55 protein-coding genes (2 of these 55 cut by a window edge) are annotated in these 55,164 nt (G+C 72.8%); 20 read left to right on the top strand and 35 right to left on the bottom strand.

All coding sequences use genetic code 11. From position 1 onward, the window contains the following. The 3 genes from gltX to EXE57_RS18330 form a co-directional block, all read right to left on the bottom strand. Positions 1–1,375, bottom strand: partial view of a glutamate--tRNA ligase gene (gene gltX, locus EXE57_RS18340; RefSeq protein WP_135080027.1) — the 5' portion only. Its footprint begins 71 nt before the window's first position; 1,375 of the gene's 1,446 nt are visible here — the first part of the coding sequence; its start codon is at positions 1,373–1,375; its stop codon lies off the left edge, out of view. Continuing rightward, the gene (locus EXE57_RS18335; RefSeq protein WP_135080025.1) at positions 1,372–2,181 is read right to left on the bottom strand and encodes a fumarylacetoacetate hydrolase family protein; all 810 of its coding nucleotides are present in this window, start codon (positions 2,179–2,181) and stop codon (positions 1,372–1,374) included. The genes gltX and EXE57_RS18335 overlap by 4 nt, the downstream gene beginning before the upstream one ends. A gap of 71 nt (positions 2,182–2,252) precedes the next feature. Continuing rightward, positions 2,253–3,803, bottom strand: coding sequence for an alkaline phosphatase D family protein (locus EXE57_RS18330; protein ID WP_135080023.1), 1,551 nt, complete (start codon positions 3,801–3,803; stop codon positions 2,253–2,255). Positions 3,804–3,883: 80 nt separating this feature from the next. Here EXE57_RS18330 and EXE57_RS18325 point away from each other — a divergent pair, with 80 nt between their 5' ends. From EXE57_RS18325 to EXE57_RS18315, 3 genes are read left to right on the top strand one after another with little or no spacing between them, the layout of a single operon-like run. Beyond that, entirely contained in the window at positions 3,884–4,720 is an 837-nt protein-coding gene (locus EXE57_RS18325) for a 3-methyladenine DNA glycosylase (protein WP_208542907.1), read from the top strand. Positions 4,721–4,757: 37 nt separating this feature from the next. After that, a complete protein-coding gene (locus EXE57_RS18320) occupies positions 4,758–5,306 on the top strand; it encodes a M23 family metallopeptidase (RefSeq protein ID WP_135080019.1) in 549 nt (182 codons plus the stop codon). Then, positions 5,303–5,911 carry a pentapeptide repeat-containing protein gene (locus EXE57_RS18315; protein WP_244246896.1) on the top strand — a complete coding sequence of 203 codons (609 nt, stop codon included), beginning with the start codon at positions 5,303–5,305 and terminating at the stop codon, positions 5,909–5,911. Before EXE57_RS18320 ends, EXE57_RS18315 begins: the two co-directional genes overlap by 4 nt. Before the next feature lie 76 nt (positions 5,912–5,987). On the opposite strand, the gene EXE57_RS18310 is transcribed toward EXE57_RS18315, so the two are convergent. After that, on the bottom strand, positions 5,988–6,551 hold the full coding sequence (locus tag EXE57_RS18310; RefSeq protein ID WP_135080017.1) for a TetR/AcrR family transcriptional regulator C-terminal domain-containing protein: 564 nt from the start codon (positions 6,549–6,551) through the stop codon (positions 5,988–5,990). Between the two features lie 95 nt (positions 6,552–6,646). Between EXE57_RS18310 and EXE57_RS18305 the strand changes: the two genes are divergently transcribed. Genes EXE57_RS18305 through EXE57_RS18295 form a run of 3 tightly spaced genes read left to right on the top strand, consistent with a single transcriptional unit; the run spans position 6,647 to position 8,537 of the window. Continuing rightward, entirely contained in the window at positions 6,647–7,252 is a 606-nt protein-coding gene (locus tag EXE57_RS18305; RefSeq protein ID WP_135080015.1) for a biotin transporter BioY, read from the top strand. 2 nt (positions 7,253–7,254) lie between these two features. Beyond that, entirely contained in the window at positions 7,255–7,938 is a 684-nt protein-coding gene (locus EXE57_RS18300) for an energy-coupling factor ABC transporter ATP-binding protein (RefSeq protein ID WP_135081133.1), read from the top strand. Further along, positions 7,935–8,537: an energy-coupling factor transporter transmembrane component T gene (locus EXE57_RS18295; RefSeq protein WP_135080013.1), complete on the top strand. Its 603-nt coding sequence runs from the start codon at positions 7,935–7,937 to the stop codon at positions 8,535–8,537. The genes EXE57_RS18300 and EXE57_RS18295 overlap by 4 nt, the downstream gene beginning before the upstream one ends. On the opposite strand, the gene EXE57_RS18290 is transcribed toward EXE57_RS18295, so the two are convergent. From EXE57_RS18290 to EXE57_RS18275, 4 genes are all read right to left on the bottom strand, one after another. Next, positions 8,538–8,924 carry a VOC family protein gene (locus tag EXE57_RS18290; protein ID WP_135080011.1) on the bottom strand — a complete coding sequence of 129 codons (387 nt, stop codon included), beginning with the start codon at positions 8,922–8,924 and terminating at the stop codon, positions 8,538–8,540. Positions 8,925–8,968: 44 nt separating this feature from the next. Beyond that, on the bottom strand, positions 8,969–10,564 hold the full coding sequence (gene cimA / locus EXE57_RS18285) for a citramalate synthase (protein ID WP_135080009.1): 1,596 nt from the start codon (positions 10,562–10,564) through the stop codon (positions 8,969–8,971). Positions 10,565–10,784: 220 nt separating this feature from the next. Next, complete coding sequence (locus EXE57_RS18280) at positions 10,785–12,329, bottom strand: serine/threonine-protein kinase (RefSeq protein WP_135080007.1); 1,545 nt, start codon at positions 12,327–12,329, stop codon at positions 10,785–10,787. 55 nt (positions 12,330–12,384) lie between these two features. After that, the gene (locus EXE57_RS18275) at positions 12,385–12,795 is read right to left on the bottom strand and encodes an MmcQ/YjbR family DNA-binding protein (protein WP_135080005.1); all 411 of its coding nucleotides are present in this window, start codon (positions 12,793–12,795) and stop codon (positions 12,385–12,387) included. A gap of 100 nt (positions 12,796–12,895) precedes the next feature. On the opposite strand from EXE57_RS18275, the gene EXE57_RS18270 reads away from it, so the two are divergent. Beyond that, entirely contained in the window at positions 12,896–13,714 is an 819-nt protein-coding gene (locus EXE57_RS18270; RefSeq protein WP_135080003.1) for an FkbM family methyltransferase, read from the top strand. 3 nt (positions 13,715–13,717) lie between these two features. Here the strand turns inward: EXE57_RS18270 and EXE57_RS18265 are convergent, their stop codons facing one another. The 3 genes from EXE57_RS18265 to EXE57_RS18255 are packed head-to-tail and all read right to left on the bottom strand — an operon-like array spanning position 13,718 to position 17,073. Then, positions 13,718–14,791, bottom strand: coding sequence for a branched-chain amino acid aminotransferase (locus tag EXE57_RS18265; protein WP_135080001.1), 1,074 nt, complete (start codon positions 14,789–14,791; stop codon positions 13,718–13,720). Positions 14,792–14,800: 9 nt separating this feature from the next. Beyond that, positions 14,801–15,499: a response regulator gene (locus EXE57_RS18260; RefSeq protein WP_135079999.1), complete on the bottom strand. Its 699-nt coding sequence runs from the start codon at positions 15,497–15,499 to the stop codon at positions 14,801–14,803. Then, positions 15,496–17,073 (bottom strand): sensor histidine kinase, encoded by a 1,578-nt coding sequence (locus tag EXE57_RS18255; RefSeq protein ID WP_135079997.1) that lies wholly within the window; start codon positions 17,071–17,073, stop codon positions 15,496–15,498. Before EXE57_RS18255 ends, EXE57_RS18260 begins: the two co-directional genes overlap by 4 nt. Positions 17,074–17,239: 166 nt before the next feature. On the opposite strand from EXE57_RS18255, the gene EXE57_RS18250 reads away from it, so the two are divergent. Then, positions 17,240–17,872 (top strand): hypothetical protein, encoded by a 633-nt coding sequence (locus EXE57_RS18250; RefSeq protein ID WP_135079995.1) that lies wholly within the window; start codon positions 17,240–17,242, stop codon positions 17,870–17,872. 89 nt (positions 17,873–17,961) lie between these two features. On the opposite strand, the gene EXE57_RS18245 is transcribed toward EXE57_RS18250, so the two are convergent. Together EXE57_RS18245 and EXE57_RS20420 are read right to left on the bottom strand one after the other, a co-directional pair. Continuing rightward, positions 17,962–19,023, bottom strand: coding sequence for a 3-isopropylmalate dehydrogenase (locus tag EXE57_RS18245; RefSeq protein WP_135079993.1), 1,062 nt, complete (start codon positions 19,021–19,023; stop codon positions 17,962–17,964). 11 nt (positions 19,024–19,034) lie between these two features. Then, a complete protein-coding gene (locus EXE57_RS20420) occupies positions 19,035–19,160 on the bottom strand; it encodes a hypothetical protein (protein WP_279633185.1) in 126 nt (41 codons plus the stop codon). 343 nt (positions 19,161–19,503) lie between these two features. On the opposite strand from EXE57_RS20420, the gene EXE57_RS18240 reads away from it, so the two are divergent. Beyond that, positions 19,504–20,070 carry an O-methyltransferase gene (locus EXE57_RS18240; RefSeq protein ID WP_135079991.1) on the top strand — a complete coding sequence of 189 codons (567 nt, stop codon included), beginning with the start codon at positions 19,504–19,506 and terminating at the stop codon, positions 20,068–20,070. Here EXE57_RS18240 and EXE57_RS18235 read toward each other — a convergent pair. From EXE57_RS18235 to yczE, 3 genes are read right to left on the bottom strand one after another with little or no spacing between them, the layout of a single operon-like run. Continuing rightward, the gene (locus EXE57_RS18235; RefSeq protein ID WP_208542906.1) at positions 20,051–20,728 is read right to left on the bottom strand and encodes a 3'-5' exonuclease; all 678 of its coding nucleotides are present in this window, start codon (positions 20,726–20,728) and stop codon (positions 20,051–20,053) included. The genes EXE57_RS18240 and EXE57_RS18235 overlap by 20 nt on opposite strands. Before the next feature lie 17 nt (positions 20,729–20,745). Further along, positions 20,746–22,623: a putative nucleotidyltransferase substrate binding domain-containing protein gene (locus EXE57_RS18230; RefSeq protein WP_135079987.1), complete on the bottom strand. Its 1,878-nt coding sequence runs from the start codon at positions 22,621–22,623 to the stop codon at positions 20,746–20,748. A gap of 7 nt (positions 22,624–22,630) precedes the next feature. Next, positions 22,631–23,290, bottom strand: a complete 660-nt coding sequence (yczE, locus tag EXE57_RS18225; RefSeq protein WP_135079985.1) for a membrane protein YczE — start codon at positions 23,288–23,290, stop codon at positions 22,631–22,633. A gap of 61 nt (positions 23,291–23,351) precedes the next feature. Here yczE and yczR point away from each other — a divergent pair, with 61 nt between their 5' ends. Continuing rightward, the gene (yczR, locus tag EXE57_RS18220; protein WP_135079983.1) at positions 23,352–24,788 is read left to right on the top strand and encodes a MocR-like transcription factor YczR; all 1,437 of its coding nucleotides are present in this window, start codon (positions 23,352–23,354) and stop codon (positions 24,786–24,788) included. A 75-nt stretch (positions 24,789–24,863) separates the two neighbouring features. Here yczR and EXE57_RS18215 read toward each other — a convergent pair whose 3' ends face one another. From EXE57_RS18215 to EXE57_RS18205, 3 genes are all read right to left on the bottom strand, one after another. After that, positions 24,864–27,293 (bottom strand): immune inhibitor A domain-containing protein, encoded by a 2,430-nt coding sequence (locus EXE57_RS18215; RefSeq protein WP_208542905.1) that lies wholly within the window; start codon positions 27,291–27,293, stop codon positions 24,864–24,866. 305 nt (positions 27,294–27,598) lie between these two features. Beyond that, a complete protein-coding gene (serA, locus tag EXE57_RS18210) occupies positions 27,599–29,203 on the bottom strand; it encodes a phosphoglycerate dehydrogenase (RefSeq protein WP_135079979.1) in 1,605 nt (534 codons plus the stop codon). Positions 29,204–29,307: 104 nt separating this feature from the next. Further along, positions 29,308–30,081, bottom strand: a complete 774-nt coding sequence (locus tag EXE57_RS18205; RefSeq protein WP_244246895.1) for a DsbA family oxidoreductase — start codon at positions 30,079–30,081, stop codon at positions 29,308–29,310. Between the two features lie 9 nt (positions 30,082–30,090). On the opposite strand from EXE57_RS18205, the gene EXE57_RS18200 reads away from it, so the two are divergent. Next, complete coding sequence (locus EXE57_RS18200) at positions 30,091–30,663, top strand: YdeI/OmpD-associated family protein (RefSeq protein WP_135079977.1); 573 nt, start codon at positions 30,091–30,093, stop codon at positions 30,661–30,663. Here EXE57_RS18200 and EXE57_RS18195 read toward each other — a convergent pair whose 3' ends face one another. After that, entirely contained in the window at positions 30,664–31,695 is a 1,032-nt protein-coding gene (locus EXE57_RS18195) for a hypothetical protein (protein WP_135079975.1), read from the bottom strand. It abuts the gene before it with no gap. Between the two features lie 69 nt (positions 31,696–31,764). Then, entirely contained in the window at positions 31,765–33,228 is a 1,464-nt protein-coding gene (locus EXE57_RS18190; protein WP_135079973.1) for a purine-cytosine permease family protein, read from the bottom strand. A gap of 121 nt (positions 33,229–33,349) precedes the next feature. Here EXE57_RS18190 and EXE57_RS18185 point away from each other — a divergent pair, with 121 nt between their 5' ends. Together EXE57_RS18185 and EXE57_RS18180 are read left to right on the top strand one after the other, a co-directional pair. Continuing rightward, positions 33,350–34,261, top strand: a complete 912-nt coding sequence (locus EXE57_RS18185; RefSeq protein ID WP_135079971.1) for an ABC transporter ATP-binding protein — start codon at positions 33,350–33,352, stop codon at positions 34,259–34,261. Beyond that, complete coding sequence (locus EXE57_RS18180; RefSeq protein WP_135079969.1) at positions 34,258–35,079, top strand: ABC transporter permease subunit; 822 nt, start codon at positions 34,258–34,260, stop codon at positions 35,077–35,079. Before EXE57_RS18185 ends, EXE57_RS18180 begins: the two co-directional genes overlap by 4 nt. Positions 35,080–35,171: 92 nt before the next feature. Here EXE57_RS18180 and ilvC read toward each other — a convergent pair whose 3' ends face one another. The 4 genes from ilvC to EXE57_RS18160 form a co-directional block, all read right to left on the bottom strand. Beyond that, positions 35,172–36,200 (bottom strand): ketol-acid reductoisomerase, encoded by a 1,029-nt coding sequence (ilvC, locus tag EXE57_RS18175; protein WP_135079967.1) that lies wholly within the window; start codon positions 36,198–36,200, stop codon positions 35,172–35,174. After that, a complete protein-coding gene (gene ilvN / locus EXE57_RS18170; RefSeq protein ID WP_135079965.1) occupies positions 36,193–36,747 on the bottom strand; it encodes an acetolactate synthase small subunit in 555 nt (184 codons plus the stop codon). The genes ilvC and ilvN overlap by 8 nt, the downstream gene beginning before the upstream one ends. Beyond that, positions 36,748–38,502, bottom strand: coding sequence for an acetolactate synthase large subunit (locus EXE57_RS18165; protein ID WP_135079963.1), 1,755 nt, complete (start codon positions 38,500–38,502; stop codon positions 36,748–36,750). 240 nt (positions 38,503–38,742) lie between these two features. Beyond that, positions 38,743–39,162 (bottom strand): VOC family protein, encoded by a 420-nt coding sequence (locus tag EXE57_RS18160; protein ID WP_135079961.1) that lies wholly within the window; start codon positions 39,160–39,162, stop codon positions 38,743–38,745. Positions 39,163–39,250: 88 nt separating this feature from the next. Between EXE57_RS18160 and EXE57_RS18155 the strand changes: the two genes are divergently transcribed. Together EXE57_RS18155 and EXE57_RS18150 are read left to right on the top strand one after the other, a co-directional pair. Then, positions 39,251–39,589, top strand: a complete 339-nt coding sequence (locus EXE57_RS18155; protein WP_135079959.1) for a PadR family transcriptional regulator — start codon at positions 39,251–39,253, stop codon at positions 39,587–39,589. Further along, complete coding sequence (locus tag EXE57_RS18150) at positions 39,586–40,566, top strand: HAAS signaling domain-containing protein (RefSeq protein ID WP_135079957.1); 981 nt, start codon at positions 39,586–39,588, stop codon at positions 40,564–40,566. Before EXE57_RS18155 ends, EXE57_RS18150 begins: the two co-directional genes overlap by 4 nt. Here EXE57_RS18150 and EXE57_RS18145 read toward each other — a convergent pair. After that, positions 40,559–41,764 (bottom strand): kynureninase, encoded by a 1,206-nt coding sequence (locus EXE57_RS18145; protein ID WP_135079955.1) that lies wholly within the window; start codon positions 41,762–41,764, stop codon positions 40,559–40,561. The two genes, EXE57_RS18150 and EXE57_RS18145, sit on opposite strands and share 8 nt — an antisense overlap. 148 nt (positions 41,765–41,912) lie before the next feature. Between EXE57_RS18145 and EXE57_RS18140 the strand changes: the two genes are divergently transcribed. After that, on the top strand, positions 41,913–42,557 hold the full coding sequence (locus tag EXE57_RS18140) for an ABC transporter substrate-binding protein (RefSeq protein ID WP_135079953.1): 645 nt from the start codon (positions 41,913–41,915) through the stop codon (positions 42,555–42,557). A gap of 68 nt (positions 42,558–42,625) precedes the next feature. Here the strand turns inward: EXE57_RS18140 and ilvD are convergent, their stop codons facing one another. The 6 genes from ilvD to EXE57_RS18110 all read right to left on the bottom strand — a co-directional run bounded on the left by ilvD (position 42,626) and on the right by EXE57_RS18110 (position 49,519). Beyond that, on the bottom strand, positions 42,626–44,308 hold the full coding sequence (gene ilvD / locus EXE57_RS18135; RefSeq protein ID WP_135079951.1) for a dihydroxy-acid dehydratase: 1,683 nt from the start codon (positions 44,306–44,308) through the stop codon (positions 42,626–42,628). Positions 44,309–44,383: 75 nt separating this feature from the next. Further along, positions 44,384–44,842 carry an SRPBCC family protein gene (locus EXE57_RS18130; RefSeq protein ID WP_135079949.1) on the bottom strand — a complete coding sequence of 153 codons (459 nt, stop codon included), beginning with the start codon at positions 44,840–44,842 and terminating at the stop codon, positions 44,384–44,386. Positions 44,843–44,850: 8 nt separating this feature from the next. Next, the gene (locus tag EXE57_RS18125; protein ID WP_135079948.1) at positions 44,851–46,503 is read right to left on the bottom strand and encodes an alkaline phosphatase D family protein; all 1,653 of its coding nucleotides are present in this window, start codon (positions 46,501–46,503) and stop codon (positions 44,851–44,853) included. 75 nt (positions 46,504–46,578) lie between these two features. Beyond that, positions 46,579–47,679, bottom strand: coding sequence for a WD40/YVTN/BNR-like repeat-containing protein (locus EXE57_RS18120; RefSeq protein ID WP_135079946.1), 1,101 nt, complete (start codon positions 47,677–47,679; stop codon positions 46,579–46,581). A gap of 11 nt (positions 47,680–47,690) precedes the next feature. Continuing rightward, positions 47,691–48,551, bottom strand: a complete 861-nt coding sequence (locus EXE57_RS18115) for an ABC transporter permease (RefSeq protein ID WP_244246894.1) — start codon at positions 48,549–48,551, stop codon at positions 47,691–47,693. After that, entirely contained in the window at positions 48,548–49,519 is a 972-nt protein-coding gene (locus EXE57_RS18110; RefSeq protein ID WP_135079944.1) for an ATP-binding cassette domain-containing protein, read from the bottom strand. The genes EXE57_RS18115 and EXE57_RS18110 overlap by 4 nt, the downstream gene beginning before the upstream one ends. A 106-nt stretch (positions 49,520–49,625) precedes the next feature. Between EXE57_RS18110 and EXE57_RS18105 the strand changes: the two genes are divergently transcribed. The 4 genes from EXE57_RS18105 (at position 49,626) to EXE57_RS18090 (ending at position 52,894) form a co-directional block, all read left to right on the top strand. Then, positions 49,626–50,480, top strand: a complete 855-nt coding sequence (locus EXE57_RS18105; protein ID WP_208542904.1) for an EamA family transporter — start codon at positions 49,626–49,628, stop codon at positions 50,478–50,480. Positions 50,481–50,588: 108 nt separating this feature from the next. Then, positions 50,589–50,786: a hypothetical protein gene (locus tag EXE57_RS18100; protein ID WP_135079940.1), complete on the top strand. Its 198-nt coding sequence runs from the start codon at positions 50,589–50,591 to the stop codon at positions 50,784–50,786. Positions 50,787–50,825: 39 nt separating this feature from the next. After that, complete coding sequence (locus tag EXE57_RS18095) at positions 50,826–51,740, top strand: alpha/beta fold hydrolase (RefSeq protein WP_135079938.1); 915 nt, start codon at positions 50,826–50,828, stop codon at positions 51,738–51,740. Further along, complete coding sequence (locus EXE57_RS18090) at positions 51,740–52,894, top strand: PQQ-dependent sugar dehydrogenase (RefSeq protein ID WP_135079936.1); 1,155 nt, start codon at positions 51,740–51,742, stop codon at positions 52,892–52,894. Before EXE57_RS18095 ends, EXE57_RS18090 begins: the two co-directional genes overlap by 1 nt. Before the next feature lie 13 nt (positions 52,895–52,907). Here EXE57_RS18090 and EXE57_RS18085 read toward each other — a convergent pair whose 3' ends face one another. The 3 genes in view from EXE57_RS18085 to EXE57_RS20275 are tightly spaced (each overlapping or abutting the next) and all read right to left on the bottom strand, a layout consistent with a single transcriptional unit that may run on beyond the window. Beyond that, a complete protein-coding gene (locus tag EXE57_RS18085) occupies positions 52,908–53,675 on the bottom strand; it encodes an adenosylcobinamide-GDP ribazoletransferase (protein WP_135079934.1) in 768 nt (255 codons plus the stop codon). After that, the gene (gene cobT / locus EXE57_RS18080; protein ID WP_135079932.1) at positions 53,672–54,721 is read right to left on the bottom strand and encodes a nicotinate-nucleotide--dimethylbenzimidazole phosphoribosyltransferase; all 1,050 of its coding nucleotides are present in this window, start codon (positions 54,719–54,721) and stop codon (positions 53,672–53,674) included. Before cobT ends, EXE57_RS18085 begins: the two co-directional genes overlap by 4 nt. Continuing rightward, positions 54,718–55,164, bottom strand: partial view of a bifunctional adenosylcobinamide kinase/adenosylcobinamide-phosphate guanylyltransferase gene (locus EXE57_RS20275; protein WP_244246893.1) — the final stretch only. 1,143 nt of this gene lie beyond the right edge of the window; 447 of the gene's 1,590 nt are visible here — the last part of the coding sequence; its start codon lies beyond the right edge, outside the window — the gene reads right to left on this strand; it ends in the stop codon at positions 54,718–54,720. Before EXE57_RS20275 ends, cobT begins: the two co-directional genes overlap by 4 nt.

Raw genomic sequence — 55,164 nt, 5'->3', positions numbered from 1 at the left:
GGGGCGAGACCTTCCGGCCGGTCGCGGCGATCCGCACCGGCCCGAAGGCCAGGCGAGGCTTGAGCCCGAGCCCTTCGATCAGCGCGCTGCGCAGGGCCTCCTCGATCGCGGCCGTGGACCACGTGGCCAGCCCCGCCAGGGCCTCGTGCGCCGCGCGTACGACCTCGCGTCCTGCGTCGTCGATCTCGTCGTGCCGGGTGAAGTCGGCCTCGTCGACGAAGAGGAAGCCGAGCATCGGGGCGGCCTCGGTGAGCTTGTTCATCCGCTCGGCGACCAGCGGCATCGCGAGCTCGAGCAGCTGGGCGTCGGAGTCGTGGACCGGGTCGCCGACCACGCCCGCGGCCTTGAGGTGGGGCAGCACCCGGTGGGTGAGCTCCTCGACCGACAGCATCCGCATGTGGTCGGCGTTGATCGCCTCGGCCTTCTTGAGGTCGAAGCGGGCGGGGTTGGGGTTGACGTCGCGGATCTCGAAGGACTCCACCATCTCCGCGAGGGTGAAGACGTCGCGGTCGGCGGCGATCGCCCAGCCGAGCAGGGCGAGGTAGTTGAGCAGCCCCTCGGGCAGGAAGCCCTGGTCGCGGTAGGCCAGCAGGTGGGCCTCCGGGTCGCGCTTGGAGAGCTTCTTGTTGCCCTCCCCCATCACGTAGGGCAGGTGGCCGAACTCCGGGACGGCCGACGACACCCCGAGCTCGACCAGCGCTCCGTGCAGCGCGATCTGGCGCGGGGTGCTGGAGAGCAGGTCCTCGCCGCGCAGCACGTGGCTGATCTCCATCAGGGCGTCGTCGACGGGGTTGACCAGCGTGTAGAGCGGGTCGCCGTTGGCACGGCACAGCGCGAAGTCGGGCACGAACTCGGTCTCGAACGTGACGTCGCCGCGGACCAGGTCTGTCCAGGTGATGCTGCCCTCGGGCATCCGGAAGCGGACCACGGGCCGGCGCCCCTCGCCCTCGAAGGCGGAGCGCTGCTCGGCGGACAGGTCGCGGCAGAACCCGTCGTAGCCCTGCACCTTCGAGCCCGCCGCCTTGCGCCGGGCGGTCACCTCGTCGGTGGTGCAGAAGCAGTCGTAGGTGAACGAGGACGCCGCCAGCCGGGCCAGGACGTCGCGGTAGATCTCGGTGCGCTCGGACTGCTTGTAGGGCCCGTGGGGACCACCGACCTCGATGCCCTCGTCCCAGGTCAGGCCCAGCCAGCGCCACACGTCGAGGATCGCGTCGTACGACTCCTGGGTGCTGCGCTCCTTGTCGGTGTCCTCCATGCGGAAGACGATGCTCCCGCCGTGGTGGCGGGCGAAGGCCCAGTTGAACAGCGCCGTGCGGGCGAGCCCCACGTGGGGCGAGCCGGTCGGCGAGGGGCAGAACCGGACGCGGACGCTCATCGCTTGGCCACCTTGTTGGTCAGGGTTCCGAGGCCCGCGATCGAGACCTCGACCTCGTCGCCCACCTCCATGGGACCGACGCCCTCGGGGGTGCCGGTGAGGATCACGTCGCCCGGCAGCAGCGTCATGACGCTGGAGACGTGGGCGACCAGGGTCGGGATGTCGAAGATCAGGTCGCGGGTGTTGCCGTCCTGCTTGAGGTCGCCCTCGAGGTGGGTCTGGATCGACACCCCGTCGGCGAAGTGCTGCGGGTCGAGGTCGGTCTCGATCCACGGGCCGAGCGGGCAGAAGGTGTCGAAGCCCTTGGCGCGGGTGAACTGCACGTCCGAGCGCTGCAGGTCGCGGGCGGTCACGTCGTTGCCGATGGTGTAGCCGTAGATGACGTCGGTCGCCTGCGCGGCCGGGACGTCGCGGCAGATCCGGCCGATGACGACCGCGAGCTCGCCCTCGAAGTGGAGGTCCTGGGTCTGCGACGGGTAGGCGATGGTGTCGCCCGGGCCGATCACGCTGGTGTTGGGCTTGAGGAACATCAACGGCTCCTCGGGCAGGTCGTGGCCGAGCTCCGCCGCGTGGGCGGCGTAGTTGCGGCCGATGCCGATCACCTTGCTGCGCGGCAGCACCGGCGCGAGCAGCCGGACGTCGGAGAGCTTGTGCTCCTCCTGGGTCGCCTTCACGCCGACGTACATCGGGTCGCCGGCGAGCGTGACGACCACCGAGTCGTCGGCCGGCTGGCCGTAGTCGTCGAGCTCTCCGGTGACCACGCCGTAGAGCGGGTCCTCGCCTGTCGTGAACCTTGCGATGCGCACGGACCGACCCTATCGAGAGGGTGGGGGCGGCGTACGCCGACCGGCGGCCCGGTCGCGAGACCTGCCCCGGGTCAGGCCGGGTCGGGCTCGAGGTCGCGGCTCCACAGCACGGTCCCCGACGTGTCACGCAGCGAGGCGGTCAGCAGGCCGGCCTCGTCGATGGCGACGTGGCCGAAGAACTGGTTGCCACCGCGGGGCGACTGGTTGGGGTGGTCGCCGACCTTGGAGAACTCCACCTCGGGGCCGAACGTGGCGTCGAGGGCGTTCGGGCCGAAGGTGCCCGCGTTGATCGGTCCGGCGACCAGCTCCCAGAACGGGTCGAAGTCGGTGAAGGCCGCTCGGTCCGGGGAGTAGTGGTGAGCCGCGCAGTAGTGCACGTCGGCGGTGATCCAGACCACGTTGCGGATGCCGTACCGCCTGATCGCCGAGAGCACCCGGGCGATCTCGAGCTCGCGCCCCAGCGGGGTCCCGGGATCGCCGTTGCCGACTCCCTCCTGGGCGGTGCCGTCGGGGACCACGAGCCCGAGCGGCAGGTCGGCGGAGATCACCTTCCACGTGGCGCGGGAGCCTCGCAGCTCACGGATCAGCCAGCCGACCTGCTGGCCGCCGAGGACCGGCGTCGGCGCCGGCTCGGTGTTGGCGGTGTTGGGCGACTTGTGGGTGCGCATGTCCAGGCAGAAGACGTCGAGGTGGGCGCCGCGCTCGACCTTGCGGTAGATGCGCGCCGCGGCGAAGCCGTCGCGGCCGCGACCGCGGACCGCGGCGCCCTGGATCGGCTGCCACTCCTGCCAGGCGCGGCGGGCGCGGGCGGCGAGCACGTCGACCCGCTTCTCGATGTAGCGGTCGTCGGCGAGGATCTCGCCCGGGTACCAGTTGTTGGTGGTCTCGTGGTCGTCCCACTGCGCCAGCACCGGGACCTCGGCGTACATCCGCCGGACGTTGTCGTCCATGAGGTTGTAGCGGTGGCGCGCCCGGAACTCCGCGAGCGTCTCGGCCACCTTGGTGACCTCGGGGATCAGCACGTTGCGCCAGACCTGCCCGTCGGGCTCGACGACCGTCTCCTCCAGGGGCCCGTCGGAGTAGACGGTGTCACCGGCGTGCACGAAGAAGTCGGGACTGGTGGCGGCCATCGTGGCGTACGCGGTCATGCCGCCCAGGTCGGGGTTGATGCCCCAGCCCTGGCCGGCGGTGTCGCCGGTCCACACGAAGCTGGTCGGGGCGGGGCGGCGGTCGCCGGTGCGGAAGGTGAGGGTGGCGGTCTCGCCGCGCGAGCCGTCCTCGCCCTCGAACCACAGGGTCGCCGCGTGCTCGCGCCCCGGGCGCAGGCCGCGCAGCTCGATCCGGCCGGTGAAGTCGCTCCCCTCCCCCACCTCGGGACCGCGGACCACACGGCCGTCGTCGATGCGGGCGACCAGGCGGCCGGGACCGGAGCTGCGAGCCCAGAGGACGGCCCGGTCGGTGGACACGTCGCCCGACTGCACACCGGACGGCAGGTGGAGGCGGTGGCGGAGCTGGCCGGGGCGCGCCAGGGCGGCGCGGGTCGGCGTGGTGGCGAGGAGGCCGGCGGCGGCCGTCCCGAGCAGGACGGGGCGGCGGCCGAGGCGGGGGTCCCGAGAGGTCATGGACCGACGGTGCTCCTGCGGGGTGAACACGGGGCCAACCCCCGGTGCAGGTCCGGTGACGACGCGTAGCCTTGTCCCACGTGGAGGTGCTCGAGGAGGCGACGTGGCGCGCGCGGTCGGCCGCGCACGTGGAGCGGCTGGCGCCGTACGTCGGGCCGCACCTCGCGCGCCGCCGGGCGGGAGAGAAGCACCCGGTCCACGACTTCCTCTTCTCCTACTACTCCCAGCGTCCGGCACAGCTGCTGCGCTGGCACCCCGGCTTCGGCGTGAGGCTGCTCGACGCCCCGGAGTACGCGGACCTGAAGGGCTACGCGGACGGCACGGTGAGCGAGGCCCACGTCGTGTCGCAGCGCCCGGTCCTGGAGGTGATCCACCGGCTCCTGGTGGCGACCGCGTCCCGGCCGGCCCACACCGGGTGCTTCGGGTTGCACGAGTGGGCGATGGTCTACCGGGCCGACCAGACCCGCCACCCGCAGCCCTTGCGGCTCGGCGCGAGCGGGACCGACGCGGTCGTGGAGTCGCACCGGGTCGCCTGCTCCCACTTCGACGCCTTCCGGTTCTTCACCGACGAGGCCCGCCCCCGCAACACGCTGAGTCCCGGTCGCGACGACCGGCCGGCCTTCGAGCAGCCGGGCTGCCTCCACGCGGGGATGGACCTCTACAAGCACGCCTTCCGGCTCAGCCCGATGGTCCCCTCCGAGCTGGTCGCCGAGTGCTTCGAGCTCGCGTGGGACATCCGCGAGCTGGACATGCGGGCGGCGCCGTACGACCTGGCGGGGTTCGGCTACGAGCCGGTCCGGATCGAGACGCCCCAGGGCAAGCAGCAGTACGCCGCGGCGCAGCGGCACTTCGCCGAGCGGGGCGCCCCGCTCCGTGCCCGTCTGGTGGCGGCGTGCGAGCGGTTGCTCGCCGTGTGAGCTCCGCCGTGGGGGCGGGGACGGCTACCGTGGTGGCATGAGGCTGCTCGGAGCCGTCCTGCTCGCTCTCGTGCTCACCGCCGGGTCCGCCCAGGCGGCCGGTGACCCGCGCTGGGAGTTCTACACCGGCGACAAGACCCGCTACACCTCGCCGTGGTTCGCCGGCGGTCACCGGATCATGATCCCGTTCGGCTGCACCCGGGCGCCCTACTACGACGCCGATCCGCGCTGCAAGAAGCAACGCGGGTTCCACCACGGCATCGACGTCGCGATGAAGTGCGGGACGCCGCTCCGTGCCGGCCGGCGCGGGTGGGTCGTGAGCAGCGAGGGACTCGGCCCGGCCTACGGCAGCAAGGTGCTGCGGATCCGCAACTACACCCAGGAGTGGGACGTCGTGATCGGCCACGCCCGCCGGGTGCTCGTCGAGCCCGGCGACCGGGTCCGGGCCGGCCAGCGGATCGCGCGAGCCGGCGCCGACGCAGCACCCGACGGCTGCCACCTCCACTTCGAGAAGCGGGCCATGAGCGGCGGACTGTCGACCGCCGTACACCCACGCCGTCTCCTGGGCCTGCGGCCGCGCCGGTGACGGAGCCGCTGACGGCGACCGGACGGGAGCTCCGCGGCGAGGACTGGTACGCCGACGACCTCGGCGCCGCCCGCTTCACCGACTGCACCTTCGTGGACGTCGACCTCTCGGAGGTGACCACGGCCGGGGCGGTCTTCGACGCCTGCACCTTCGCCGGCTGCCGCTTCAACTCCTCGGTCCACCGCTCGTCGGCCTTCGTGGCCTGCGAGTTCAACCGCTGCAACTTCTTCGACGCGACCCTGGAGGGCTGCAAGCTCAGCGGCTCCGTCTTCGTCGACTGCACGCTGCGGCCGTTGACGGTCGCCGGCGGGCAGTGGAGCGGGGTCACGATCCGCGGCACCACCCTGACCCAGCTCGACCTGACCGGCCTCGACCTGCGCGAGGCCGACCTCTCGCTGTCCGACCTCTCCGGGTCGGTGCTCCGCGACTGCCGGCTCGACGGCGCCAGCCTGCGCGACACCGTCCTCGGCAGCAGCGACCTGCGGGGTGCCTCGCTCGACCGGGTCGACCTCGCCGCGGCGCGGCTGCGGCGTACGAAGCTGGACCTGCAGGGTGCCGTGCTGCTGGCCGAGCTCCACGGCGCCGACGTCGACGTGACGACCTGACGTCGCTGTCGCACCACCGATAGTGCGTCACACGACGGTCGTCCCGACGGCCCTTGGACGACAGATTCGTGACGCACTATCGGGTCGCGCGGACCGCCAGTCCCGCGAGCACCAGGTCGAGCCCGGTCTCGAAGTCCGAGGTGTGGTCGGTGGACGTGGGGTCGGAGGCGATCGCCCCGGCACTGCCGGCCTGCCGATGGGTCTGCTCGTCGAGCGCGTGACCGAGCACGAAGTGGAGCAGGGTCCGCGACGCCGTGCCGGCGAGCTCGGGGTCGAGGCCGCCCTCGGTCAGCACCCCCACCAGCTCGTCGTACGGCGCCCGCGCCCCGAGCCCGAAGGCACGGACGGTCGCGACCACCTCGGCCCCGTCGGTCCAGGCCAGGCACGCGTCCCGCAAGGTGTGGCACGACGCGCGCGCCCGCTCCTCCCAGGACCCCTCGGGCAACGGTCGGCCGCCGCGGGCGAGGATCGTGTCGGCGACGGCGGCCAGCAGGGTCTGCTTGTCGGCGAAGTGGTGGTAGATCGCGCTCGGCTGCACACCGAGCTCGTTGCCGAGCCGGCGCATCGTCAGGTCCGGCAGCCCGTGGACGTCGAGGACCGCCAGGGCCCGGTCGACGACGTCGTCGCGGCGGTGGCGCACGTGATCCCTGCCTCGTCCGACCCGCATTGACCGGGTGTGGACCGCCACCCTAACCTGAACGCCGTTCAGTTTCTCCCCCGACGAGAGCAGCCACCATGAGCCGCCGCACCACGACCAGCACCGACGTCGCCCTGATCGCCGGGTTCGCGGCCCTGATCGCCGTCTGCGCCCTGCTGCCCGCGATCGCGGTCGGGTCCAGCGGAGTACCGATCACCCTGCAGACCTTCGCCGTCCTGCTCGTCGGCGCCGTCCTCGGCGCGAAGCGTGGCTTCCTGGCGGTCCTGCTGTACGTCGTGGTCGGGCTCGCCGGACTGCCGGTCTTCTCCGGCGGCGCCGGCGGGCTGGCCGTCCTGGCCGGCCCCAGCGTCGGCTACCTGCTGGCCTTCGCTCCCGCCGCGTTCCTCTGCGGCTTCCTGGTCGAGCGGCTGCCCCGCGCCAAGGTCGCCACCAGCGTGCCGCTCATCTTCCTGGCCGGCTGGCTCTCCAGCCTGCTCGTGATCCACCCGCTGGGCATCGCGGGCCTCGTCGTCCGGCTCGACCTGAGCTGGGCGGACGCCTTCGTCGTCGACCTGGCGTACTGGCCCGGCGACATCGCCAAGAACCTCGCCATGGCCCTCGTCGCGACGGCCGTGCACCGCGCCTTCCCGGACCTGCTCCCCCGGCGTACGCCGGCGGAGCACCCCGCCCCGGCCGCTGCGTGAGCCTGCTCGAGCTCCGGGACGTCACCGTCCGGCTCCCCACGACCGACGGCGACGTCCCGGTCCTGGCGGAGACCACGTTGAGGATCGACGAGCAGCGCGTCGCGCTCGTCGGCGCCAACGGCTCCGGCAAGTCCACGCTGGCCCGGCTGCTCAACGGCCTGGTCTCCCCCACCACCGGCCAGGTGCTCGTCGACGGCCTCGACGTGGCCCGGGAGGGACCGGCCGTGCGGCGCAAGGTCGGATTCTGCTTCACCGACCCCGCCGCCCAGCTGGTGATGCCGACGGTCGCCGAGGACGTCGCCCTGTCGCTGCGGCGCCACCACCCCGACAAGGCCGAGCGCCGGACGGCCGCCCTCGCGGTGCTGGGGAGGTACGGCCTCGCGGAGCTCGCCGACCGCAGCGTGCACGCCCTCTCCGGGGGCCAGCGGCAGCTGCTCGCCCTGGCCGGGGTCCTCGCCACCGACCCCGACGTCGTCGTGGCCGACGAGCCGACCACGCTGCTCGACCTGCGCAACACCCGCGAGGTCGCCGACCTGCTCTTCGGGCTGCGACAGCAGCTGGTGCTGGTCACCCACGACCTCGACCTCGCCCAGCGCTGCGACCGGGCCCTCCTCGTCGACGGTGGCCGGGTGGTCGCCGACGGCGCGCCCGCCGAGGTGGTCGCGACGTACCGGAGCCTGGCATGAGCCTGCTGGGGCTGCACCAGCCCGGCACGACCTGGCTCCACCGGCTGCCGGCCTCGGCGAAGCTGCTGGGACTCTTCGTGGCCGGAGTCGTCGTGGTCGTCCTGCGCGGCCCCCTGACCGCGCTCGTCGCGCTCGCCGCGGCCGTCGCGGTGCTGGCGTGGTCCGGCGCCGGGCTCCGAGTGCTGCTCCGGACGCTGCGCGGGCTGCTCCTGGTGGTGGTGCTGGTGGGCGCCTACTCGGCGTGGGCCCAGGGGTGGGAGCGGGCGGTCGAGCTGGTCGCCGACCTGCTGGCACTGGTCCTCCTCGCCACGGTGCTGACGGTGACGACGCCGATCGACGAGGTGCTCGACACCGTCACCCGCGGACTCGGGCCGCTGCGCAGGTGCGGGGTCGATCCGGAGCGGGTGGGACTCGCGTTCGCGCTGATGATCCGGGCCGTTCCGACCACCCTCGACCTGGCGCGTCAGACCCGTGAGGCGGCCGTCGCCCGGGGGCTGCAGCGAGACCCCAGGGCCCGGCTGGTGCCGCTGGTGGTGCGGTCGGTCGCGCACGCCCGCGCGACCGGCGATGCCCTCGACGCCCGGGGCATCGGGGACTGATCAGCCGGCCACCTGGTTGAGGAACCAGCGGTGGCCGAAGGGGTCCCGGAACACCGCGACCCGACCGGCCGGCGGCGAGTCCTCCGGCCCACGGTCCAGCACCACGCCGGCGGCGACCACCCGAGCGCACACGGCGTCGACGTCGGCCACCGTCAGGTGCAGCGACACGGCTGCTCCGCGCCCGGGGTCCGGGGCGGCGACCCCGGCCGAGTCGAACTCGTCGGACATCATCCAGCGGGCTCCGCCGACCGCGAGCTCGACGTGGCCCACGCGCCCGTCGTCCATCACGATCGGCTCCAGCACCACCTCGGCGTCCAGCGCCGCGGCGTACCACTCGATCGCCCGCCGGGCGTCCCTCACGCAGAGGTACGGGGTCAGCTCGCTCATCCCCCCACCCCACCACCGCGGGCGTGGTTTGTCACCGGCGCCGGTCAGGTCACGTGCTGCCGGCGCAGCCCGAAGGTCACGCCGTCGACCAGCGCCCCCCACGACGCCTCGATCACGTTGTGGCCCACGCCGACGGTCACCCACGTCGACTCGCCGTCGCTGGTCTCGATCAGCACCCGGGTGATGGCGTCGGTGCCGTGGCCCTGGTCGAGGATCCGCACCTTGTAGTCGATGAGCTCGAACTTCGCGACCTCCGGGTAGGCCTGCCCGATGGCCTCGCGCAGCGCCTGGTCGAGCGCGTTGACCGGGCCGTTCCCCTCACCGGTGACGACGTAGCGGACGCCTTCCGAGCGCAGCTTGACGGTCGCCTCCGAGATCGCCTCGTCGCCGGGGCGGGTCTCGGTGATCACCCGCCACGACTCGACCTCGAAGTACGCCGGCCGCCCGCCCTCGACCTCCTCGAGCAGCAGCAGCTCGAAGGACGCGTCGGCCGCCTCGAAGGTGTGGCCGCGCGACTCCAGCTCCTTGACCCGGTCGGTGATCCGGGTGAGGAGCTCCTTGTCGCCGGAGAGGTCGAAGCCGAGCTCGCGACCCTTGAGCTCGATCGAGGCGCGACCGGCCATGTCGGAGACCAGCAGCCGCATGTCGTTGCCGACGCCCACCGGGTCGAGGTGCTGGTAGAGGTTGGGGTCGACCTTGATCGCGCTCGCGTGGAGGCCGGCCTTGTGCGCGAACGCCGACGTGCCGACGTACGGCTGGCGCCCGGCGGGCGGGACGTTGGTGACCTCGGCGACGGCATGGGCGGTCCGGGTGGCCTCGCGCAGCAGTCCCTGCGGCAGCACCTGGCGGTCCAGCTTGAGCTCGAGGTTGGCGACGACCGAGACCAGGTCGGCGTTGCCGGTGCGCTCGCCGTAGCCGTTGATCGTCCCCTGGACGTGGGTGGCGCCGGCGTCGACCGCCGCGAGGGTGTTGGCGACCGCGCAGCCGGTGTCGTTGTGGCAGTGGATCCCGACCCGGACCCCGGTCGTCTCGACCACGTCGTGCACCACGTCGGCGACCCAGCCGGGCAGCATGCCGCCGTTGGTGTCGCAGAGCGCGGCGACCGAGGCGCCCGCCTCGTACGCCGTGCGGAGCACCTCGAGGGCGTAGTCGCGGTTGTCGCGGTAGCCGTCGAAGAAGTGCTCGGCGTCGAGGAACACCTCCTGGCCCTCGGCGCGGAGGTGGCTGACGGTGTCGCGCACCATCGCCAGGTTCTCCTCGAGCGTGGTGCGCAGGGCGAGCTCCACGTGGCGGTCGTGCGACTTGGCGACCAGGGTGACGACGCCGGCCCCCGAGTCGCGGAGTGCGCCGACGAGCGGGTCGTCCGCAGCACGTACGCCGGGGCGGCGGGTCGCCCCGAAGGCCGCGAGCCTCGCGTGGCGCAGGTCGAGCTCGTGGACCGCGCGCCGGAAGAACTCGGTGTCCTTGGGGTTGGCACCCGGCCACCCGCCCTCGATGTAGCCGACACCGAGGCCGTCGAGGTGGCGCGCGATCGTCAGCTTGTCGGCGACGGAGAGGGTGAGCCCCTCCTGCTGCGCGCCGTCGCGCAGCGTCGTGTCGTAGACGTGGAAGTCCCCCTGCAGGTCGACGGTGCTCTCCATCGGTGCAGTCCTCACTCGGTCGGGTACGGGCAACAAAAAACCTCCCGTGGGATACGAGAGGTGGGCGCGTCGAGGGTCTCGACGCGCTAGCAAATGATGATGCGGTGCTGCATGCCGACCAGTGTCGCACGGCTGACCGAGCGGCGAGACCGGCTTCTCGGCATGCGGGCGGGTGGGAGGTGGTCGCGGTTTCCCCCGGTCGGCCGGCGCGGGGAAACCGTCAGGGCAGCAGCGAGAACGGCGACCCCGACGGACCCCAGTCGGACCCGCGGGCCTCCGCAGCGGCAGCCAGGCCGACCGCCCCGCCCACGACCACGACGAACGCGACCAGCCACGGCCCCACCGACCGCGAGAGCGGGTGGACGACGCGGTTGACCGGGCCGCTGAGGCGGGAGCCGCCGGGGCCCAGCCACAGCGCGAGGCCGAGCACGGCGCCGCAGGCGAACAGGGTCACCGGCTCGCTGGCGGCGACGGCGTAGCAGACCAGCCCGCAGGCCAGCGCCAGGCCGAGGCTCCAGAGCAGGAGCAGCAGCGCCCCGGGGACCGCCTGCACGACGTGCCACGGGGAGGCGACGAGGAGCTGCGGACCGTCGTACCAGCGGGAGCCGCGGAGCTCCCGCCGCGCACCGGCTGCGCTGCCGGCCAGGGACCCGGCGCGGAGCACCCACACCAGGGCGGCGATCACGGCGACGGCCAACCACGGGGCGGCGAGCACAGCGGCACCGGTGGCCACGCCCAGCCCGGTGAGCAGGAGTCCGCGCCGGAGCCGTTCGGGGAGCCCGACCCGCGAGGCGCTCGCCGGCTCCTCGCCCAGGACCCGGGTGGGGTCGTGCTCGTCGTCCGGCTCGTCGTCGTCGAAGAAGCTCAGCGTCTGCTCGTGGCCACTCGTGGCCAGGGCGAGCGGGACGGTGTAGGGGTCGTCGCGGGGTGCCGGTGGCGCCGGCATCGCGACGACCGGGACGGGCCCGCCGACGAGCGCCGCGCGCAGCTCCTCGAGACCGGGGCGGTGGCGGGGCTCGGGGTCGAGCGCGGCCTCGACCAGCTCGGCGACGTCCTCGGGCAACCCGGTCAGGTCGTGCTGACCCCGGCGTACGCGGTCCATGATCGCCATCGACGGCCCCCGGCCGAAGGGCGGCCGGCCGGTGCCGGCGTACGCCACCGTGGCCGCCCAGGAGTGGACGTCGGAGGCCGCGGTCGCGTCATCGCCGTAGAGGATCTCGGGCGCGAGGTAGCCCGGCGTCCCGAGCAGCCAGCCGGTGTGGGTCAGGCGGGGGTCGTCGGCGACCCGGGCGAGGCCGAAGTCGATGAGGATCGGGGTCCGGCCCTCCATCAGCACGTTGGAGGGCTTCACGTCACGGTGCAGCACGCCGACGTCGTGCACGGAGGTGAGGCCCTCCGCCAGGCACTCGGCGAACCACCGGAGGTCGTCCCCGTCGATCGGTCCGTCCTCGTGCACCTGGTCGTGCAGCGACAGTCCGGGCACGTAGCGGGTCGCGACGTACGGGACGTCCCCCCACGGGTCGGCGTCGACGATCTCGGCCACCCAGCGGCTGCGGATCCGCGAGAGCGAGTTGACCTCGCGGTCCAGCCGCTGACGGGCCTCCTCGTCCCCCACGATGTGGGGTCGCAGCACCTTGAGCGCCACCCGCGGGCCGGTGCCGCGCCGCGCCAGGTGCACCACGCCCATGCCGCCCTCGCCGAGGCGGGTCAGGAGCTGGTAGCCGCCGACGGTGAGCCCCTCGGGCGACTGCGGGGAAGTCGTCACCCGAGCAGGTTAACGGCCCGGCAGCCGGATCCGGTGATCCCGCGACGACCCTGCCTCAGCCGTGGTCGTCGAGCTCGGCCAGCAGCCGACGCGTCGCCACCAGGCGGTACGACGCGTCGAGCAGCTCTGCCACCTCCGCCCAGTCGGTCCGCCGCAGGTCGAGGTCGAGGCCGCGCCAGCCGGAGGGCCCGTAGTAGGCCGGGACCCAGAAGCGGGGGTCGGTGTCCAGGGCGCCGACCTCGGCCGGGTCCGGCTTGAAGAGGACGGCCTGGTCGTGACGCTCGTGCTCGCCCGGGCGGACCTTGACGCCGCCGCCGTACACCGCGAACCCCTTGCCCCGCTGCCCTGCCCGGAAGTGCGGTCGGCCGTGCGAGACGCGCTCGACGACCTGCGGCAGGCCCGCCGTGGCGGCGCGGAGCCGCACGAGCACCGGGTCGTCGTCGTCGAACATCAGAGGATGACTCACCCGACCATGATGCCCGCGTCCCGACGTCCGTGGCGGCTACCCTGCCGGGCAAGGCGTCGCCGGTACTCGGACACGGCGGTGCACCACGCGGGGAGGATGCATGACCGGCCCGGACGACGACCTCGACCGTGCGCAGTACCTCGCGTGGTCGCGCACCTGGGAGGCGCTGGGACACCTGGCCAGCGTGCGTCCGCAGCGGCTCTCCCAGCGGCTCGTGGAGTTCTTCGAGGGCCTGTGCGTGCAGCTGGAGCCGACCCACACCTTGGAGATCGGCGCCCACGAGGCGACGTTCAGCCGGTGGGCCGCCGACCACCTGCCCACCGCGCACGTCACCGCGTTCGAGGCCAACCCGTGGGTGCACGAGAAGTTCGCGGCGGAGCTGGCCCCGACCCGGGTCGACTACCTCAACCTGTGCGTCGGGCCGGTGACCGGCGAGATCGAGCTGATCCTCCCTCGGCGCGTGGTCGGCGGTGGGCGCCGTCCCCTGGAGAGCAAGCTGGCCTCGCTGCACGCCCACACCCGGGCCGGCGACGAGCAGCGGGTGATGGTGCCGTCGGTCCGGCTCGGGGACCACCTCACGACGCTCGGTGACGACGACCGCGTGGTGGCGTGGATCGACGTGGAGGGGGCGATCGGGATGGTGCTCGAGGGCAGCGGGTCCGTGCTCGACCGCACCGAGGCCCTCGTCGTCGAGGTCGAGAACCAGACCATGTGGGAGGGGCAGTGGCTCGACGTCGATGTCGCCGCCCACCTCCGCGGGTGCGGCCTGATCCCGGTCGCGAGGGACGTCACGCCGCGGTCCCACCAGTACAACGTGGTCTTCGTCAGGGCCGGGCTCGCGCTCGACCCGCGCACGGCCGAGGACGCCGCGCACGTGGTGCGCCGGCCGCCGAAGCAGCAGGACACCGCCGGCCGGTGAGGCTCAGCAGACGCGGTGCATCCAGCCGAACGGGTCCTCGGCGCGGCCGTACTGGATGTCGACCAACGACTGGCGCAGCTCCATCGTGAGGTCGGTGCTGGCGGGCGCCGGCGCCTCGCCGCCGTCCCAACGCAGCGAGCCGACCGGGGTGACCACGGCCGCCGTCCCGCACGCGAAGATCTCCACGATGTCGCCGCTGGCGACCCCGTCCCGCCACTCGTCGATGGAGAGCTTCCGCTCCTCGACCGGGTGACCGAGCTTGCCGGCCAGCTCGATGATGCTGGAGCGGGTGATGCCCTCGAGGATGGTGCCGGTCTCGGGAGTGACGATGCGGCCGTCGGCGTGGACGAAGTAGAGGTTCATGCCGCCGAGCTCCTCGACGTAGCGACCCTCCTGCGCGTCGAGGAAGACCACCTGGTCGCAGCCCTGGCCGATCGCCTCCTGCTGGGCGACGAGCGAGCTGGCGTAGTTGCCGCCGGTCTTGGCCGCCCCCATGCCGCCGCGGCCGGCGCGGGTGTACTCCTCGGTGAGCCAGAGGGTGACGGGCTTGACGCCCCCCTTGAAGTAGGCGCCGGCGGGTGAGCAGATGACCATGAACGTCACGTGCTGGGCCGGGCGGACGCCGAGGAAGGTCTCGGAGGCGAACATGAAGGGCCGGACGTACAGGCTCTTCTCCCCCTGGCTGTCGGGCACCCACCGCTGGTCCTGCGTGACCAGGGCGTCGACGGCAGCCACGAAGTCCTCCTCCGGCAGCACCGGGAGGGCCAACCGGTGCGAGGAGCGCGCCATCCGTGCCGCGTTGGCCTCGGGACGGAAGGTCCACACCGAGCCGTCGTCGTGGCGGTAGGCCTTCATCCCCTCGAAGGTCTCCTGCGCGTAGTGCAGGACCGCCGTCGCCGGGTCGAGCGTCAGCGGGCCGTACGGCGTCACCCGTGCGTCGTGCCAGCCGCCGTCCGGCGTCCACTCGACCGTGAACATGTGGTCGGTGAAGTGGGTGCCGAACCCGGGGTTGGCGAGGATCTCGGTGAGCCGCTCGTCGGCGACCGGGTGGTCGCTGGGGGTGGTGCTGATGTGCATGGGGACAACCTATCGGGACGTCGGTCTCCCCGCCTGAGCGGGGAAACCGTCAGCCCGCGACGACCTCACAACCCCCGTCACCCCACTCCGGTGGGCGACCACCACCGCCTGCACCCGGTCACGCACGCCGAGCTTGGCCAAGACCCGCGCCACGTGGGTCTTGACGGTGGTCTCAGCGAGGTGGAGCTCGCCGGCGATCTCTGCGTTGGACTGGCCACGGGCCATCGAGCGCAGCACGTCGAGCTCACGCTCGGTGAGACGGTCGAGACCCGGCGCGCGCTCGGCGGGACGCACGTAGGAGTCGACCAGCCGCGCGACCACGCTGGGCCCCAGCGTGGTGTCCCCGGCGGCACAGCTGCGCACGGCGGCGATCAGCGCAGCGGGCTCGGTGGTCTTGAGGAGGAACCCCGCAGCCCCTGCGCGCAACCCCTCGAGCACGTACTCGTCGAGGTCGAACATCGTGAGCACCAGGCACCGCACCCGTGGCGCCACCTCGCGCAGCCTGGCGATCGCCGTGATCCCGTCACCTCCCGGCATCTCGACGTCCATGAGGACCACGTCCGGATCGAGCTCGGTGGCAAGCCGTACGGCGGCTCGACCGTCGTCGGCCTCGCCGACCACCTCGAGCTCGGGGTCGCTCCCCAGCACCGTCACCAGCCCTGCGCGCAGCAGGACGTTGTCATCGGCCACCAGCACCCGCAGCGTCACGACGCAGGCACCGCCCTCGTGACCGGCAGCGACGCCTCCACCGCGAAACCGTGCCCCTCGGGCCCGGTCCTCAGCGTCCCGCCCGCCAGCGCGACCCGCTCGGCCAGCCCCACCAGCCCGTAGCCCCGGGAGGCCGAGGCACCGCGTGCGCCGCCTCCCGTGTCGACCACCGACACGACGACCAACCCTCCGCGAACACCGACCCACACCGACACGGCAGCGCCGGGCGCGTGGCGCACGGCATTGGTCAGTGCCTCCTGCACCACCCGGTGCACCACCGGTCCGAGCGGGTCCGGTGGCGTGTCCCGCACCGTCAGGTCCACCGGCGTGCCCGTGGCCCGGATCCTCAGAACGAGCGCGTCGATGTCCTCCACCCCGCGCGAGGTGGATCTCGTCCCCGGGCCGAGTCGCTCGAGGTCTGCCAGGGTGTCGCGGGCGGTCGCATCGATGACGGCGACCGCTCGCGCGGCTGCCTCACGGTCCGAGGGCCACGACACCTGCCCGGCTGACGCCTGCATGGCGATGACGCCGATCGCATGGGAGGCGACGTCGTGGAGCTCGCGGGCGAAGCCTGCCCGCTCCGCCGATACAGCGGCGCTCGCCGCGTCGGCGAGCTCGGCCTCGCGGACAGCGGCACGCTGCCGGGCGCGGCCCTCGCGCCATCTGGCCAGGCGGACAGCGCCACCCCCGGCTGCGGCGACCGTCATGAGCAGCAGCGCCACGAAGAGGTTGTCCGGATCGTCCTGGGCGCGGCTCCAGCCCACGGCGACCACGAGGAGCAGGCCGGACGCCAGCTCGGAGGACGGCACCCGGGCCCGGGACACGGTGGCCCAGACCAGGCCCCCGAGGGTGCCGAAGGTCCAGAACCCGCCGAGCACCGGGGCGCCGAGCATCGATCCGAGCACGAAGATCGCCGCGCACGCGGTGCAGGCTGCGGTGAGGGCGACTGTCCGCCCCACCACGCACGCGGCGGCGAGAGCAGAGGTCATCACGGTCCAGGGCAGCAGATCGCGCGGGCCCTCGACCAAGGAGTATGCGGTGACCTCGACGGCCGCCAGCCCGGCGAGTGCCACCGCCAGCCCGAGATCGTGGCGGGGAACGCCCCCCTCGCGCGTCGGCCCGGCCGGTGCACTGGTCCGCGGCTCCGGCTCGCGCAGCAGACCCAGGTGCCGGCGCAGCTCGCTCGTCGCGAGCTGGGTGCGCTCGTGGATCCGTCGCAGGGCCGGCCGCGGGTCCTCGGGGTCCAGGTCTGCCACCTCGTCGCGGATCTCGGCCACCTGCAGCCGGAGCGCCGAGGCGATCTCGTCGGCCAGCCGCCTGCGCTCCTCCCGGATCGCGGCCAACGCGACCTCCCCGGGCTCGGTACCCGCGAGGTCAGCCGCGCGGACACGCTCCCGCCGGGCCCGGAGGGCTGAGGACAGCGCCGTACGTAGGACCTCGCCGGCGAGCACCAGCAGCACCGTGACGAAGACCCACTCCGGGAAGCCTGCGTCTCGGTCGCGCAGGACCAACGCCAGCGTGACGGCCGCGGCGACCGCCACCAGGGCGAGGTCGAACGGTCCCGGGCGACGCACACCTCAGGATAGGCGTCGTCGCTGCCCGACGGCGTCCTCCGCAAGGACGACCCTGCATCGTCCTCCCGCCGACCGGTCAGGGCCGCCATGGCCGACGCGGCGACCTGGTCCTGCTGCCTAGGGTCCGGGGGACGGGCCACGAGGTCCGGGATCCGGAGGCCCCGACATGAAGCTTGCGCCGCACCATCGGCTGGCCCTGGCAGGCGCTGTCCTGACCTCCGCCATCGCGCTCACCGACGCCGTGACCCATGGCCTGACCGGGGGGTGGTCGCCCTTCTCGGAGGAGTCCGAGGCGACGACCATGGTGGTCGTCGGCTGCTTGGTCCACGGACTCACCTACGCCGCCCTCGCCCTCGTGCTCGTACGAGAGGCGCCGGCCTTCGCCGCCACCAACCGGATCGCCCGGGCGACCCGCTGGGTGCTCCTGCCGAGCCTGGTCACGCTGGCGCTCGGATTCCTGACCGCGGTCCCCGCCATGACGGCGTACCACGTGACGTCCGGCGTCGTGTACGACGTCTCCGGACTCGTCGCCACGTTCGCCTTCCTCGGGTTGATCCTGGGTGCGCTGGTCCTGGGGCTCGCTGCCCTGCGCACCCGCGCGCTCGGGACAGGCGGGCAGGTGCTGGCCCTGATGCTCCCCGTCCTGGGCGTGACCGTGCTGCTCCAGGTGCTGGCTCCGCTCTGGGCGCACCCGGCCTATCTCGAGACCACGCTGCAGCTCGGCCTCGCCCTCGTCGGGGTCGGCGCCACCGCCCCAGCCACCACCGGACGATCGGTCCTGCCGTCACAGGTCGGGTGATCACCGGGCACCGTCCCCCTCGTCAGCGCACTGGTCCGAGCTGCGACCCACGTGCTGGTCGGCAGGTCCCTGATCGGGATCGGTACGCCTCAGCCGGCGGCCCGGGACGCGATCGCGTCCCCGACCGCGGCGGTCTGACGTGGTCCCCCGGCGGTCCTGGCAGCCAGGTCCTCGACGACCGCCCGCTCGACGCGGGCCGCCGCGTCGTGGTGCCCGAGGTGGTCGAGGAGCAGGCCTGCCGAGAGGATCGCCGCGGTGGGGTCGGCCTTCTGCTGGCCTGCGATGTCGGGCGCGGAACCGTGCACCGGCTCGAACATCGACGGGGCGGTCCGGTCGGGGTTGATGTTCCCCGAGGCGGCGAGCCCGATGCCACCGGTGACGGCCCCCGCCAGGTCGGTGATGATGTCGCCGAAGAGGTTGTCGGTGACGACCACGTCGAAGCGGGCCGGGTCGGTGGCGAGGAAGATGGTCGCCGCGTCGACGTGGAGGTAGTCCACCTCGACCTGCGGGAACTCCTCGCCCACCTCGCGGACCAGCCGCGACCAGACGGCGCCCGCGTGCGTCAGCACGTTGGTCTTGTGGACCAGCGTGAGCCGGCGTCGGGGCCGGGCACCGGCACGGGTGAAGGCGTCGCGCACCACGCGCTCCACGCCGTACGCGGTGTTGAGCGACACCTCGGTCGCGACCTCGTGGGGCGTGCCCACCCGGACCGAGCCGCCGTTGCCGGTGTAGGGACCCTCGGTGCCCTCGCGCACGACCACGAAGTCGACCTCGCCCTTGGCCAGCACGCTGTCGGCCAGCGGGGTCGCGACGCCCGGGAAGATGCGGGACGGTCGCAGGTTGACGTAGTGGTCGAGCTCGAAGCGCAGCCGCAGCAGCAGCCCGCGCTCGAGCAGCCCCGGCGGCAGGTTCGGGTCACCCGGGCGGCCGCCCACGGCTCCCAGCAGGATCGCGTCGTGCCCGCGGACCTCGTCGAGCACGGTGTCGGGCAGCACCTCGCCGGTCATGAGGTAGCGCTCGGCGCCGAGGTCGTAGTGGGTCTGCTCGAACGTGGCGTCGGGCACGGCCTCGAGGACCTTCAGGGCCTCGGCGGTGACCTCGGGGCCGATGCCGTCGCCGCCGATGACCGCGATCCGGTGGGAAGTCGTCATGTCGGCCGAGGTTAGTTGTCGTCGGGACGCTGACCGCCGTTGTCCCGCAGGTCGAGCGAGGCCTGGACGGCCTCGTGGCTGCGCGGGTTGTTCGGGTCGTGGCTGGCGGGGCCCCAGTCGGGGTACATGTCGTACATGGATCTGTCTCCTGGTGGTGGCTGCCCCGCGGCGGGCCGTCCGGGATGGCTCACGGATCGCGTGAGTCCACGAGGGACGGAGTCCAGGAGAGATGCGGGTGGCGCGTGACTGCCGGCGTACCCGCCGCGGAGCTGGTGAGGTCTTCAGCTGGATCGAGGGGCCCGCAACGCCGAACTCCGCGGCGAGGTGGCCCGCTCGTCAGGCCTCGCCGCGGCGCTCGATGAGTACGAACACGCTCCGCATGGTGGGACCACCGTACGTCGGCTCCGCAGGGGCCGCGACCGGTTTCACGACACCGTCCGCCATGCGAGACGTACCGACCGGAATGAGAGACTCGGCCCCATGAGCGCACCCCCCGAGCTGCCCGAGATCGTCCGGCGCGCCTTCGACGTGTCCCGCCGCGCCGGCTACGTGTCGTTCTGCCGCAACGAGACCGGCCGGTTGCTGGCCACCCTGGCGGCGACCCGGTCAGGCACCCTCGCCGAGTTCGGCACCGGCACCGGCGTCGGCACCGCCTGGCTGCGCTCGGGGGTCCGCGCGGACGCCCAGATCCTCACCGCCGAGCTCGAGCCCCGGCTGGCCGGGGCGGCCGCCGAGATCTTCGAGGACGACCCGCAGGTCGACGTCCGGACCGCCGACTGGGCGACGCTGCTCGACCAGGGCCCGTTCTCGCTGCTCTACCTCGACTCGGGCGACCCCGACGCGGTGCGCGTCGACGCCGTCGCCGACCTGGTCGAGCCCGGTGGCATCGTCGTGCTCGACGACTTCACGCCCTGCGAGCAGTGGCCGCCGATCACCTACGGCCGCGTCGACACGCTGCGCGAGGAATGGCTCACCGACGAGCGCTTCACCGCCGTCGAGGTGCTCGTCGCCTCCGACGCGGCCACGCTCATCGCGACCCGCCACTGACCCCGGGCCCGGCCCGGACCCGGCTCCGCCGCCGCGCCCACCGCCAGCGGCGCCACCGCCGTCGCAGCCTGCGCAGCAGCGACGGCTCCCGACGGCGTACGTCGGCCAGCGTCAGCGTGCCGGCAGCACCGAGCTCCGCGACCTGGGCGAGGTAGAGCTCCGCGCAGGCGAGGGCGTCCCCCAGCGCGTCGTGCGCACGCACGGGCGGGAGCCCGAACCGGTCCCGGGCGCGCCACAGGCGGAGCGCCCCGCGCGGCAGCTCCCCACCCCCGCGCGTGAGCAGCCGGCGCTGCAGGTCCATCGTGCAGACCACCGGGACGTCGGGCAGCTCCTCGCCGACCGACCCGAAGGCGGCCCTGAGGAAGGCCACGTCGAACGGGGCGTGGTGGGCCAGCAGCACCCGTCCCTCGAGGGCGGCCCGCAGCTCGGCGAGCACCTCCGGCAACGGCCGGCCGGTCGCCAGGTCGTCGTGGGTCAGGCCGTGGATGACGACCGCGGCGCCCGGTCCGCCGTCGCCCCCGACGAGGAGGCGGCGGGCGCCGCCGAGCGGGACGCGGAACCCGTCCACGGGCACGAACCCGATGGCCAGGACCCGCTCGGTCGCCGGGTCCAGGCCGCTGGTCTCGAGGTCGACGGCCAGCAGGGACAGGTCCGCCAACGGCGTCCGCTCCGGGATCACCACAGTGCCGACACGGGGTGTCTCTGCGCGAGCGCGGACTGCGCGGACCGCAGCACCCCGAAGACGGTGCGCAGGTGGCGCTGCTCCAGGGAGCTCAGCGCCGAGGGGTCGACGTGGTTGTCGGGAAGCGCCCCGTGGCGGACCTGGTCGGCCTGGTGGCCGAGCCGGAGCGCGGTGAGGTACTCCCACGCGTCATGCAGGTCGTCCGCCAACGGCCGGCTGAGCGCCCCGCCGGCCACGGCGTCCTCCAGCCGCTCCAGCGTGCTGGTGGCCGGCGACCCGACCGTCAGCGCGTGGATGCGGGCGATCTCGACCACGATCCCGATCCCGCCACGCTTGAGGTCGAGGGTGTCGCGGTGCTCACCGGTCCGCTCCACGACCAGCCCGCGGAAGAAGCCGACCGGGACGGGGCGGGCGGCGGCGTGGCTCGCGAGGTGGGCCAGGAACAGGTCGGCGCCGGCGGCCGAGCGCCGCAGGTGGTCGGCGACGTCGGCCGTCAGCGACGCTTCCCCGGACAGGTGTCGCAGGTCGAAGAAGATGCTGGCGCCGATCACCGCACCCGGCGTCGGCTCGCGCACCCACGCCGACACCTCGTCACGCCATCCGGCCCGGGTGCGACGCCACCGAGCGTCCCCCGCCATCGTGCCGCCCCCGCAGCGCGGGTAGCCCACGACCTCCAGGTCGGCCGTCACCCGATCGGCCAGCTCCACGAACCAGGCGTCGTCGGCCTCCGAGGCGTCGTCGTGGAGCACCAGGGCGTGGTCCTGGTCCGCGTGGAGGGCCTGCTCGAAGCGGGCACGCGACCCGAGGGTCACCCAGGCGTAGGGCACCGGTGCCGGGCCGATCGCGTCCTCCGCCAGGGTCACGAGCCGCCGCTCGACGGCGTCGCCGATCGTGGTGACGACCCTGCTGGCGTCGCGGGCCGAGGTGCCCTGCCGGACGAGCGAGGCCACGAGGCCGGCGAGCCGGCCGGCCGCCTCGGCCACCTCCGCCGCGTCGCGGGCGCGCGCGACGTCACCGACGAGGTGGACCGGGTCGGCCTGCTCCAGGCGCATCAGGTCCGTGGCCGTCACCACGCCGACCGGCCGCCCGTCACGGAGCAGGGGCAGGTGGTGCAGGTTGCGGCGCACCAGCTCGAGCAGCACCTCGAGCGCGACGGCGTCGGGCGAACCGGTCACCGGCTCGGGTGTCATGACCGCGGACACCGCGACAGCGGGGTCGGTCCCGGCCGCGACCACCCGGCTGCGCAGGTCGCGGTCGGTCAGGATGCCGACCAGCCGCTCGCCGTCGGTCACCAGCACCGAGGAGACCTGCTCCCGGTGCATCACCTCGGCCGCCTCGCGGACGGTGGCGGTGGCGGCGACGGTCACCGGCGGCCGGCGTACGAGGTCGGCGACGCGGGTGCGCAGCACCGCCCGCTGCAGGTCGTCGGCGTGCAGGTCGCGCTGGTGCTCGACGGCGCCGCGGAGCCGGTCGCCACCCCGCTCGCGGAGGGCGGCGGCCAGGGCGGGGTGTCGCGCGAGCAGCTCCCCGGCGGCAGCCGCCGGCAGCACGAGCAGCAGCGAGTCCTCGATCGCGCTCACCGTGACCGGCTGGGCCGTCCCGGCCACGAGGGCAGGGCCCCCGACGCTGGTGCCCGCACCACCCCGCTGGACGAGCTCGCCGTCGGCGTCGCGGGCCTCGACGGCTCCGGAGCGGACGACCAGCAGGCCCTCCGGCACCTCGCCGGCCGGGAGCACCACCTCCCCGCGCCGGCGGTAGACGACCTCGAGCAGCGCCGGGAGGGTGCTCAGCTCGTGCGCCGGGAGCGCGTCGAAGGGTGCGTGCGCCGCGAGGAAGTCACGGATCTCGGCAAGCTCGACGTCCAGGGCCACGGGCCCATCATGCCGGGGGCGTCACCTCGACGGTCCACGCCGGCAGCAGCGCCTGCGCCAACGGGCCGATCGCCAGGGCGTAGAGCACGGTGCCGAGCCCGAGCGTGCCGCCGAGCAGCAGGCCGACCACCACGACCGAGGCCTCCAGGACCGTGCGGACCAGGCGCATCGAGCGGCCGGTACGTCGGGCGAGGCCGGTCATCAGGCCGTCGCGCGGGCCGCGACCGAGCTGGGCGCCGATGTACATCGCGGTGGCCAGCCCGTTGAGGAGCACCCCGGCGACCAGCAGCCCCACCCGGAGCGCGGTCCCGTCGGGGGTGCCGAGCACCGCCAGGGTCGCGTCGGCGGCCAGGCCGACGACGACGGCGTTGGAGATCGTCCCGAGACCGGGCACCTCGCGCAGCGGGATCCAGGCCAGGAGCACCACGACGCTGATCAGGATCACGGCCTGTCCGAGCGTGATCGGCACGTGGCGGATGAAGCCGGAGTGGAGCACGTCCCACGGGGCGAGGCCGAGCTCGCCGCGGACCATCAGGGCGAGCGAGACGCCGTACAGCACCAGGCCGACGTACAGCTGGACGAGACGGCGGGGCAGCCGACCGGCCCGCAGCTGCGCCACCGGTCCGAGGTCGGTGAGGGCCGGGCGTGCCGTCACGAGGTGCGTCATGGCACCGAGGATCTCCCGGATTGGCCTTGTGATCCATAGCCACTTCCAGCAGAGTGGCCACGTGCAGCAGCTCGTCAGTGCCCACCGCACCGCCACCCTGGTCGGCGACTTCCCGCGCTCCCCGGCCTACGCCGGCCTCGCCGAGGCGCTGCGCCGCCTGGTCGCCGACGGCCGGATCCCGGTCGGCGCCCGGCTGCCCAGCGAGCGCGACCTGACCCGCGTGCTCGACGTGTCCCGCACGACGGTCACGCGGGCCTACGCCTCCCTGGTCGAGCAGGGGTACGCCGAGCCCCGTCGCGGCTCGGGGACCTTCACCCGACTGCCCGGCGAGGCGACCCGGGTGCACGACCGGGCCCTGCTGCCGCGCCCCGACGACGCGGGCGTGGTCGACCTCAACTGCGCCGCCCCCGCAGCGACGTGGGGCATCGCCGCGGCCTACGAGCGGGCGCTGGCCGTGCTGCCGTCCTACCTCGCCGGTCACGGCTACTTCCCGGTCGGGTTGCCCGCCCTCCAGCAGGCGATCGCGTCGTCGTACGAGGCCCGCGGCCTCCCCACGTCGCCGGACCAGGTGATGGTCACCCCTGGTGCGCTCGCCGCGGCCGCGATCGTGTCGCGGGCCCTCACCGGTGCCGGTGACCGGGTGCTCGTCGAGTCACCGTGCTACCCCAACGCCGTCGAGGCGCTGCGCGACGCCGGCGCCCGGCTGGTCCCCTCGCCGGTCGACCCCGACGGCTGGGACCTGCCGGGGATCGGCGCCGGCCTGCACCAGGTCGCCCCGCGGCTGGCGTTCCTCATCCCCGACTTCCAGAACCCCACCGGCCTGCTGATGCCCGACGAGCAGCGGGAGGAGTACGCCGGCCACCTGCGTCGTGCCCGGGTCCGCGCCGTGGTCGACGAGGCGCACCAGTGGCTGCCGCTCGAGGGGCAGGCCATGCCGTTGCCGTTCGCGGCGCACGCACCCGGCACGGTCACCGTGGGCAGCGCCAGCAAGGGCTTCTGGGGCGGGCTGCGGGTCGGCTGGATCCGCGCCCCCGAGGGCACCATGGACAGCTTCGTCCGCGCACGCCTGGCGCTCGACCTCGGCGCCCCGGTGCTCGAGCAGCTGGTGCTGGTCGAGCTGCTCCGCGACGCCGACCGGGTCGTGGGCGACCACCGCCACCGGCTGCGCGAGCAGCGCGACGCGCTCGCCGACGCGGTGTCCACGTCGCTCCCGGACTGGCGGTTCCGGCTGCCGTCCGGGGGGTTGGCGCTGTGGTGCGAGCTGCCGGCGCCGCTGGCGACGGCGCTGGCCGCCGAGGGAGACCGGCGCGGCGTCGTCGTGGCGCCCGGGCCGGTGTTCGCCGCCGAGGGCGGCCTCGCCCGATTCGTGCGCCTCCCGTGGACCCGGCCGGTCGGCGAGCTGCAGGACGCGGTCGCCCGGCTGGCCGAGGCGTGGTCGGCGGTGCTGGCCGGTCACGACCCCGACCGGCGCCCGTCCTCGCGGGTGATGGTGGCCTGAGCCTGGCCCTGCGAGCCCGGACGCCGCACGGCCCGCCCGGCAGGAGCCGGACGGGCCGTGGTGAGGCGGTGCGTGTCAGCCCTTGGGAGCCACGCGGATCCAGGTGGTCGGACCATCGGTCCCGAGCACCTTCATGGTGGTCCCGGTGTTCGGCACCTTCACGCTGTACCAGCCGGGCTGGTAGCGACCCGGGTGCGAGCCGGTGGCACCGTGACGGTCACGGTTGCGCCAGTAGCGACGCGAGTCGTCGAAGACCGGCACGGCCTTCTGCGACTTGATCGTGACCGAGTCGACCTTCACGTTGCCCTTGCGGCGGAACTCCCGCTTGAGCGTGATCCTGTCGGTCTTCTCCAGCCCGAAGGTCGAGTCGAAGGACAGGATCCGGTTGCGCAGCAGCTCGCCGTTGCTCCAGTGGGTGAAGCCCGGACGGGCGTCCACCGGCAGCAGCTGGCCACCGCCCGGGTGGTCACCGACGTTGTTGTCGGTGAACTCGTCGTTCCAGTACCAGACCAGCACGCCGTTCTGGTACGGGTACGACTCCACCTTGTCGGGCTTGGTCTCACCGAAGGAGAAGTTGTAGGCGGTCTTCAGCGACTTGTCGTAGCCGTCGTACTGACGGTTCTCCATGACGTAGGCGTTGAAGTAGGCGTTGAACTCCTCACCGGTGGTGGTGCGGAAGCCGTCGAACTCCCAGCCGGTCTCGCCCTCCTCGGCAGTGCCGATGACCTCGCCGTCGACGGCGACCTGGTCGACCAGGAGGCCGCGCTCGACGAAGGCGACGTCGGTCCAGTAACGGAACCGCACCGCGTCGGTGCCGTCGGGCAGCGTGGCGGTCAGCTCCTCCCAACCGTCGGAGTAACCGGTGATGCCGTTGCCCTCGTTCTGGTTGTTCGGGTCCTCGTTCGTCGAGAGGTTGGTCTCGACGATCTCCCACGTGGTGCCGCCGTCGCCGGAGGCCTCGAGGTAGGCGTAGTCCCAGTCCTCCTCGATCTGCCGGTCGACCTGGGCGGTGAAGTCGGTGCCCTCGACGCCGGTGTAGGTCATCGTCGTCTCGAGGTTGTCGCCCCGGTCGGACCAGAACATCTGCTCGCCCTCGAAGGGCTCACCGATGGTCTCGCTGACCTCGTTGTCCGGCAGCAGCGCGAACGCCGCCTGGGCACCGTCCCGCGTCGCCGGGACGTTGCGCGACAGGGTGACCCGCTTGGACGTGCCGTGCGGGATCACGTCGTAGAAGGGCCGGGTGTTGCCGCTGCTCGGCTGGGCGTCGAGCCAGCCCAGCTGGAAGAGCTCCCAGCCGCTCATGTCGGTCGGGTCGTCGCCGATGCCGTCACGACCGCCGTCGCCGATGTTGGCGCCGGAGGACATCAGGGTCCAGAAGGCCGTGTTGTTCTCGGCGCCACCGGTGTTGCCGGAGGTGTCGTAGAGGTCCGGCAGACCGAGGTCGTGGCCGTACTCGTGGGCGAAGACGCCGAGGCCGCCGTTCTCGGGCTGGATGGTGTAGTCACCCACCCAGATGTCGGTCGCGTTGTCCGGCACCGAGGCGCTGGAGAAGTCGCCGTCGTTGGTGCCGATGTTGACACCCGGCAGGCCGCCGGGGCCGCCGCCCTGGAGGGAGGCGTACCAGCGGTGGGACCAGATGGCGTCGGAACCGTAGATCGGGTCGGAGGCGGCCTGGTCGCCGCCGGCGTGCACGATCTGGAAGTGGTCGATGAAGCCGTCGGGCTCGTTGAAGTCGTTGTCGCCGTCGATGTCGTAGCGGTCCTGGATGTCGAAGGTCGCCAGGTACTCCTGGATCTCCGGCATCGTCATGCCACCGTCGAGCTGGTCCTGGACCCAGACGGCCATCGCGTCACGGATCAGCGCGTGGGTCGAGCCGCACACGATGTCGCCGCAGTAGTCGCGACCGTAGAGAGCCTGGTTGAAGGGGACCTTCACCCACTCGGTGACGTCACCGTCGAAGGTGTAGCGACCCGAGGACTGCTCCTCGTAGTAGTCCTTCATCCGGTTGAAGTACATGTCCTCGTAGTGGGCCTTCGAGTAGTCGGCCTTCCACAGGGTGGAGTTGTCCTTGCGCCGGTTGGGGCGCGGGATCGCGTTGTGCTCGGGGCCGTCGAACGTCGTCGGCTGCGGGTCGGCGACCTCGGCGTCGTCGGCGAAGGTGCCGGGGTCGACACCCTCGGGGAGGTTGGAGTCGTCGTAGGCGTCGGTGCCGAACTCGGCCAGGATCACGAAGATCCGGTCCGAGCCCTCGACCTCGAGGGGAACCTCGGTGGTGCCGGGGGCCTTGGCCCTCGCCCCGGGCAGGCTCTTGGCGGTCTGGGCACCCTTCGGGAAGGGGGCCTTGCCCTCGAGCACGCGCTGCAGCGCGGTCTCCTTGAGGGCGTCGAGCTTGTGCTTGACCTGGAGCGGGTGCTCCGGGACGTGGCCGGTGCTGGCACCGGACTCACTCGGAGCAGCACCCGAACCCGACGTGGTGGGCGCGGTGTCGGCTCCGCGGTCCCCCACCGCCGACGCGGTCTGGGGTGTGGCGGCAAGCGTCCCTCCGATCAGGAGGGTGCCGACCGCAGCAAGGGCCGTGGCCCGAGCACGAGGCATTCTCTGCTTCACACTGTTTCCTTGTCTCCCTGGGAGAGTGCCCGGTCGGGCACTCGGCGGCCCCGGGTGCAAGGTCGGTGGTGAGATTCCCCCATGACACGGCACCTCCCGGGCGACGCCTCGCCCTTCCTATGTCGGGGGGTCGCCGGTGGGAAGAGAGCCGCGCCGGTTCGTTACCGGACTGTGACCTGCGACACGCAGGTGTCACACCCCCGTCACACGAGGCTGACGGCGCGGACCGCGTGCGCGTGGATGGCGGTCTCGATCTCGAGGAGGGTCTCGGCCGGGATGGCGCTGTCCACCGACAGCGCCACGAGCGCCGAGCCGCCCTTGGAGTCGCGCGAGACCTGCATGCCCGCGATGTTGACCGCCGCGTCGCCCAGGATCCGGCCCACGGTGCCGACCATGCCCGGCCGGTCGTCGTAGGTGAGGAACGCCAGGTGGTCGGTCGGCTCGATGTCGACGTCGAAGCCGTTGACCTCGACCAGCCGCTCCTTCTGGCTGATGCCGATGAGCGTGCCGCTGACCGAGATCTGCGAGCCGTCGGCGAGGGTGCCGCGCAGCGTGATCAGGTTGCGGTGGTCGGGGCTCTCCGCGTCGGTCACCAGGCGTACGGCGGTGCCCCGCTCGGCCGCGAGGAGCGGCGCGTTCACGTAGGAGACCTGGTCCTCGACGATGTCGGAGAACACGCCCTTGAGGGCGGCGAGCTCGAGCACCTTGACGTCGTACTCGGTGATCTCGCCGCGCACCTCCACGTCGATCTGCTGGGCGACCTCGCCGGCCAGTCCGGTGAAGACCCGGCCCAGCTTCTCGGTCAGCGGCAGCCCCGGGCGTACGTCCTCGGCGATCGCTCCGCCCTGGACGTTGACCGCGTCGGGCACCAGCTCGCCGGACAGCGCGAGCCGGACCGAGCGCGCCACGGCGACGCCGGCCTTCTCCTGGGCCTCGTCGGTCGACGCCCCGAGGTGGGGGGTGGCCACGACGTTCTCGAGCTCGAAGAGAGGGCTGTCCGTGCACGGCTCGGAGGCGAACACGTCGAGCCCGGCGGCGGCGATGCGGCCGGTCTTGAGCGCGTCGTAGAGGGCGGCCTCGTCGACGATCCCGCCGCGGGCGGCGTTGACGAGGACCAGGTGGGGCTTGGCGCGGGCGAGCTCGTCGGCGCCGATCAGCCCGAGCGTCTCAGGGGTCTTGGGCAGGTGGACGCTCATGAAGTCGGCCTCGGCGAGCAGGGTGTCGAGGTCGACCAGCCGGACGCCCATCTGGGCGGCGCGGCCGGCCTGCACGTAGGGGTCGTACGCGATGACGTTCATGCCGAAGGCGCTGAGCCGCTGGGCCACGAGCACCCCGATCCGGCCGAGCCCGACGATCCCGACGGTCTTCTCGTAGAGCTCGATGCCGGTGTACTTCGACCGCTTCCACTCGCCGTCGCGGAGCGCGGCGTGCGCGGGGCTGATGTTGCGTGCGGCGGCGAGCATCAGCGCGACGGCGAGCTCGGCGGCCGAGACGATGTTGGACGTCGGCGCGTTGACGACCATCACGCCGCTCTGGGTCGCGGCCTTGACGTCGACGTTGTCGAGGCCGACACCGGCGCGCGCGACCACCGTCAGCTTCTGCGCGGCGGCGAGCGCCTCGGCGTCGACCTTGGTGGCGGAGCGCACCAGGATCGCGTCGACGTCGGCGATCGCCGGCAGCAGCTCGGCGCGGTCGGCGCCGTTGCAGTGGCGGATCTCGAAGTCCGGTCCCAGCGCCTCGACGGTCGCGGGACTGAGCTCCTCGGCGATGAGTACGACGGGCCGGGCGTGGTCGAACGCAGTGGTCACAGCGGGTCCTCGGAGTCTGATCAGGGATCGGTGGGAGGCGCACGACGCTGTGCGGACTACACCCTACATCCCGGGTGCGTGCCCGCCGCGTCGGCGCCCGGGGGTCAGACGGGGCAGCCGTCGGGGCCGCAGGCCTCGCCGCCGGCGTCCTGCCCGACGACCTGCACGAGCGGCTGCGACTCCGACCAGGCGCGCTCCAGCACCTGCGCGAAGACCTCGGTCGGCTGCGCGCCCGAGACGCCGTAGCGCCGGTCGACGACGAAGAACGGCACCCCCGTGGCGCCGTACGCCGTGGCCTGCGCGGCATCGGTCGCGACCTCGTCGGCGTACTCCTCGGAGGCCAGCACCGCGGCCACCCGGTCGGCGGGCAGGCCGGCCTCGCCGGCGACCCGGGTCAGCGTCTCGTGGTCGGCGGGGTTCTCGCTGTCGACGAAGTACGCCGCCAGCAGCCGCTCCTTGAGCCTGCCCTGCAGCGACGGCCCGCCCTCGGCGAGCGCGAGGTGCAGCAACCGGTGGGCGTCGACCGTGTTGGCGCGCCGGGCGTCGTGGTAGCCGAACGCCAGACCCTCCCCTGCCGCCACCTCGGAGACGCGGTCCACCATCTCCCGACCGGCGGCCTCACCCCCGCCGTACTTGTGGCCCAGGTGCGCGGCGATGCTCTCGGTCGCCTCCCGGGGCGCTGCCGGGTCGAGCTGGAAGGAGCGCCACACGACCTCGACCTCGTCGGCGTGCGGGAAGTCGGCCAGCGCGGTCTCGAGGCGACGCTTGCCGATGTAGCACCACGGGCACACGACGTCGGACCAGATCTCGATCTGCATGTCGGGGACAACCACCGGGGCGGCCACGGTGTTCCTGCTCCTGTCGGTGATCGCTGTCATGATCGGCCCGTGGGAGTGCAGGACGACGCCGAGCGCCTCGAGCCGGACACCGTCGCCGCGTGGTCGGCCTGGCTGGAGCGCCACCACGCCGACACCGCCGGGGTGTGGCTGGTGTCGGCCCGCCGTCACGCCGACCGGTCCGTCGGCTACGAGGCCGCGATCGTGGAGGCGCTGCGCTGGGGCTGGGTCGACTCGACCCAGCGCACGCTCGACGACGCACGCTCGATGATCTGGTACGCCCCGCGCCGCCCGGGCTCGGTCTGGACGCGTCGCAACAAGGAGCGCGTCACCGCGCTCGAGGCCGAGGGACGGATGATGCCGGCCGGCACGGCCGCCGTCGAAGCGGCCCGGGCCAGCGGGATGTGGACGCTGATGGACGACGTCGAGGACCTGGTGGTGCCCGACGACCTCGCCGCTGCGTTCGAGGCCCACCCAGGCTCCCGCCGGCACTGGGAGGGCTTCCCGCCGTCGGCGCAGAAGCAGGCGCTCGGCTGGATCGCGCTCGCGAAGCGTCCGGCCACGCGGGCCGCGCGCGTCGAGGAGACCGCGGTCCGCGCGGCTGCGGGCGAACGGGCGCGCTGATCAGGTCGGGACGGGCTCCCGGATCACCGGGGCGCCGGGACGGCCCACCGCCCACGTGACGGCCACGGCGACCGCCCCCTCCAGAGGTCCGCGGTCCCACGGCTTCCGCAGCGGCAGCTTCCGCCAGACCGCGACCAGCAGGAGCGAGCCGAACGTGAGCAGCGCGACGTTGAACCACGAGTCCTCCGAGACGCCGGGCCGCAGCACGTGGGCCCAGGCCGCGAGGTAGCAGATCTGCAGCACGTACAGCGTCAGCGTCATACCACCGACCCTGGCCACCGGCTCCAGCGCCGGTCCCAGCGCCGTCCTCGCAGCCACGACGCAGCCCACGAAGACCGCCGAGGCGAGCACCACGACGAAGACCTGCTCGAGCCAGGTCGTGTCGTAGGGCTCGACGGTGACCGCTCCCCTGGCGTCGGCCACCACCAGGGCGCTCCAGGTCACGAGCAGGGCGACGCCGACCACGGCTGCCTGCGCCTGCGGTGGGACCTGCCGGCGTCGCGGGAACAGCCACCGCGTCAACAGGATGCCGGTGGCCGCAGCGAGCAGCAGGACCGCCTGCGGGTAGATCTCGCTCACGACGACGTTGAGGAGCTGCAGCTGCAGACCCGAGGCGTCGGCGCGCCACGGCTCGGCCACGGCGACCGTCCACGGTGCCACCAGCCACGCGGCGACGCCCACGACGGCCACGCTCGCGGACGGCAGGCGGCTCACCCCCCAGCACAGCAGCGTGAGAAGTCCGAGCTGGGTCAGCACGATGACGATCCCGCTCGATGCCTGGACGAGGAGCAGCCCGACCACGACGAGGGCGAGTGCCCGTACGAGCGTCGCGACGAGCTGGTCACGCGAGCTCGAGCGGCGGCTGGCGAGCTCGGCGCCCACCCCGACCAGCAGACCGAAGAGCGGGAAGGTCAGGTAGTCGGCGAGCGCGACCCCCCCGACCTGTCCGTTGTCCGGTGCGGTGTGCGCGACGTACATGCTGAAGACCGCCAGACCGCGCGCGACATCAGGCCCCCGTTGCCGTTCCCCCATGGCCGAAGGGTCGCAGCAACCACGATGCCGCGGAATAGTCCTTCTGGATGATTGCCGTGCTCGCCTGCGTCAGCCGACGGTCGCGGACTCCTGCCTGGCGATGGTCCCCCGACGGGCCACCAGCGTGACGAGGAAGCCGATGACCAGCGCGGCGAGCACCCCGAGGTTGGCGTACGCCCACGCCCCGTCCTTGCCGCCGAGCCCGAGCGGGCCGAGCAGGTAGCCCTGCCAGTTGTTCCAGGACGCCTCGTCGGCGAACAGGTTGACCACCAGGCCCCAGCCGACGAACGTCGCCACCGCCATCGTCACCAGCGAGGTGACGTCGACGCTGCCGTAGCGGCCGCCTGCGTCGAAGAGGGCCGCCTCGTCGTAGTCGCGTCGACGCGTCGCGATGTCGGCGATCATGATCCCCGCCCACGCTGCGAGCGGGACGCCCAGCGTGATGAGGAAGCTCTGGAACGGGCCGAGGAAGCTCTCCGCGAAGAAGACGACGTAGATCGTGCCGATCGTCAGGATCACGCCGTCGACGAAGGCCGCAGCAGGACGCGGGATGCGCACGCCGAGCGAGATCAGGGTCAGTCCGGAGGAGTAGATGCCGAGCACCGCGCCGCTGACCAGGGCCAGCACCGCGGCGAGCAGGAACGGCACGAGGAACCACGTGGGCAGCAACGTCGACAGCGTGCCGATCGGGTCGTCGGCGACCCCGAGGAGGAGCTCCTCGGACGAGCCGGCCAGTCCGAGGCCGAAGACGACGAGGAGGCAGGGCGCCAGGGCGCCACCGAAGGTGTTCCAGCCCACGATCGCCCGGCCCGACGCGTCCCGGCGCTGGTAGCGGGACCAGTCGGCCGCGATGTTGATCCAGCCCAGGCCGAAGCCGGTCATCACCATCACGAGTGCGCCGATCACGGCCTGGTCCGACCCGCTGGGCAGTCCCTGGACGCCGGACCAGTCGATCTCGTCGACCGTCATCACGACGTAGGCGAGGGTGACCGCACCGGTGATCCACGTCAGCCACGACTGCAGCCGCATGATCAGGTGGTAGCCGGCCACGCTGGCCGCGACGATCAGGGTCGCCACCACGACCGTGGCCACGACCTGGGTGGAGGTGCCGGAGGACCAGCCGAGCCGCTCGAACACCGTGGCGGTCGCCAGCACCGCGACGATGGCGAGGAAGGTCTCCCACCCGATGGAGACCAGCCACGAGACCGCGCCGGGCACCTTCTGCCCCTCCACCCCGAAGGCGGCCCGGCTCAGCACCATGGTGGGCGCCGAGCCGCGCTTCCCGGCCAGGGCGATCACCCCGCAGAGCGCGAAGGAGGCGACGATGCCGACCACGGCGACGAGCAGGCCCTGCCAGAAGGAGATGCCGAAGGCGAGGATGAAGGCTGCATAGCTCAGCCCGAAGACGCTGACGTTGGCCGCGAACCACGGCCAGAAGAGGTCGGCCGGCCGGGCGGTCCGGTCGGCCTCGTCGATGATCTCGATCCCGGTGCGCTCCACGCCGAGCCGCCGGGTCTCCTGCAGGTCGCTCATGGGCCCATCGTGCCCCAGCCCCGACCCCGAGGAGACCCTGAGTGCCCTCGGGGTCGCCGTGGGGTCGGGTGGGGTGGCTTCCCCGATGTGGCGGCGCCCTCGGTCGGGCGAGGCTGCCGCCATGATCACCGTCCAGCACCTCACCAAGACCTATCGCGGCACCGTTGCCGTCGACGACATCTCCTTCACGGCCCGCCCCGGCCGGGTCACCGGGTTCCTCGGCCCCAACGGCGCGGGCAAGTCCACGTCCATGCGGATCATGGTCGGCCTGACGCCGGCGACGAGCGGGTCGGTGGAGGTCCTCGGGGGCCGCTACGCCGACCTGCCCAACCCCGGCCTCGAGGTCGGGGTCCTGCTCGACGCCTCGGCGCAGCACGCCGGGCGCACGGGCCGGGAGATCCTCACCATCGCCGCCCGCACCATGGGACTGCCCGCCCGCCGGGTGCCGGAGATGCTGCGCCGGGTGTCGCTGACCGAGAAGGAGGCGGACCGCCGGGTCCGCGACTACTCGCTCGGCATGAGGCAGCGGCTCGGCATCGCGACCGCCCTCATCGGCGATCCGGCCGTGCTGGTCCTCGACGAGCCCGCCAACGGGCTCGACCCGGCCGGCATCCGCTGGATGCGCGACCTGCTGCGGGAGTACGCCGACCAGGGCGGCACCGTGCTGCTCTCCTCCCACCTGCTGCACGAGATCGAGGTGATCGCCGACGACCTCGTGGTCATCGGCCACGGCCGGATCGTCGCGCAGGGCACCAAGCAGGAGCTGCTCTCGGCGGCCGGGACGGTCGTCTCCGCCGCCGACCTCGCCGGGCTCGCCGCGGCCCTCGCCGACGCCGGCATCGGAGCCTCCGTGTCCGGCAGCGGCGCCCTCCACACCGACGCCGACACCGACGTGGTCGGCCGGGTCGCCCTCGCCGCCGGCGTCGCCCTGACCGAGCTGCGCTCCGCGGACAGCGCCGGCCTGGAGGAGATGTTCCTCGAGCTCACCGCGGAGTCCCAGCGCGAGACCACCACCGAAGGAGCAGCAGCATGAGCACCCTGACCGCCACCACCGCCGAGGACCGCGTCGTCGCGGCCCCGGTCCGGGCCCGTCGAGACGTACGCCCGATCCCGATGACCCGGGTGATCGGGGTCGAGCTGCGCAAGATGTTCGACACCCGCTCCGGCTTCTGGCTGATGGCGAGCATCGGCATCCTCTCCGTGCTCGCGACGGCCGCGACCGTCGCCTTCGCGCCCGAGGAGGCCCAGACGTACGAGGCCTTCGCCAGCGCGATCGGCTTCCCCATGGCCGTCGTGCTGCCGATGGTCGCGATCCTCTCGGTCACCAGCGAGTGGAGCCAGCGCAGCGGGCTGACCACCTTCACGCTGGTCCCGAGCCGCGGCCGCGTCATCGCCGCGAAGGCGATCGGGGCAGTCGCCATCGGGGTCGTGTCGATGTTCCTCGCGCTCGGCATCGGCGCGGTCGGCAACCTGGTCGGCACCGCCATCTCCGGGGCGCCGACGGTGTGGGACGTGCAGCTGGCGGAGTTCGCCACGATCGTGCTGGCCAACGTGCTGGGCATGGCGATCGGCTTCATGCTCGGGGTCGTCATCCGGAGCTCGCCGGGCGCGATCGTCGGCTACTTCGTCTACTCGCTGCTGCTGCCCACGGCGTTCGCGATGCTGGCGGCCTTCCAGGAGTGGTTCCGGGACCTGCAGCCCTGGATCGACTTCAACTTCGCGCAGACCCGGCTCTTCGACGAGTCGCTCACCGGGGAGATGTGGGCCCAGCTCGGCGTCGCCGGGCTGATCTGGCTGGTGCTGCCCCTCACCGTCGGGCTGGTGCTGCTGCAGCGCTCCGAGGTGAAGTAGGCCCCCAGGAAAGAGGTAGTCCCCGGATCTTCTGCTCCCACCGACCGGTGGGGAGGACAGGAGATCCGGGGACTACCGCGTCCCGGGGGTGCTCAGCGCGTCGCCGTACCCTCGACGTAGTCGGAGTCGTGGGACTTCACCCAGGCCATCAGCTTGCGCAGCTCGCGCCCGGTCTGCTCGATCGGGTGCTGCTCGCCCTTGGCGCGGAGCTCCTTGAACTCGGCGCCGCCGGCGTCCTGGTCGTCGATGAATCGCTTCGCGAAGGAGCCGTTGACGATGTCCTCGAGGACGGCCTTCATGTTCTCCTTCACCTGCGGCGTGATCACCCGGGGGCCGGAGACGTAGTCGCCGTACTCGGCGGTGTCGGAGACCGACCAGCGCTGCTTGGCGATGCCGCCCTCGTACATCAGGTCCACGATCAGCTTCAGCTCGTGGAGGCACTCGAAGTAGGCGACCTCGGGCTGGTAGCCGGCCTCGATCAGGGTCTCGAAGCCGTACATGACCAGCTGGCTGGCTCCGCCGCAGAGCACCGCCTGCTCGCCGAAGAGGTCGGTCTCGGTCTCCTCGGCGAACGTGGTCCGGATGCCGCCCGCACGCAGGCCGCCGATGCCCTTGGCGTAGGACAGCGCGAGGTCCCAGGTCGAGCCCGAGGCGTCCTTCTCCACCGCCACGAGGACGGGTACGCCGCGGCCGTCGACGTACTCCCGGCGGACCAGGTGGCCCGGGCCCTTGGGCGCGACCATGAACACGTCGACGCCCTCGGGCGGGGTGATGTAGCCGAAGCGGATGTTGAACCCGTGCCCGAAGACCAGGGTGTCGCCGGGTGCGAGGTGGGGCTCGATCTCGTCGCGGTAGAGGTCGCGCTGGACCTGGTCGGGCGCGAGGACGACGACCACGTCGGCCTCCTCGACCGCCTCCGACGGCGTGAGCACGCGCAGCCCCTCGGCCTCGGCCTTCGCCCGCGACCGGCTGCCCTCCTGGAGCCCGACCCGGACGTCGACGCCCGAGTCCCGCAGCGACAGCGCGTGGGCGTGCCCCTGGCTGCCGTATCCGATGACGGCGACGTTCTTGCCCTGGATCAGGGTCAGGTCGGCGTCGTCGTCGTAGTACATCTCAGCCACTGCTGGCACTCCTTCGTGTGGGTGGGGCGGGGATCGGGACCGGGCGCAGGGTGCGCTCGGAGATGGAGCGGGAGCCGCGACCGATCGCGACCATCCCGGACTGGACGAGCTCGCGGATGCCGAAGGGCTCGACCACCCGCAGGAAGTCGGCGAGCTTGCCGGCGTTGCCGGTGACCTCCACGGTGACGGCGTCGGGGGCGACGTCGACCACCCGCGCTTTGAAGAGCTGGACGGCGTCGAGGACCTGGCCGCGGGTGACCGCGTCGGCCTTGAGCTTGACCAGCAGCAGCTCGCGGTGGACCGAGACCGCGTCGTCGAGCTCGACGACCTTGATCACCTCGACCAGCTTGTTCAGCTGCTTGGTGACCTGCTCCAGCGGCGACTCGTCGACGTTGACGACGATCGTCATCCGCGAGATCTCGGGGTGCTCGGTGGGGCCAACCGCGAGCGAGTGGATGTTGTAGCCGCGGCGGCTGAAGAGACCGGCGATCCGAGCCAGGACGCCGGGCTTGTTCTCGACGAGGACCGAGAGCGTGTGAGTCGACATCTAGAGATCGTCCTCCTCGAAGTCGGGCGCGAGGTCCCGCGCGTACTTGATGTCGTCGTTGCTCGAGCCGGCGGCGACCATCGGCCAGACCATCGCGTCGCGGTGGACCCGGAAGTCGACGACGACCGGGACGTCGTTGATCTCCATCGCCTTCTCGATCGTGGCGTCGACCTCGTCGGGGCTGTCGCAGGACAGCCCGACGCAGCCGTACGCCTCCGCGAGCTTCGGGAAGTCGGGGATCCGGACCGGACCGCCGGCGGCGCGCTGCAGGTCGGTGTTGCTGTAGCGCTCGCTGTAGAACAGCGTCTGCCACTGCCGGACCATCCCGAGCGACTCGTTGTTGATGATCGCCACCTTGATCGGGATGTCGTTGATCGCGCAGGTGGCGAGCTCCTGGTTGGTCATCTGGAAGCAGCCGTCGCCGTCGATCGCCCAGACCGTCGCGTCGGGGCGGCCGACCTTGGCGCCCATGGCGGCAGGGACGGCGAAGCCCATGGTGCCGAGCCCCCCGGAGTTGATCCAGGTGTTGGGCTTCTCGTAGCCCACGAAGTGAGCGGCCCACATCTGGTGCTGCCCGACGCCCGCGCAGTAGACCGCGTCCGGACCGGCGATCGCGCCGAGCCGCTGGGTGACCAGCTGCGGCGCGAGCGAGCCGTCGCTCGGGGCGTCGTAGCCGAGGGGGTACTTCTGCTTGACCCCGGCGAGGAACGCGACCCACGCCTCGTAGTCGCCGGAGCGGCCGGCCTCGGCCTCCGCCTGCAGCGCGACGACCAGGTCGGAGATGACCTCGCGCGCATCGCCCACGATCGGCACGTCGGCGTGGCGGTTCTTGCCGATCTCGGCGGGGTCGATGTCGGCGTGGATGACGAGTGCACCCGGGGCGAAGGACTCGAGGTTGCCGGTGACGCGGTCGTCGAACCGCGCGCCCAGGCTGATGATCAGGTCGCTCTTCTGCAGGCCGGCGACCGCCGCGACGGTGCCGTGCATCCCGGGCATGCCGAGGTGCTGCGGGTGGCTGTCGGGGAAGGCGCCGCGTGCCATCAGGGTCGTCACGACCGGGATGCCGGTCAGCTCGGCGAGCCGGGCCAGCTCCGCGCTCGCCCCGGAGCGGATCACGCCGCCGCCGACGTACAGGACCGGCCGTCGAGACTCCAGGACGAGCCGGGCGGCCTCCCGGATCTGCTTGGAGTGGGGCCGCGTCACCGGGTGGTAGCCGGGCAGGTGCAGCTCGTGGGGCCAGGCGTACGACGTCATCGCGGTGAGCGCCGACTTGGAGACGTCGACCAGCACCGGGCCGGGCCGGCCGGTCGAGGCGATGTGGAAGGCCTCGGCGACGGTCCGCGGGATCTCGGCGGGGTCGGTCACCAAGAAGTTGTGCTTGGTGATCGGCATCGTGATGCCGCGGATGTCCGCCTCCTGGAAGGCGTCCGTGCCGATCGCGGCGGCGCCGACCTGGCCGGTCACGGCGACCATCGGCACCGAGTCCATGTGGGCGTCCGCGAGCGGCGTCACGAGGTTGGTCGCGCCCGGCCCCGACGTCGCCATGCACACCCCGACCCGGCCCGTGGCGGCCGCGTACCCCTGGGCCGCGTGGCCGGCACCCTGCTCGTGGCGGACGAGGATGTGGCGGATCGAGGAGTCCATCAAGGGGTCGTACGCCGGCAGGATCGCGCCGCCCGGGATGCCGAACACGTGCTCGGCCCCGGTGGCCTCCAACGACGCGATCAGGCTCTGTGCGCCGGTCATCTCGGTCATCTGGCTCGCGTGTCCTTCGTCCTCGGAGTGTGCGGTGGGCCCAACAAAAAACCCCTCGGTTGCGAGGCAACGAGGGGTGACGCGTCGGTGATCAGGGCGATCAGTCGGCGCGTCCGGTGCGTACAAGAAGCTGCTGCGGCATGCGCGTCAGGCTACGCCCCGGCTCGTCGGCCCGTCACCCGAGTCTCCCATGCGTCTTGAATCGTGGGATGACGGTCCCACATGTTGTCAGGATCGGCCTCAGCCCGGGAGGACGCTGCGGCCGATCGGGCCAGGGTTGTGGGCGACCTCCCAGCGGAAGCCGTCGGGGTCGGCGAAGTAGCCGGTGTAACCGCCCCACTCGCGGGCGACCGCGGGCGCGACCTCGGGGGACCCGGCCCGCCGTGCCTCGGCGAGGACGGCGTCGACCTGCTCCGGGGTGCCGACGTTGTGGGCGAGGGTGATCGGCGCCAGGCCGCTCCCGCGCCTGAGCGGGCCCACCTCGTCCTCGAAGCCGGACTCCGCCCACAACGACAGCACGACCTTGTCGGCGACCTCGAACATCAGCACCTCCCCTTCCTCCTCGAGGGCGGGCGTCCAGCCGAGACCGTCGACGTAGAACCGCCGCGTGGCCGCGTGGTCGGCGACCGCGAGGGTGATGAACGAGACACGCTGCTCCATGTCGACCAGCGTGGCACGTCCGGCGCACGCTCACGACGTGACCACCCGACCGTTGCAATAGTGTGTGACACACACTATTGTTCGCGGCATGGACGAAGCCCTCATCGCCACCCACGTTGCCGAGCTGCGCCGCGGCACCGTGGTGCTCGCGTGCCTGTGCGTGCTCGGCGAGCCTCGCTACGGCTACGCGTTGCTGAGCACGCTCGAGCAGGCCGGCTTCGAGGTCGACGCCAACACGCTCTACCCCCTGCTCCGTCGCTTGGAGAAGCAGGGCCTCCTCAGCAGCGAGTGGAACACCGAGGAGTCCCGGCCCCGCAAGTTCTACGTGCTCACCGAGCAGGGCAGCTCCGCCCGCGCCGCGCTGGCGCAGGAGTGGTCCGACCTCGACCACCGCGTCCGTACCGCCCTGGAAGGAACCGACCGATGACCCACCACCAGACCCTCAGCGACCCGCTCGTCGAGCGGTACGCCGTCGCCGTGGCCTCCCGGCTCCCGGCCGACCAGCGCGACGACGTCGCAGCCGAGCTGCGGGCCAGCATCCTCGACTCCGTGGAGGACCGGCTCGACCGCGACCCGGACGCCGCACGCGACGCCGTGGTCCGTGAGGTGCTCCTCGACCTCGGCGACCCGATCGTGCTGGCGCGCGGCTACGCCACGGCCCCGCGCTACCTCGTCGGCCCGGAGAACTTCGACACCTGGCGGACGCTGGTGCTCGTGATCTCCGCGGTCGGGGCCCCGGTGACCGCCCTCGCCACGCTGGTGGCGCGGATCTGGGCCGGGGACCCCTACCCCGAGGCCATCCTGGGCTCCCTGTGGACCGGCTTCACCGTGGTCGTCCACGTCGCGTTCTGGGTGACGCTGGTGTTCTGGATCATGGAGCACACCGGTACCCGGTCCCCCATGGCCACGGAGGAGGGGTGGACGCTCGACCGGTTGCCCGAGCTGCCCCGGGCGCGGGCGCTCGGGCTCAAGGAGCTCATCGCCGGGCTGGGCTTCGTCACGATCGTCCTGGCGTGGCTGCCGTGGCAGCACGTCCACTCCCCGGTCGTGGACGACAACGGCGACCGGGTTCCCCTGCTCGACCCCGCGCTGTGGTCGTCCGGCTGGCTCTGGGGGTTCGTGGCCCTGCTCCTCGCCACCGCGGCAGTCGAGGTCGTGAAGTATCGCGCAGGCGACTGGACGACCGGGGTCACGCTCTCGGCGGTGGCGCTCGACGTCGTCACCGCGGCGTACCTGGTCCTCCTGCTCACCACACAGACCGTGGTCAACCCCGCGCTCGATCCCGGAGGCTCGGCGCCGGCCGCGGCCGACACCATCGTGCTGGTCACCGCGCTGGTGGTGGCCGCGCTCGGCATCGGTGAGGCGGTCCGCGGACACCTGCGCCACCGGACTGCGGTCAGCTGACCTCGTCCAGCGCCTGCCGCACGGCGTGCACACCGCATTCGACCTCGGCGTACGACGTGGAGAGGGGCGAGAGCCCGACGCGCAGGCCACCGGGGTCGCGGTAGTCCGGGATCACGTCCTGCTGCCACAGCGCCGCGACCACCTCGCGCATCGCCGGGTGCGTGAGGGTGACGTGGCCGCCGCGGCGCCCCGGGTCGCGGGGCGAGGCGACGCCGACACCGAGGGGAGCGAGCTCCTGGTCGGCGAGGTCGATGGCGTACGACGTGAGGCCGACCGACTTGTCGCGGACGGCCTGGATCCCCACCTCGTCGAGCAGGGTGAGCATGTCGCGCAGCGGCAGCATGCCCAGGACCGGCGGGGTGCCGGACAGGAAGCGCCGTACCCCGTCCGTCGGGGTGTACGTCGGCCCCATGAGGAACGGGTCGGCCGCCCCCATCCACCCCTGGATCGGCTGGGTGAGGGTGTCGAGGTGCCGCTCCGCGACGTAGACGTACGCCGGGGCGCCGGGGCCGCCGTTGAGGTACTTGTAGGTGCAGCCGACCGCGAGGTCGGCGCCCCAGGCGTCGAGCTCGAGCGGCACCGACCCACCGGAGTGGGAGAGGTCCCAGAGCACGAGCGCGCCGGCGGCGTGGGCGATGCGGGTGATGGCGGGGGCGTCGGCGATCCACGCCGACCGGTAGGCGACGTGGCTGAGCGTGACGAGCGCGGTCTGCTCCCCCACGACCTCGGCGACCTGGTCGGCGGTGACGCCGGCGGCGGGGTCGACGTCGATCCACCGCAGCGTCAGCCCGCACTCTCGGGCCACGCCGTCGGCGACGTAGCGGTCGGTCGGGAAGTTGTCCCGGTCGAGCACGATCTCGGTACGCCCGGGCCGCGCCGCGACCGCGGCGCGCATCGCCTTGTAGAGCAGCACCGTCGTCGAGTCGCCGACGGCCACCTGACCGGGGGCCGCGCCGAGCACGAGGCGTCCGAGGTCGTCCCCGACCGTCAGCGGAAGGTCGAACCACTCCTCGTCCCAGCCGCGGATCAGCCGCTCGCCCCACGGTCCTCCGACGAAGCCGGCGAGCGTGTCACGCGTGGCGGCCAGCGGCCGGCCGAGCGAGTTCCCGTCGAAGTAGACGAGGTCGCTGTCGGCGCCGACGAAGCGGTCGCGGTAGGACGCGAGGGGGTCAGCGGCGTCGAGCGAGGCGGGGTCCACGGGACGTGTCTACCGCATGCGGGCCTACCCGGCAGTCACACCCGTTGGGGTGAGCGACCTGTGGCGGAAGAGTGCCAACGTCACGAGCGGGCCGTGAGCTTCGCGGCCCTGCCGGACCTGGTCCGGCTCTCGGAGGGGAGACAGACACATGGCAAGTCTCAGAAACCGGTACGTCGGCGGACCCGTCGCACTCATGGTCGCCCTGGTCGTGACCGCGGTCGCCGCCCTGGCCTGGGGAGGACCCGCCACCAGCGCACCCGCGTCGAGCCGCACCGCGACCGCAGCGGCCGGCACCGTCGCACAGAACAACCTGGGGGAGCTCAGCTCGACGATCCGCGGCACCACCGCCAACGGACGCAGCGTCACGGGCGAGTTCGTACCGCTGAAGTTCTCCAAGCGCAACGGCAAGGTCTTCGTCCGCGGGCTCGTCCAGGGCGTCGTGCACAACGCCGACGAGTCCACCCGAACCTTCGGCGTGGTGCGGACCGTCCGCGTGCGCTCGATCAACGGGACGCCGATCCGGACCGGTGCCGCTGCCCGGGCACTGCAGGCACCGCCGGCGTGCGACGTCCTCAACCTGCGGCTCGGCCCGCTCGACCTCGACCTGCTGGGTCTGCAGGTGAACCTCAACCGGATCGTGCTCGACATCGTCGCGCAGTCGGGCGCCGGCAACCTGCTCGGCAACCTGCTGTGCGCGGTCGCCGGCCTGCTCGACGGCGGGCTCAACGGCCTGCTGGGCCGGATCACCAACCTGCTCAACCAGATCCTGGGGCGGCTCGGGCTGGGTCTGTGACCCTCCGCTGACGCACGCGTGGTGCCCGGGTGCCTCGACACCCGGGCACCGCGACGTCCCGGGAGCGGTCAGCCGCAGACGGCGCCGTGCGCCGCCGACTGGACGACCTTGGCGTACTTGCCCAGGACCCCGCGGGTGTACTTGGGCGGGTTGGGCTCCCACCCGATCCTGCGCTGCTCGAGCTCGGCCTCGTCGACGAGCAGCTCCAGCGACCGGCCCGCGACGTCGAGGCGGATCGGGTCCCCGTCACGGACGAAGGCGATCGGGCCGCCGTCGACCGCCTCGGGTGCCACGTGGCCGACGCACAGGCCCGTCGTACCGCCCGAGAACCGGCCGTCGGTCAGCAGCAGCACGTCCTTGCCCAGGCCCGCGCCCTTGATGGCGCCGGTGATCGCAAGCATCTCGCGCATGCCGGGGCCGCCCTTGGGACCCTCGTAGCGGATGACGACGACGTCGCCGGCACCGATCTGGCCGTCGGTGAGGGCGTCCATGGCCTTCCGCTCGCCGTCGAAGACGCGCGCGGTGCCCTCGAAGACCGACTCGTCGAAGCCGGCCGACTTCACGACCGCGCCCTCGGGGGCGAGCGTGCCCTTGAGGATGGTCAGGCCGCCGGTGGCGTGGATCGGCTCGGAGAACTTGCGGATCACGTCGCCGTCGAGGGGCGGCGGGGCGATGTCGTCGAGGTTCTCGCGCATCGTCCTGCCGGTGACGGTGAGGGTGTCCCCGTGGAGGAGGCCCTCCTCGAGCAGGGCCCGCATCACGACGGGGATGCCGCCGACCTTGTCGACGTCGTACATGACGTACTTGCCGAAGGGCTTCAGGTCGCCGAGGTGGGGCACCTTGTCGCCGACCCGGTTGAAGTCGTCGATGGTGAGCGGCACCTCCGCCTCGCGGGCCATCGCGAGCAGGTGGAGCACGGCGTTGGTGGAGCCGCCGAGCGCCATCACGACGGTGATCGCGTTCTCGAACGCCTCGCGGGTCATGATCTGGCGAGCGGTGATCCCCTGGCGGAGCAGGTTCACCACGGCCTCGCCGGAGCGGTGGGCGAAGCCGTCGCGGCGCCGGTCGACGGCCGGCGGGGCGGCGCTCCCGGGGAGGCTCATGCCGATCGCCTCGGCGACCGCCGCCATGGTGTTGGCGGTGTACATGCCGCCGCAGGCACCCTCGCCGGGGCAGATCGCCCGCTCGACGCGGTCGACCTCCGCAGCTGTGATCTTGCCGGCGAGGCAGGCGCCGACCGCCTCGAAAGCGTCGATGATCGTCACGTCCTCGCCGTCGACCTGGCCGGGCATGATCGATCCGGCGTACAGGAAGACGCTGGACAGGTCGAGGCGAGCCGCCGCCATCATCATCCCGGGCAGGGACTTGTCGCAGCCGGCGAGCAGCACCGAGCCGTCGAGCCGCTCGGCCATCATCACGGTCTCGACCGAGTCGGCGATCACCTCGCGCGAGACCAGCGAGAAGTGCATCCCCTCGTGGCCCATGGAGATGCCGTCGGAGACCGAGATGGTGCCGAACTCGAGCGGGTAGCCGCCCGCGGCGTGCACGCCGTGCTTGACCGACTGGGCCAGCCGCTGCAGCGAGAGGTTGCACGGGGTGATCTCGTTCCAGCTCGAGGCCACACCGATCTGGGGCTTCTCCCAGTCCCCGTCACCCATGCCGACCGCGCGGAGCATCCCGCGGGCGGCGGCCCTCTCCAGGCCGTCGGTGACGTCGCGAGAACGGGGCTTGATGTCCGGGCTCTGCGTCATGCCGCGAGGTTAGTCGGCGAGGTGACGCGGGGCACGTGCCGTCTCACGCGTCCGCTCCCGGCCCCGGCCGGAGGGTCAGGCCTGCTCGGCGACGGCCTTGAGCCGGGCAAGGCCCTTGTCGAAGTCGTTCCCCAGCAGCCTGTCCGTGTTGACGACGCGGGCGAAGATCGCCGCCACGCCCTTGTTGTCGCCGGTCATGGTCCACGTGACCCGCGTGCCGGCCCCGGTCGGGGTGAAGCGAAACTCCACCGGGTTGGTGGCCTTCCACGGCTTCTCGAAGACCAGCTGCACGCCGATCCGCTCCGGCGTGGAGCTCACGATCTCCATCGAGCCGCGCCCCGCCTTGCGGTTGCCCGACCACGCGTAGCGGGCACCGACCCCCGCGTCGGGTCCGGAGTACGTCCGCTCGAGGGCCGGGTCGACGTCCTCCCACGGGGACCATGCGGTCCACGCGTGGAAGTCGTCGACGAGCGCATGACAGCGGCTCGCGTCGGCGTCGACGACCACGCTGCGGCTGACGGTGTACTCGGCCATGGCTCATGCTAGCCCCCGGGCCGGCCGGTCTCCTCGCGCAACGTGTCCTCGATGATCTGCTCGTCCGACGGGGCCGAACGGCGGGCGCCCGCAGCGCCGACGAGGGGGGCGTCGAGGGTCTGCTGCATCCCGCGCACGGCGTCCTCGACGACGAAGCGGGCCCGCGTGAAGACGGGCGAGCCCGGGCTGGTGACCTGGGTGACGCAGCGGTAGTCGACCGTCATCTCCGAGGGTGTGATCGTCGTGCTGACGTAGCCGCGGAGGTTCGTCCAGAACTGCAGGTTGGGGTTGTACGCCGCCCACGGGTGCTGGCCGTCCGCCTTGTCGTACCCGTCTCCCCCGGTCGTGATCGAGCTCGTGACGAACTCGGAGGCGACGGTCCCGGAGTCGGGCTCGTCCTGGTTGCGATAGACCTCCGAGGCCCAGTGGGCGTGGACGTCCCCGGTCACGACGACCGGGTTGCGGACACCCGAGGTCTCCATGCCGTTGATCAGTCGCTGTCGCGAGGCGTCGTAGCCGTCCCAGGCATCCATCGAGACCTGCTCGACTGCCGGGTCCGCGTTGGAGTCGCGGCGGCCGAAGAAGACCTGTTGCCCCAGCACGTCCCAGGTGGCACGGGAGTCACGGAAGCCCTCGAGCAGCCACCGCTCCTGCTCCCACCCAGGGAGGCTCCGCCCGGGCGCGAACGCGTCGGGGCACTCCCGGTAGCCGTCGCCGCAGGCCTGGTCGTCGCGGTACTGCCGGGTGTCGAGCATGTGGAAGCTCGCCAGGCTCCCCCACGAGACGCGCCGATAGAGCTGCAGGTCGATCCCGCGCGGCACCGAGCGGCGTCGCAGCGGCACGTTCCCGTAGTAGGCGCGGTAGGCGTCGGCGCGCCGCTGCAGGAAGGCGCCCTGCTCGGCCGGCTTCTCCGACAGCTCGCCGGCGTAGTTGTTGTCGAGCTCGTGGTCGTCCCACACCGGCAGCCACGGCGCGACGCCGTGGGCCGCCTGCAGGTCCGGGTCGGTCTTGTACTGCGCGTAGCGACGGCGGTAGTCGGCCAGTGTCACCGTCTCGCCGCCGAGGTGGGAGCGTTGACCGTTGTTGGCGGGTCCTTCGTACTGGTAGTCGCCGAGGTGCAGGATCACGTCGGGCCGTTCCTCCGCCAGGTGTCGGTAGGCGGTGAAGTAGCCGTGCTGGTAGCTCGAGCAGGAGACGAACGCCATCGCGAGCGAGGAGACCGGCGCGCCTGCGCCGGGCGTCGTGAGGCTGCGACCGGTCGGCGAGAGCCACGAGGCCAGACGGAACCGGTAGAAGTACTCCCTCCCGGGTCGCAGGCCGCCCACCTCGACGTGGACCGCGTGGGCGTTGGCGGGGCGGGCCGTCGCCACCCCGGCCCGTACGACGTGGCGGAACCGCTCGTCGGTGGCGACCTGCCACCCGACCCGGTGGTCTCTGGCCGGCATGCCCCCGAGGCCGGTGTCCACCAGCGGATCGGGGGCCAGCCGGGTCCAGATCACGAAGCCGTCGGGGGCGGGATCACCGCTCGCGACACCGAGCGTGAAGGGGTCCCGGCGCGGGGGTGGAGCAGCCGCGGTGGGACGGGTGCCGGCGAGCACGCCGGCGGGCACGAGGGCAGCGAGCGCGCCGCTGCGCAACAGGGTTCTCCGAGTCGAATCCATGCGCGCCAGCCCAGCCGACCCGGGCGACGTCCGGGTGACGGCGCGGTGAACCTTGCGTGCGGGGCCGGCGTCCGCTCAGCGCGTGAGGGCAGCCGCCCGCACCACCATGACGTCGGGCAGGCCGGACGCGATCTCGTGCCAGCTCGCCCCCTCGTCGGGTGACCCCCAGACGGCTCCGTTGCGGCCCCCGAGGTAGAGGCCCGCCGGGTCGTGGGTGTCGGTGCACATCGCGTCCCGCATCACCGCTGCGTAGTAGTCGTCGGGGAGCCCGCCGGCCCCCAGCTCGGACCAGGAGTCGCCCGCGTCGGAGGTGCGCCAGACCCGGGCACGGCCGTCGACCGGCCAGCGGCTGCCTGCGTCGGCGATCGGGAAGGTGTAGGCGGTGGCCGACTCGCGCGGATGGGTCACCATCGCGAACCCGAACTCGCTCGGCAGCCCCGGGGCGATGTCCTGCCACGAGGCGCCGCCGTCGTCGGACCGGTAGACGCCGCCGTGGTTCTGGAGGAAGAGCCGGTCCACGTCGACGGGGTCACGCGCCACCTTGTGCACGCACTGGCCGAACTCGGGGAAGAACCGCTCGCCGGGCATGAACTCGGCCTTCACCCCGGTGTTGGACGCCTCCCAGGAGGTCCCCCCGTCGGACGTGCGGTAGACGCCGCCGGTGGAGATCGCCGCGACGACGGACGCGGCGTCGTCGGGGTGCGGGAGGATCGTGTGGAAGGCCTGCCCGCCGAAGCCCTCGTTCCACTCGGTGCGGTGGGGGTGGTCCCACAGGCCCCGGACCAGCTCGAAGGTCTCGCCTCCGTCGGTGGAACGGAAGATCGCGCCCGGCTCGGTGCCCGCCCACACGACGCCGTCCTCGACCCCGGGCACGATCTGCCAGACCCTGGCCAGCGAGACGCCGGTGTCCTCGGGGAACCGGATGGCGCCGTTCGGGGTCTCCTGCCACGAGGCCCCGAGGTCGTCGGAGCGCCGCACCTGCGGCCCGAACCAGCTCGACGAACAGCCGGCGAGCAACCGCTGCCCGCCGCCTCGGGTGTCGAGATGGACGGAGTAGACCTCCTCCATCGGGAAGTGAGGACCGCTCAGCTCCCAGTCCTGGCGCGCCTCGTCGGAGGTCGCGAGCCAGAGTCCCTTGCGGGTGCCGATCATGAGCAGGGTCGCGGGTGCGGACATCGGGGACTCCCTCACTGCTGGGTGCGGTTGCGGAACGTACGGATGGACAGCGGCGCCAGGATCGCCGTCAGCGCGAAGCACCAGATCAACGTCGCGATGACCGGGTTCTGCAGCGGCAGGGCGGCGTCGGCCGGCGCGGGCGGCGTGTTGCCCCAGAGCACGCGGATCGCCTGCACCAGCGCGGAGATCGGGTTCCACTCGGCGATGGTGCGCAGCCACGGCTCCATGTCCTCGGTCGGCGCGAACGCGTTGGACAGGAAGGTCAGCGGGAAGATCGTGGTGAACATGACGCCGTTGACCGCCTCGACCGACCGCATCCTCGAGCCGACCAGGATCCCCAGCCAGATCATCGTGAAGCCCCAGAGCAGCAGCAACCCGTAGGCGGCGACCGCCTCGACGAACGTGCCGCGGATCCGCCAGCCGATCAGCAGGCCCGTCAGCGACATCACGACGATGCCGATGGAGGAGTGGATCAGGCTGGAGATGCTCCGACCGACCAGGACGGCCGAGGGGTGGATCGGCAGCGAGCGCATCCGGTCGACGATGCCCTTGTCGATGTCGGAGGTGAGACCGACCGCGACGATGAAGGAGGCGAACGCGATGGTCTGTCCCATGATCCCGCCGAGCAGCCACTCGTTGTAGCCGGCCGGGGCGTCGGTCGCGATCGCACCGCCGAAGACGTAGGCGAAGAGCAGCACGAACATCACCGGCTGGATCGTGACGTCGAGGAGCATCTCCGGCATCCGGCGGATGTGGATCAGGTTGCGCCGCGTGATCACCAGGGACTGGCTGAGCAGGCTGCCGGTGCGGATCGTGGGGCGGTCGATCATGGGGTGCTGGTCGAGGCCGCTGGTCGTGGTCTCGGTGCTCATGCGGAGATCTCCTCCTCGGGGGCGGTGTCCTCGGCGCGGTGGCCGGTCAGGTGCAGGAAGACGTCGTCGAGACTCGGTCGTTGCAGCCCCAGGTCGTCGAGGTCGATGCCGCTGCCGTCGAACAGCGTCGCGACGCGGGTGACGTCGGAGAGGCCCTCGGCGGGCGCCGTCACCGAGCGGGTCGGCTCGTCGACGTGGACCTCGGGGACGGCTCGGCGCAGCAGGTCGGCGGCCGCGGAGAGGTCCTCGGGCCGGGACACGGTCACGACCAGCGCGGCGCGGCCGGAGGCGTCCTTGAGCTCGAGCGGGGTGCCGTGGGCGATGACGGTGCCGCGGTCGATGACGACGATGTCGTCGGCGAGCTGGTCGGCCTCCTCGAGGTACTGCGTCGTGAGCAGCAGCGTGGTGCCGTCGCGCACCAGGTCGCGCAGCACCTCCCACAGCTCCACACGGCTGCGCGGGTCGAGCCCGGTGGTCGGCTCGTCGAGGAACAGCACCGGCGGCGTCGCGATCAGGCTCACCGCGAGGTCGAGCCGGCGCCGCATGCCCCCGGAGTAGGTCTTGATGGTCCGGTCGGCGGCGTCGGTGAGCGAGAACCGCTCCAGCAGGTCGTCGGTCTGGCGCTGGATGGTCACCCGGTCGAGGCCGTAGAGGCTGCCGACGAGCCAGAGGTTCTCCTTGCCCGTCAGCAGCTCGTCGACCGTGGCCGCCTGGCCGGTCAGCCCCATCGACCTCCGCACGGCCTCGGGCTCGCGCAGCACGTCGTGCCCCGCCACCCGCGCCGTGCCGCTCGTGGGCGTGGTCAACGTGGTCATCATCCGCACCGTGGTGGTCTTGCCCGCCCCATTGGGTCCGAGCAGCCCCAGGACGGTGCCGCGCGGCACCGCGAAGCTCACGCCGTCGACCGCCACGGTCTCCCCGAAGTGCTTGACGAGCTGATCGGCCTCGATCGCCGGATTCGTGCTCACTGGTCCTCCCCTTGCATCATCGACCTGCCTCCCCCGAGACGCTAGCCCCGGCCACTGACATGGTCCCGCGACCGTCCTGCCCGCGGCGACGTCCTAGATTGACCGGGTGGCGCCCCGATTCTCACCGGTCTGGCTCGTCCTTCTCGGAATCCTCTCGGTCCAGCTCGGCGCCGCGATCGCGAAGGACCTCTTCGACGAGATCTCCCCGACCGGGATCGTGTGGCTGCGGCTGGTCACGAGCGCGGTGGTGCTGGGCCTGGTCGCCCGCCCGGTCCTGCGCGGACGTACGAGGGCCGACTGGACCGTCGTCATCGGCTTCGGCGTCACCCTCGGGGTGATGAACTGGGCGATCTACCAGGCCTTCGCCCGGATCCCCCTCGGCATCGCCGTCACCATCGAGTTCGTCGGCCCGCTGACCCTGGCGGTGCTCGGCTCGCGCCGCCCGCGCGACCTGCTCTGGGTCGCCCTGGCCGCGCTGGGCGTGCTCCTGCTCGGGCTCCAGCCCGGCGACGTCACGCTGGCCGGGGCGGGGTTCGCGCTGCTGGCCGGGGCCGCCTGGGCGGCGTACATCCTGCTGAGCGCACAGACCGGCGAGCGCTGGCCCGGACTGGGCGGGCTGGCGGTGGCGAGCGTGGTCGCGACGGTGCTGCTGGGTCCCGCGGCGATGGCGGTCTCGGGGACCGCGCTGCTGGACTGGCGGGTGCTGGCCGTGGGCGCCGCGGTCGGGCTGCTGAGCTCGGTGGTCCCCTACAGCTGCGAGCTGGTGGCGCTGCGCAGCCTGAAGCCGGCGGTCTTCTCGATCCTGATGAGCCTCGAGCCCGCGGCGGCCGCGCTCGCCGCCATCGTGGTGCTGCAGGAGTTCCTCACCCCGACGCAGTGGGCCGCGATGGCGTGCGTCGTCGTCGCGTCGGTCGGCGCGACGCGGTCTGGCCGGGCACTCACCGAGCCGGTGCCCGACTGAGGGAGCGGGCGGGTCGTTCACACAGACTTCACACGCGGTTGACACCCCGGCAGGACCAGCTGCCCTAGCGTCGTACGCACCACCACCGCACGCACCCCGGGAACCGCCATGAAGCTCACGCTCCTCGACCGCTGGGCGGTCTCCTCGCAGCAGCGGGCGCGGCGCAACGCCATGGTCGCGACGACGCGGCTCACCCAGCTCCGGAGCGAGCGGCGCGAGGTCGAGGAGTACCTCGCGGCGCGGTCCGCCCCGGCCGTCCCGGTCGTCGTCCCACCGACTCCCCCACGGCTCGCCGCACAGCGCTGAGCACGCTCCCGTCGGGTTCCCTCCTGCACAATCGGGGGCATGTCCTCCCCTGCCACGGAGACCGCCCCCGACGCCCGCCTGGCCTTCGGCGACGTGCTCTCCGACGACGGGACCCGGTTGCGGGTCTGGACCAACGACCCCGACGGCACCCTGCCCGGACCCACCGTGGTGCTCTGCAACGGCCTCGGCACCAGCCCGTGGACCTGGCCGGCGCTCCTCGAGCCCGACTGCGGCGTCCGCGTCGTCAGCTGGAACCACCGCGGCACCGGCGGGTCCGCCCGGCCGCGCGACCCGCAGCGCGTCGGCATCGACGACTTCGTCGACGACGCGCTCTCGGTGATGGACCACTTCGGTGTCGAGCGCGCGGTCCTCGCCGGTTGGTCGATGGGGGTCAACACGATGTTCGAGCTGGCCACGCTCCACCCCGAGCGCGTCGCCGGCCTGTTCGCGGTGGCGGGGGTGCCGGGCGGCACCTTCGGCACGATGCTGGCTCCCTTCCACCTGCCGCAGGCCGTGGCCCACACGCTGACGGTCAACGCCTCGCGCGCCCTGAAGTACGGCGGTCGGGCGCTGACGCCCGTCGCCCGGCGGCTTCCCGTGGGCCGGCGCAGCATCGCGGTGCTCGGCCACACCGGGTTCATGTTCCCGATGCCCGACCAGGAGCTGGCCGCCAAGGCCGTGCGGGAGTTCCTCCAGACGCCCGTGGACTGGTACTTCCACCTCGCGCTCCGCACCGCCGAGCACCCCCGGGTCCGGCTGAGCCGGATCACCGTCCCCGTCACCCTCGTGGCCGGCCGGTGGGACGTCCTCAGCGGCAGCCGGGCCATGGCCACGGCCGCCGACCGGCTCGCCGACGCCTCCTACGTCGAGCTCCAGGGGTCGCACTTCGTCCAGATGGAACGTCCCGGCGAGGTCCACGACCTGCTGCTCGAGCTCCTCGCGCGGGTGGGTTGATGCGTCGCCCGATCGCCGTCGGCGTGCTGGTGCTGCTGGCAAGCCTCTCCGCCTGCTCCGACGACTCCGCGACCCCGGGGCCGCCCACGGTCACCGCCCCGACCGAGGAGCCCGAGCCCGCCCCCGAGGAGCCCACCGACGGCCCCACGATCTCCCCCAGCGACGAGCGGGTGCGCGTGGTCGACACGGTCGCGACCGGCCTGGAGGCGCCGTGGGGGCTGGGCTTCCTCCCGGACGGCCGGGCCGTCGTCACCGAGCGCGACACCCGCCAGGTGCTGCTGATCGACCCGGCGGGCGGGGAGCCGCAGGGCCTCGGCGCGCTCGGCGAGCCCGTCGGTGAGGGCGACGCCGGCGAGGGCGGGCTGCTCGGGGTCGCGGTGTCACCCGACTTCGCGGAGGACCGGTTCCTCTACTTCTACCTCAGCACGGCCTCCGACAACCGCGTCGTCCGCGCTCCCCTCGACCGGCAGGACCGGCTCGGCACCCCCGAGGTGCTGCTGGACGGCATCCCGACCGGCTTCATCCACGACGGCGGCCGGCTCCGGTTCGGCCCCGACGGCTTCCTCTACGTCTCCACCGGCGAGACCGGCACGCCCGAGCTCGCCCCCGACCGCTCCTCGCTCGCGGGCAAGATCCTGCGGATCACAGCCGAGGGCGACCCCGCTCCGGGCAACCCCGACCCCGACTCACCGGTCTGGTCGTGGGGGCACCGCAACGTGCAGGGGCTGGCGTTCGACGACGACGGCAACCTCTGGGCGAGCGAGTTCGGCCAGTCGACGTACGACGAGCTCAACCTGATCCGCAAGGGGTCCGACTACGGCTGGCCGGTGGTCGAGGGCCGCGGTGACGAGGAGGGGCTGGTCAACCCCCGTGTGGTCTGGCGGACCGACCAGGCGTCCCCGTCCGGGCTCGCCCACGCCGAGGGCCACCTCTGGCTCGGTGCCCTGCAGGGCACCCGGCTGTGGCGGGTCGACGTCGCCGACGGCGAGGCCACCGACCCGACCCCCTTCTTCGTCGGTGAGTACGGCCGGCTGCGCACCGTCGAGGTCGCCCCCGACGGCCGGCTCTGGGTCACGACCTCCAACCGCGACGGCCGCGGCTCACCCGCGCCCGAGGACGACCGGATCCTCGTCGTCACCCCCGGGAGCGACTGACCCGACGCTGGGGTCAGGGAGAGCCGACCACCTGCGCCACGAGGTAGCCGGCCAGGGCCAGCTCCACGACGGCGCCCAGCACGTCACCGGTCACGCCTCCGAGGCGACGCACCGCCCGGAGCAGGACGCCCCCCGCCACCACGGCGGCCACGGTCACCCCCGCGACACCGCGGCCGCCGTCGAGCAGCAGCGCGGTCGTCGTCAGCGCGCCGAGGACGAGGAGGACCACCGGGAGCGGCACCGAGCCGGCAACCGCGCTCCCGAGCCCGTCACCCCGGGCAGCCGGGACCCCTCGCGAGCAGGCGATCACCAGGCAGCCCCGGCTGACGACCACCCCGAGACCGGCCGTGAGGGCGGCGGCCGCGGCGCCGTACCGCTCGAGGGTGCCCGCCAGGGCGACCGCCTGCACCGACATGACCAGCAGCAGGGTCGCCGCGCCGACGGGGCCGACGTCGCCGGTGCGCATCACCGCGAGCCGGCGGGTCGTGTCGCCCGGCACCGTCAGGCCGTCGGCGGTGTCGGCGAGACCGTCGAGGTGCAGCCCGCCGGAGCCGAGGGCGAGCAGGCCCACTGCGAGCAGACCCGTCAGCAGCGCGGGGGTGTCGAGGCGATCCCCTGCCCAGACCAGCAGCGCCACGGGGACCGCGAGCGGCAGCACCGCCAGCGGCGCCAGCGTCATCGCCAGGGCGGCGACCCGCCTGTCGACCGTGCTCGGCGGCTCGACCGGAAGCACCGTGAGGGTGCCGACGGCGAGCCGCGTCGCGTCGACCGGGAGGCTCACACCTGCTCCGGTACGGGAGGGGCGACGGAGTCGAGGGTCGTCATCCCGGCCAGCAGCAGCGCGGCCGTCCTCAGCAGCGGCAGCGCGGTCAGCGCGCCGCTCGCCTCTCCCAGCCGCAGCTCCAGGTCGAGGAGCGGTGCGAGGCCGAGCGACGCGAGCGCGGCCCGGTGCGCGGGCTCGGTGGACCGGTGCCCGGCGCACCACCAGGCCACGGCCCCCGGCGCCGACCGCTCCGCCAGCAGGGCGCAGGCCCCGGAGACCACGCCGTCCAGGAGCACCGGGACGCCCCGTTCGGCGGACCGGAGCAGGAAGCCGGTGCCGGCGGCCAGGTCGGCGCTGCCGACGCTCCGCAGCAGCGCGACCGGGTCGTCGGCGTACGGGCGGGCGCGCTCGAGCGCGGCGGCGACCACGTCCCGCTTGTGCCGCCAGGTCTCGTCGTCGACCCCGGTCCCCCAGCCGACGACCTGGTCGGCGTCGAGGCCCAGGACCGTCCCCACCAGCGTGGCAGCCACGGTGGTGTTGCCGATGCCCATGTCGCCGGGCACGAGCAGGTCGGCGCCGGCGTCGACCTCCTCGTCCGCGATCGCGCGGCCCGCAGCCAGGCCGGCGAGGGCCTGGTCGACGGTCAGGGCGTCCTCGCGCTGGATCGCCCCGGAGCCCCGCCGGACCTTGTGCCGGCGGACCTCGGGAGGGGTGTCGGTCAGGTCGTCGTCGACACCGAGGTCCACCACGCGGACCCGGGCGCCGTGCGCCCCGGCGAGCACGTTGACCGCTGCGCCGCCGCGGAGGAACTCCCGCACCATCGCGGCCGTCACGGCTCGCGGGTACGCCGACACCGCCCCGTCACCGGTGACCCCGTGGTCCCCCGCGAACACCACGACCGACACCTCGCGGGGCGGGACCGGGGCGGAGGTCCCTTGGACGCCGGCCAGCCAGACCGCCAGGTCCTCCAGCCGGCCGAGCGCCCCCAGCGGCTTCGCCAGGGCGTCCACCCGTCGCCGGGCCCCGGTCCGGGCCCCCTCGTCGATCCTCGCCACGTGGGTCATCCCAGGTCTCCGTCCAGTTGTTGTACGCGCCCGGCGACGACCAGGCGCACGTCCTCGCTCGCGTCGGCGAGCCTCCGGTTGAGCCGGCCCAGCGCGTCCCGGAACAGCACGCCGGACCTCGTGCCCGGCACCACCCCGGAGCCGACCTCGTTGCTGACCGCCACCACGGGCACCGGGACCGTCCGCCAGGCCCGCAGCAGCCGCTCCACCTGGTCGTCGAGGGTGCGCTGCCAGGTCGAGTCGCCGTCGGCCGACTCCCAGGCCCCGGCGTCCGACATCGCTGCCGCGAGCCAGGTGGCGAGGCAGTCGACCAGCACCGGCCGGTCCGCCGACTCGAGGGCACCGGCGACGTCGGTGGTCTCCACGGTGGTCCAGGTCGCAGGCCGGTCCTCCCGGTGGGCGGCGACGCGAGCCGCCCAGTCGGCGTCGCTGCCGTCGGGGAC

It is taken from the genome of Nocardioides euryhalodurans (genome assembly GCF_004564375.1).
GTDB lineage: Bacteria > Actinomycetota > Actinomycetes > Propionibacteriales > Nocardioidaceae > Nocardioides > Nocardioides euryhalodurans.
The sequence above is the reverse complement of the archived record's forward strand: the minus strand, read 5'-3'. Positions and strand labels throughout refer to the sequence as shown.

Excerpts from the sequence above, each read along its gene's own strand:
- EXE57_RS18330 (WP_135080023.1), bottom strand. The coding sequence starts at position 3,803 with ATGACCTCTCGGGACCCCCGCCTCGGCCGCCGCCCCGTCCTGCTCGGG.
- EXE57_RS18320 (WP_135080019.1), top strand. The coding sequence starts at position 4,758 with ATGAGGCTGCTCGGAGCCGTCCTGCTCGCTCTCGTGCTCACCGCCGGG.
- EXE57_RS18305 (WP_135080015.1), top strand. The coding sequence starts at position 6,647 with ATGAGCCGCCGCACCACGACCAGCACCGACGTCGCCCTGATCGCCGGG.
- EXE57_RS18295 (WP_135080013.1), top strand. The coding sequence starts at position 7,935 with ATGAGCCTGCTGGGGCTGCACCAGCCCGGCACGACCTGGCTCCACCGG.
- EXE57_RS18290 (WP_135080011.1), bottom strand. The coding sequence starts at position 8,924 with ATGAGCGAGCTGACCCCGTACCTCTGCGTGAGGGACGCCCGGCGGGCG.
- cimA (WP_135080009.1), bottom strand. The coding sequence starts at position 10,564 with ATGGAGAGCACCGTCGACCTGCAGGGGGACTTCCACGTCTACGACACG.
- EXE57_RS18270 (WP_135080003.1), top strand. The coding sequence starts at position 12,896 with ATGACCGGCCCGGACGACGACCTCGACCGTGCGCAGTACCTCGCGTGG.
- EXE57_RS18265 (WP_135080001.1), bottom strand. The coding sequence starts at position 14,791 with ATGCACATCAGCACCACCCCCAGCGACCACCCGGTCGCCGACGAGCGG.
- EXE57_RS18250 (WP_135079995.1), top strand. The coding sequence starts at position 17,240 with ATGAAGCTTGCGCCGCACCATCGGCTGGCCCTGGCAGGCGCTGTCCTG.
- EXE57_RS18245 (WP_135079993.1), bottom strand. The coding sequence starts at position 19,023 with ATGACGACTTCCCACCGGATCGCGGTCATCGGCGGCGACGGCATCGGC.
- EXE57_RS20420 (WP_279633185.1), bottom strand. The coding sequence starts at position 19,160 with ATGTACGACATGTACCCCGACTGGGGCCCCGCCAGCCACGACCCGAAC.
- EXE57_RS18240 (WP_135079991.1), top strand. The coding sequence starts at position 19,504 with ATGAGCGCACCCCCCGAGCTGCCCGAGATCGTCCGGCGCGCCTTCGAC.
- yczE (WP_135079985.1), bottom strand. The coding sequence starts at position 23,290 with ATGACGCACCTCGTGACGGCACGCCCGGCCCTCACCGACCTCGGACCG.
- EXE57_RS18205 (WP_244246895.1), bottom strand. The coding sequence starts at position 30,081 with ATGACAGCGATCACCGACAGGAGCAGGAACACCGTGGCCGCCCCGGTG.
- EXE57_RS18195 (WP_135079975.1), bottom strand. The coding sequence starts at position 31,695 with ATGGGGGAACGGCAACGGGGGCCTGATGTCGCGCGCGGTCTGGCGGTC.
- EXE57_RS18190 (WP_135079973.1), bottom strand. The coding sequence starts at position 33,228 with ATGAGCGACCTGCAGGAGACCCGGCGGCTCGGCGTGGAGCGCACCGGG.
- EXE57_RS18185 (WP_135079971.1), top strand. The coding sequence starts at position 33,350 with ATGATCACCGTCCAGCACCTCACCAAGACCTATCGCGGCACCGTTGCC.
- EXE57_RS18180 (WP_135079969.1), top strand. The coding sequence starts at position 34,258 with ATGAGCACCCTGACCGCCACCACCGCCGAGGACCGCGTCGTCGCGGCC.
- ilvN (WP_135079965.1), bottom strand. The coding sequence starts at position 36,747 with ATGTCGACTCACACGCTCTCGGTCCTCGTCGAGAACAAGCCCGGCGTC.
- EXE57_RS18165 (WP_135079963.1), bottom strand. The coding sequence starts at position 38,502 with ATGACCGAGATGACCGGCGCACAGAGCCTGATCGCGTCGTTGGAGGCC.
- EXE57_RS18160 (WP_135079961.1), bottom strand. The coding sequence starts at position 39,162 with ATGGAGCAGCGTGTCTCGTTCATCACCCTCGCGGTCGCCGACCACGCG.
- EXE57_RS18155 (WP_135079959.1), top strand. The coding sequence starts at position 39,251 with ATGGACGAAGCCCTCATCGCCACCCACGTTGCCGAGCTGCGCCGCGGC.
- EXE57_RS18150 (WP_135079957.1), top strand. The coding sequence starts at position 39,586 with ATGACCCACCACCAGACCCTCAGCGACCCGCTCGTCGAGCGGTACGCC.
- EXE57_RS18140 (WP_135079953.1), top strand. The coding sequence starts at position 41,913 with ATGGCAAGTCTCAGAAACCGGTACGTCGGCGGACCCGTCGCACTCATG.
- ilvD (WP_135079951.1), bottom strand. The coding sequence starts at position 44,308 with ATGACGCAGAGCCCGGACATCAAGCCCCGTTCTCGCGACGTCACCGAC.
- EXE57_RS18130 (WP_135079949.1), bottom strand. The coding sequence starts at position 44,842 with ATGGCCGAGTACACCGTCAGCCGCAGCGTGGTCGTCGACGCCGACGCG.
- EXE57_RS18125 (WP_135079948.1), bottom strand. The coding sequence starts at position 46,503 with ATGGATTCGACTCGGAGAACCCTGTTGCGCAGCGGCGCGCTCGCTGCC.
- EXE57_RS18120 (WP_135079946.1), bottom strand. The coding sequence starts at position 47,679 with ATGTCCGCACCCGCGACCCTGCTCATGATCGGCACCCGCAAGGGACTC.
- EXE57_RS18115 (WP_244246894.1), bottom strand. The coding sequence starts at position 48,551 with ATGAGCACCGAGACCACGACCAGCGGCCTCGACCAGCACCCCATGATC.
- EXE57_RS18100 (WP_135079940.1), top strand. The coding sequence starts at position 50,589 with ATGAAGCTCACGCTCCTCGACCGCTGGGCGGTCTCCTCGCAGCAGCGG.
- EXE57_RS18095 (WP_135079938.1), top strand. The coding sequence starts at position 50,826 with ATGTCCTCCCCTGCCACGGAGACCGCCCCCGACGCCCGCCTGGCCTTC.
- EXE57_RS18090 (WP_135079936.1), top strand. The coding sequence starts at position 51,740 with ATGCGTCGCCCGATCGCCGTCGGCGTGCTGGTGCTGCTGGCAAGCCTC.
- cobT (WP_135079932.1), bottom strand. The coding sequence starts at position 54,721 with ATGACCCACGTGGCGAGGATCGACGAGGGGGCCCGGACCGGGGCCCGG.